The organism is Paractinoplanes pyxinae (genome assembly GCF_026626335.1).
GTDB lineage: Bacteria > Actinomycetota > Actinomycetes > Mycobacteriales > Micromonosporaceae > Actinoplanes > Actinoplanes pyxinae.
The window spans coordinates 507,949-562,882 of sequence record NZ_JAPNTZ010000006.1 but is presented as its reverse complement, the minus strand read 5'-3'; the positions used below and the strand labels follow the sequence as shown (position 1 = coordinate 562,882).

Annotated in this window: 61 protein-coding genes, 1 pseudogene and 1 riboswitch (2 of these 63 running past the window's edge); of the genes and pseudogenes, 41 read left to right on the top strand and 21 right to left on the bottom strand. The window is 71.2% G+C overall.

What is annotated here, in order from left to right:
* The 7 genes from OWR29_RS19875 to OWR29_RS19845 form a co-directional block, all read left to right on the top strand.
* Positions 1-615: the 3' portion of a CheR family methyltransferase gene (locus tag OWR29_RS19875; RefSeq protein WP_267564410.1), read on the top strand. Its footprint begins 261 nt before the window's first position; 615 of the gene's 876 nt are visible here — the last part of the coding sequence; its start codon lies off the left edge, out of view; it ends in the stop codon at positions 613-615.
* On the top strand, positions 612-998 hold the full coding sequence (locus OWR29_RS19870) for a response regulator (protein ID WP_267564409.1): 387 nt from the start codon (positions 612-614) through the stop codon (positions 996-998). Before OWR29_RS19875 ends, OWR29_RS19870 begins: the two co-directional genes overlap by 4 nt.
* Positions 995-3,346, top strand: coding sequence for a chemotaxis protein CheA (locus OWR29_RS19865; RefSeq protein WP_267564408.1), 2,352 nt, complete (start codon positions 995-997; stop codon positions 3,344-3,346). The genes OWR29_RS19870 and OWR29_RS19865 overlap by 4 nt, the downstream gene beginning before the upstream one ends.
* Positions 3,327-3,602, top strand: coding sequence for a hypothetical protein (locus OWR29_RS19860; protein WP_267564407.1), 276 nt, complete (start codon positions 3,327-3,329; stop codon positions 3,600-3,602). The genes OWR29_RS19865 and OWR29_RS19860 overlap by 20 nt, the downstream gene beginning before the upstream one ends.
* Positions 3,599-3,970, top strand: coding sequence for a response regulator (locus OWR29_RS19855; RefSeq protein WP_267564406.1), 372 nt, complete (start codon positions 3,599-3,601; stop codon positions 3,968-3,970). Before OWR29_RS19860 ends, OWR29_RS19855 begins: the two co-directional genes overlap by 4 nt.
* Before the next feature lie 77 nt (positions 3,971-4,047).
* Positions 4,048-5,040 carry a methyl-accepting chemotaxis protein gene (locus OWR29_RS19850; protein ID WP_267564405.1) on the top strand — a complete coding sequence of 331 codons (993 nt, stop codon included), beginning with the start codon at positions 4,048-4,050 and terminating at the stop codon, positions 5,038-5,040.
* A gap of 72 nt (positions 5,041-5,112) precedes the next feature.
* On the top strand, positions 5,113-5,523 hold the full coding sequence (locus tag OWR29_RS19845) for a DUF3099 domain-containing protein (RefSeq protein ID WP_438872620.1): 411 nt from the start codon (positions 5,113-5,115) through the stop codon (positions 5,521-5,523).
* On the opposite strand, the gene OWR29_RS19840 is transcribed toward OWR29_RS19845, so the two are convergent.
* Both OWR29_RS19840 and OWR29_RS19835 read right to left on the bottom strand, forming a co-directional pair.
* On the bottom strand, positions 5,520-6,398 hold the full coding sequence (locus OWR29_RS19840; protein WP_267564455.1) for a carbohydrate kinase family protein: 879 nt from the start codon (positions 6,396-6,398) through the stop codon (positions 5,520-5,522). The genes OWR29_RS19845 and OWR29_RS19840 overlap by 4 nt on opposite strands.
* Positions 6,398-7,348: a pseudouridine-5'-phosphate glycosidase gene (locus OWR29_RS19835; RefSeq protein WP_267564404.1), complete on the bottom strand. Its 951-nt coding sequence runs from the start codon at positions 7,346-7,348 to the stop codon at positions 6,398-6,400. Before OWR29_RS19835 ends, OWR29_RS19840 begins: the two co-directional genes overlap by 1 nt.
* A 173-nt stretch (positions 7,349-7,521) precedes the next feature.
* On the opposite strand from OWR29_RS19835, the gene OWR29_RS19830 reads away from it, so the two are divergent.
* The 5 genes from OWR29_RS19830 (at position 7,522) to OWR29_RS19810 (ending at position 11,002) form a co-directional block, all read left to right on the top strand.
* Positions 7,522-7,740 carry a DUF3039 domain-containing protein gene (locus tag OWR29_RS19830; protein WP_267564403.1) on the top strand — a complete coding sequence of 73 codons (219 nt, stop codon included), beginning with the start codon at positions 7,522-7,524 and terminating at the stop codon, positions 7,738-7,740.
* A 25-nt stretch (positions 7,741-7,765) separates the two neighbouring features.
* Positions 7,766-8,380 carry a trimeric intracellular cation channel family protein gene (locus OWR29_RS19825; RefSeq protein ID WP_267564402.1) on the top strand — a complete coding sequence of 205 codons (615 nt, stop codon included), beginning with the start codon at positions 7,766-7,768 and terminating at the stop codon, positions 8,378-8,380.
* Positions 8,381-8,470: 90 nt separating this feature from the next.
* A complete protein-coding gene (locus tag OWR29_RS19820; protein WP_267564401.1) occupies positions 8,471-10,195 on the top strand; it encodes a DEAD/DEAH box helicase in 1,725 nt (574 codons plus the stop codon).
* A 58-nt stretch (positions 10,196-10,253) separates the two neighbouring features.
* Positions 10,254-10,748: a hypothetical protein gene (locus OWR29_RS19815; RefSeq protein ID WP_267564400.1), complete on the top strand. Its 495-nt coding sequence runs from the start codon at positions 10,254-10,256 to the stop codon at positions 10,746-10,748.
* Positions 10,748-11,002, top strand: coding sequence for a helix-turn-helix transcriptional regulator (locus tag OWR29_RS19810; RefSeq protein ID WP_267564399.1), 255 nt, complete (start codon positions 10,748-10,750; stop codon positions 11,000-11,002). Before OWR29_RS19815 ends, OWR29_RS19810 begins: the two co-directional genes overlap by 1 nt.
* Before the next feature lie 112 nt (positions 11,003-11,114).
* Here OWR29_RS19810 and OWR29_RS19805 read toward each other — a convergent pair whose 3' ends face one another.
* Together OWR29_RS19805 and OWR29_RS19800 are read right to left on the bottom strand one after the other, a co-directional pair.
* On the bottom strand, positions 11,115-11,354 hold the full coding sequence (locus OWR29_RS19805) for a DUF7455 domain-containing protein (RefSeq protein ID WP_253237025.1): 240 nt from the start codon (positions 11,352-11,354) through the stop codon (positions 11,115-11,117).
* 244 nt (positions 11,355-11,598) lie between these two features.
* On the bottom strand, positions 11,599-13,209 hold the full coding sequence (locus OWR29_RS19800; RefSeq protein ID WP_267564398.1) for an RNA polymerase sigma factor: 1,611 nt from the start codon (positions 13,207-13,209) through the stop codon (positions 11,599-11,601).
* A 216-nt stretch (positions 13,210-13,425) separates the two neighbouring features.
* On the opposite strand from OWR29_RS19800, the gene OWR29_RS19795 reads away from it, so the two are divergent.
* The gene (locus tag OWR29_RS19795) at positions 13,426-14,256 is read left to right on the top strand and encodes an inositol monophosphatase family protein (RefSeq protein WP_267564396.1); all 831 of its coding nucleotides are present in this window, start codon (positions 13,426-13,428) and stop codon (positions 14,254-14,256) included.
* Here the strand turns inward: OWR29_RS19795 and OWR29_RS19790 are convergent.
* Positions 14,253-14,792, bottom strand: coding sequence for a LytR C-terminal domain-containing protein (locus OWR29_RS19790; RefSeq protein WP_267564395.1), 540 nt, complete (start codon positions 14,790-14,792; stop codon positions 14,253-14,255). The two genes, OWR29_RS19795 and OWR29_RS19790, sit on opposite strands and share 4 nt — an antisense overlap.
* A 355-nt stretch (positions 14,793-15,147) precedes the next feature.
* Between OWR29_RS19790 and OWR29_RS19785 the strand changes: the two genes are divergently transcribed.
* Both OWR29_RS19785 and OWR29_RS19780 read left to right on the top strand, forming a co-directional pair.
* Complete coding sequence (locus OWR29_RS19785) at positions 15,148-15,444, top strand: DUF4193 domain-containing protein (protein WP_221378756.1); 297 nt, start codon at positions 15,148-15,150, stop codon at positions 15,442-15,444.
* A gap of 160 nt (positions 15,445-15,604) precedes the next feature.
* Positions 15,605-16,423, top strand: coding sequence for a hypothetical protein (locus OWR29_RS19780; RefSeq protein ID WP_267564394.1), 819 nt, complete (start codon positions 15,605-15,607; stop codon positions 16,421-16,423).
* On the opposite strand, the gene OWR29_RS19775 is transcribed toward OWR29_RS19780, so the two are convergent.
* On the bottom strand, positions 16,410-16,886 hold the full coding sequence (locus OWR29_RS19775) for a DUF3093 domain-containing protein (protein WP_267564393.1): 477 nt from the start codon (positions 16,884-16,886) through the stop codon (positions 16,410-16,412). The genes OWR29_RS19780 and OWR29_RS19775 overlap by 14 nt on opposite strands.
* 91 nt (positions 16,887-16,977) lie before the next feature.
* Here OWR29_RS19775 and dut point away from each other — a divergent pair, with 91 nt between their 5' ends.
* The 4 genes from dut (at position 16,978) to OWR29_RS19755 (ending at position 19,438) form a co-directional block, all read left to right on the top strand.
* Positions 16,978-17,451 (top strand): dUTP diphosphatase, encoded by a 474-nt coding sequence (gene dut / locus OWR29_RS19770; protein ID WP_267564392.1) that lies wholly within the window; start codon positions 16,978-16,980, stop codon positions 17,449-17,451.
* An 18-nt stretch (positions 17,452-17,469) separates the two neighbouring features.
* On the top strand, positions 17,470-18,156 hold the full coding sequence (locus OWR29_RS19765) for a DUF3710 domain-containing protein (RefSeq protein ID WP_267564390.1): 687 nt from the start codon (positions 17,470-17,472) through the stop codon (positions 18,154-18,156).
* 110 nt (positions 18,157-18,266) lie between these two features.
* Positions 18,267-18,644: an OB-fold nucleic acid binding domain-containing protein gene (locus OWR29_RS19760; protein ID WP_267564389.1), complete on the top strand. Its 378-nt coding sequence runs from the start codon at positions 18,267-18,269 to the stop codon at positions 18,642-18,644.
* Positions 18,641-19,438 (top strand): DUF3159 domain-containing protein, encoded by a 798-nt coding sequence (locus OWR29_RS19755; RefSeq protein ID WP_267564388.1) that lies wholly within the window; start codon positions 18,641-18,643, stop codon positions 19,436-19,438. The genes OWR29_RS19760 and OWR29_RS19755 overlap by 4 nt, the downstream gene beginning before the upstream one ends.
* Here the strand turns inward: OWR29_RS19755 and OWR29_RS19750 are convergent.
* Together OWR29_RS19750 and OWR29_RS19745 are read right to left on the bottom strand one after the other, a co-directional pair.
* On the bottom strand, positions 19,435-20,118 hold the full coding sequence (locus OWR29_RS19750; RefSeq protein WP_267564387.1) for a potassium channel family protein: 684 nt from the start codon (positions 20,116-20,118) through the stop codon (positions 19,435-19,437). The two genes, OWR29_RS19755 and OWR29_RS19750, sit on opposite strands and share 4 nt — an antisense overlap.
* Positions 20,115-20,780, bottom strand: a complete 666-nt coding sequence (locus tag OWR29_RS19745; protein WP_267564386.1) for a potassium channel family protein — start codon at positions 20,778-20,780, stop codon at positions 20,115-20,117. Before OWR29_RS19745 ends, OWR29_RS19750 begins: the two co-directional genes overlap by 4 nt.
* A 113-nt stretch (positions 20,781-20,893) precedes the next feature.
* Here OWR29_RS19745 and OWR29_RS19740 point away from each other — a divergent pair, with 113 nt between their 5' ends.
* Genes OWR29_RS19740 through OWR29_RS19730 form a run of 3 tightly spaced genes read left to right on the top strand, consistent with a single transcriptional unit; the run spans position 20,894 to position 24,918 of the window.
* Positions 20,894-22,930: an APC family permease gene (locus OWR29_RS19740; RefSeq protein ID WP_267564385.1), complete on the top strand. Its 2,037-nt coding sequence runs from the start codon at positions 20,894-20,896 to the stop codon at positions 22,928-22,930.
* Positions 22,927-24,177: a class I SAM-dependent RNA methyltransferase gene (locus tag OWR29_RS19735; protein WP_267564384.1), complete on the top strand. Its 1,251-nt coding sequence runs from the start codon at positions 22,927-22,929 to the stop codon at positions 24,175-24,177. The genes OWR29_RS19740 and OWR29_RS19735 overlap by 4 nt, the downstream gene beginning before the upstream one ends.
* 60 nt (positions 24,178-24,237) lie before the next feature.
* Positions 24,238-24,918: a carbonic anhydrase gene (locus tag OWR29_RS19730; protein WP_267564383.1), complete on the top strand. Its 681-nt coding sequence runs from the start codon at positions 24,238-24,240 to the stop codon at positions 24,916-24,918.
* Here OWR29_RS19730 and OWR29_RS19725 read toward each other — a convergent pair.
* On the bottom strand, positions 24,905-25,771 hold the full coding sequence (locus OWR29_RS19725) for a bifunctional 5,10-methylenetetrahydrofolate dehydrogenase/5,10-methenyltetrahydrofolate cyclohydrolase (protein ID WP_267564382.1): 867 nt from the start codon (positions 25,769-25,771) through the stop codon (positions 24,905-24,907). The two genes, OWR29_RS19730 and OWR29_RS19725, sit on opposite strands and share 14 nt — an antisense overlap.
* Positions 25,772-25,786: 15 nt before the next feature.
* Positions 25,787-25,871, bottom strand: a riboswitch (ZMP/ZTP riboswitch).
* Between the two features lie 159 nt (positions 25,872-26,030).
* Here OWR29_RS19725 and dxs point away from each other — a divergent pair.
* The 7 genes from dxs (at position 26,031) to OWR29_RS19690 (ending at position 34,401) form a co-directional block, all read left to right on the top strand.
* A complete protein-coding gene (gene dxs / locus OWR29_RS19720) occupies positions 26,031-27,947 on the top strand; it encodes a 1-deoxy-D-xylulose-5-phosphate synthase (RefSeq protein WP_267564381.1) in 1,917 nt (638 codons plus the stop codon).
* An 84-nt stretch (positions 27,948-28,031) separates the two neighbouring features.
* Positions 28,032-29,339 (top strand): outer membrane protein assembly factor BamB family protein, encoded by a 1,308-nt coding sequence (locus OWR29_RS19715; protein ID WP_267564380.1) that lies wholly within the window; start codon positions 28,032-28,034, stop codon positions 29,337-29,339.
* 9 nt (positions 29,340-29,348) lie between these two features.
* Positions 29,349-30,704, top strand: coding sequence for an outer membrane protein assembly factor BamB family protein (locus OWR29_RS19710; protein WP_267564454.1), 1,356 nt, complete (start codon positions 29,349-29,351; stop codon positions 30,702-30,704).
* Between the two features lie 33 nt (positions 30,705-30,737).
* The gene (locus OWR29_RS19705) at positions 30,738-32,024 is read left to right on the top strand and encodes an outer membrane protein assembly factor BamB family protein (RefSeq protein WP_267564379.1); all 1,287 of its coding nucleotides are present in this window, start codon (positions 30,738-30,740) and stop codon (positions 32,022-32,024) included.
* A gap of 79 nt (positions 32,025-32,103) precedes the next feature.
* A complete protein-coding gene (locus OWR29_RS19700; RefSeq protein WP_267564378.1) occupies positions 32,104-32,778 on the top strand; it encodes a response regulator transcription factor in 675 nt (224 codons plus the stop codon).
* Complete coding sequence (locus OWR29_RS19695; protein WP_267564377.1) at positions 32,775-33,989, top strand: sensor histidine kinase; 1,215 nt, start codon at positions 32,775-32,777, stop codon at positions 33,987-33,989. Before OWR29_RS19700 ends, OWR29_RS19695 begins: the two co-directional genes overlap by 4 nt.
* A 31-nt stretch (positions 33,990-34,020) precedes the next feature.
* Positions 34,021-34,401: a BUD32 family EKC/KEOPS complex subunit gene (locus OWR29_RS19690; RefSeq protein WP_267564376.1), complete on the top strand. Its 381-nt coding sequence runs from the start codon at positions 34,021-34,023 to the stop codon at positions 34,399-34,401.
* A 131-nt stretch (positions 34,402-34,532) separates the two neighbouring features.
* On the opposite strand, the gene OWR29_RS19685 is transcribed toward OWR29_RS19690, so the two are convergent.
* The 7 genes from OWR29_RS19685 to OWR29_RS19655 form a co-directional block, all read right to left on the bottom strand.
* Positions 34,533-35,387, bottom strand: a complete 855-nt coding sequence (locus tag OWR29_RS19685) for a DUF2637 domain-containing protein (protein WP_267564375.1) — start codon at positions 35,385-35,387, stop codon at positions 34,533-34,535.
* A gap of 157 nt (positions 35,388-35,544) precedes the next feature.
* Positions 35,545-36,534, bottom strand: coding sequence for a hypothetical protein (locus OWR29_RS19680; protein WP_267564374.1), 990 nt, complete (start codon positions 36,532-36,534; stop codon positions 35,545-35,547).
* A gap of 151 nt (positions 36,535-36,685) precedes the next feature.
* The gene (locus OWR29_RS19675; RefSeq protein WP_267564373.1) at positions 36,686-38,740 is read right to left on the bottom strand and encodes a 3-hydroxyacyl-CoA dehydrogenase NAD-binding domain-containing protein; all 2,055 of its coding nucleotides are present in this window, start codon (positions 38,738-38,740) and stop codon (positions 36,686-36,688) included.
* The gene (locus tag OWR29_RS19670) at positions 38,737-39,933 is read right to left on the bottom strand and encodes a thiolase family protein (RefSeq protein ID WP_267564372.1); all 1,197 of its coding nucleotides are present in this window, start codon (positions 39,931-39,933) and stop codon (positions 38,737-38,739) included. The genes OWR29_RS19675 and OWR29_RS19670 overlap by 4 nt, the downstream gene beginning before the upstream one ends.
* 703 nt (positions 39,934-40,636) lie before the next feature.
* Positions 40,637-40,816, bottom strand: coding sequence for a GNAT family N-acetyltransferase (locus OWR29_RS19665; RefSeq protein WP_267564371.1), 180 nt, complete (start codon positions 40,814-40,816; stop codon positions 40,637-40,639).
* On the bottom strand, positions 40,786-41,037 hold the full coding sequence (locus OWR29_RS19660; protein WP_267564370.1) for a GNAT family N-acetyltransferase: 252 nt from the start codon (positions 41,035-41,037) through the stop codon (positions 40,786-40,788). The genes OWR29_RS19665 and OWR29_RS19660 overlap by 31 nt, the downstream gene beginning before the upstream one ends.
* Positions 41,038-41,212: 175 nt before the next feature.
* Positions 41,213-42,514 (bottom strand): ribonuclease D, encoded by a 1,302-nt coding sequence (locus OWR29_RS19655; protein ID WP_267564369.1) that lies wholly within the window; start codon positions 42,512-42,514, stop codon positions 41,213-41,215.
* Between the two features lie 143 nt (positions 42,515-42,657).
* Between OWR29_RS19655 and OWR29_RS19650 the strand changes: the two genes are divergently transcribed.
* Positions 42,658-43,803: a S1C family serine protease gene (locus tag OWR29_RS19650; protein ID WP_267564368.1), complete on the top strand. Its 1,146-nt coding sequence runs from the start codon at positions 42,658-42,660 to the stop codon at positions 43,801-43,803.
* A gap of 138 nt (positions 43,804-43,941) precedes the next feature.
* Here OWR29_RS19650 and OWR29_RS19645 read toward each other — a convergent pair whose 3' ends face one another.
* Positions 43,942-44,508, bottom strand: coding sequence for a DUF3000 domain-containing protein (locus OWR29_RS19645; protein ID WP_267564367.1), 567 nt, complete (start codon positions 44,506-44,508; stop codon positions 43,942-43,944).
* Between the two features lie 72 nt (positions 44,509-44,580).
* Here OWR29_RS19645 and hemE point away from each other — a divergent pair, with 72 nt between their 5' ends.
* Genes hemE through hemQ form a run of 3 tightly spaced genes read left to right on the top strand, consistent with a single transcriptional unit; the run spans position 44,581 to position 47,804 of the window.
* Positions 44,581-45,618 carry a uroporphyrinogen decarboxylase gene (gene hemE / locus OWR29_RS19640; protein ID WP_267564366.1) on the top strand — a complete coding sequence of 346 codons (1,038 nt, stop codon included), beginning with the start codon at positions 44,581-44,583 and terminating at the stop codon, positions 45,616-45,618.
* A 45-nt stretch (positions 45,619-45,663) separates the two neighbouring features.
* Positions 45,664-47,061 (top strand): protoporphyrinogen oxidase, encoded by a 1,398-nt coding sequence (gene hemG, locus OWR29_RS19635; RefSeq protein ID WP_267564365.1) that lies wholly within the window; start codon positions 45,664-45,666, stop codon positions 47,059-47,061.
* A complete protein-coding gene (hemQ, locus tag OWR29_RS19630; RefSeq protein ID WP_267564364.1) occupies positions 47,058-47,804 on the top strand; it encodes a hydrogen peroxide-dependent heme synthase in 747 nt (248 codons plus the stop codon). Before hemG ends, hemQ begins: the two co-directional genes overlap by 4 nt.
* On the opposite strand, the gene OWR29_RS19625 is transcribed toward hemQ, so the two are convergent.
* Positions 47,805-48,251 carry a GNAT family N-acetyltransferase gene (locus OWR29_RS19625; protein ID WP_267564363.1) on the bottom strand — a complete coding sequence of 149 codons (447 nt, stop codon included), beginning with the start codon at positions 48,249-48,251 and terminating at the stop codon, positions 47,805-47,807.
* An 81-nt stretch (positions 48,252-48,332) separates the two neighbouring features.
* On the opposite strand from OWR29_RS19625, the gene OWR29_RS19620 reads away from it, so the two are divergent.
* The 6 genes and pseudogenes from OWR29_RS19620 to OWR29_RS48390 form a co-directional block, all read left to right on the top strand.
* On the top strand, positions 48,333-48,608 hold the full coding sequence (locus OWR29_RS19620; RefSeq protein WP_267564362.1) for an isoamylase early set domain-containing protein: 276 nt from the start codon (positions 48,333-48,335) through the stop codon (positions 48,606-48,608).
* 64 nt (positions 48,609-48,672) lie between these two features.
* Positions 48,673-49,284 (top strand): NAD(P)H:quinone oxidoreductase, encoded by a 612-nt coding sequence (gene wrbA, locus OWR29_RS19615; RefSeq protein ID WP_438872626.1) that lies wholly within the window; start codon positions 48,673-48,675, stop codon positions 49,282-49,284.
* Between the two features lie 29 nt (positions 49,285-49,313).
* Positions 49,314-49,565, top strand: a complete 252-nt coding sequence (locus OWR29_RS19610; RefSeq protein ID WP_267564360.1) for a hypothetical protein — start codon at positions 49,314-49,316, stop codon at positions 49,563-49,565.
* Positions 49,566-49,693: 128 nt separating this feature from the next.
* Entirely contained in the window at positions 49,694-50,494 is an 801-nt protein-coding gene (locus tag OWR29_RS19605) for a thymidylate synthase (protein WP_267564359.1), read from the top strand.
* Positions 50,491-50,973, top strand: coding sequence for a dihydrofolate reductase (locus tag OWR29_RS19600; RefSeq protein ID WP_267564358.1), 483 nt, complete (start codon positions 50,491-50,493; stop codon positions 50,971-50,973). Before OWR29_RS19605 ends, OWR29_RS19600 begins: the two co-directional genes overlap by 4 nt.
* Before the next feature lie 85 nt (positions 50,974-51,058).
* A pseudogene (locus OWR29_RS48390) lies at positions 51,059-51,865 on the top strand (glycosyltransferase family 2 protein); the annotation flags it as partial.
* 99 nt (positions 51,866-51,964) lie between these two features.
* On the opposite strand, the gene OWR29_RS19590 reads toward OWR29_RS48390, so the two are convergent.
* From OWR29_RS19590 to abmR, 3 genes are all read right to left on the bottom strand, one after another.
* On the bottom strand, positions 51,965-52,258 hold the full coding sequence (locus OWR29_RS19590) for a DUF3037 domain-containing protein (protein WP_267564453.1): 294 nt from the start codon (positions 52,256-52,258) through the stop codon (positions 51,965-51,967).
* Between the two features lie 74 nt (positions 52,259-52,332).
* A complete protein-coding gene (locus tag OWR29_RS19585) occupies positions 52,333-53,055 on the bottom strand; it encodes a HipA family kinase (RefSeq protein ID WP_267564357.1) in 723 nt (240 codons plus the stop codon).
* Positions 53,056-53,068: 13 nt separating this feature from the next.
* On the bottom strand, positions 53,069-53,620 hold the full coding sequence (gene abmR, locus OWR29_RS19580; RefSeq protein WP_267564355.1) for an ATP-binding transcription factor AbmR: 552 nt from the start codon (positions 53,618-53,620) through the stop codon (positions 53,069-53,071).
* 109 nt (positions 53,621-53,729) lie between these two features.
* On the opposite strand from abmR, the gene OWR29_RS19575 reads away from it, so the two are divergent.
* Positions 53,730-54,797, top strand: a complete 1,068-nt coding sequence (locus OWR29_RS19575) for an ATP-dependent DNA ligase (protein ID WP_267564354.1) — start codon at positions 53,730-53,732, stop codon at positions 54,795-54,797.
* Between the two features lie 66 nt (positions 54,798-54,863).
* Positions 54,864-54,934, top strand: partial view of an alpha/beta hydrolase gene (locus OWR29_RS19570; protein WP_267564353.1) — the 5' end (the start) only. The gene runs 1,492 nt beyond the window's last position; only the first 71 of its 1,563 coding nucleotides appear in the window; its start codon is at positions 54,864-54,866; the stop codon falls past the right edge of the window.

The window sequence follows — 54,934 nt, the reverse complement described above, 5'->3', positions numbered from 1 at the left end:
CGCGAGGACTATCAGTTCGAGTCGCTGATCCGGACGGTGCTGCCGGACGTGCTGGCCGCCCGGGGTGGCGTCGGGCGGCTCAACGGCCCGGTCAAGATTCTCTCGTTGCCCTGCTCGACCGGCGAGGAGCCCTACTCCATCGCCCTGCGGCTGCTCGAGGAGTGGGACCAGATCGACCACGTCGATGTCGAGATCCACGGCGCCGACATCGACAGCGACGTGCTGGCCCGGGCCGAGCTCGCGAGCTACAACGAGCGCTCGGTGCATCGGGTGCCGCCGGCCTGGCGCAAGAAGTACTTCACGCCGGTCGGGGTGCGCTATCAGCTCGACGAGGGCATCCGCGATGCTGTCACGCTGCACCAGATCAACGTCTGCGACACCGTGGCCATGCGCGGGTTCCGCGACTTCGACGTGATCTTCTGCCGCAATGTGCTCATCTATTTCGACGAGCTGTCGAGCCGGCGGGCGGCCGAGAACCTGTACGGCGCGCTGCGTCCCGGCGGCTACCTCTTCCTGGGGCATTCCGAGTCGATGAGCCGCATCTCGCCGATCTTCACGCCGGCCCGGCTGCCGGAGGGAATCGTCTATCAACGTCCGATCGGAGGCTCCCGATGACCGAGAAGCGCCCCAAGGTGCTCGTTGTCGACGACGCCGCGACCGTGCGGCTCTATCACACGACGCTGCTCACCGGCGCCGGCTTCGAGGTGTCCGAGGCGGCGAACGGGCTCGAGGCGGTCGAGGCCGCGCTGAACACCGCCTTCGACCTTTTCGTGATCGACGTCAACATGCCCAAGATGAACGGGTACACCTGCGTCGAGACGCTGCGGTCGGCCACGGTGGGCACTCCGGCGCCGATCGTGATGATCAGCACCGAGGACAGCCGCGGCGATGCCGACCGGGCGTACGCCGCCGGGGCGAACCTCTATCTGGTCAAGCCGGTCGACAAGGACCGGCTGGCCCGGGTCGCCCGCATGCTCACCGCGGGCGTCGCCGCATGAACCCGCTGCTCGCCCAGTTCCTGGCCGAGGCGGCCGACCTGCTGACCCAGGTCGACGAGGGGTTGCTGCAGCTCGAACGCGACCCGGGCGACCCGGAGCTGGTCAACGAGGTGTTCCGGGCGGCCCACACGTTCAAGGGTTCGTCCGGCCTGTTCGACTTCCCCGAGCTGACCCGGCTCACCCACGCCGCCGAGGACCTTCTCGACGCCGTACGCGGGGGAAGGCTCGCCCTCGATTCGGGCATGACCGACGACCTGCTGGCCGCCTTCGACCTGATCCGCGGCTGGCTGGCCCACGTCACCGCGCACGAGCAGCTGCCCGCCTCGGCCGGAGCCGACGCCGCCGGCCTCATCACGAAGCTGCGGGCCCCGCTCGGCGGGGAACCGGCGGCGGCCGCGGACGCGACACCGGCCCGGTCCGGCGCCTCCACCATCGACGCGGCGCCGGACTGGCTCGACCAGTTCGACGCCGAATGGCTCGAGGAGACCGCGAGCTGGCTGGTCACCACCTCGGCAACCATGCGGTTCGTGCGGTACACGCCCGACGAGGGCTGCTTCTTCCGCGCCGAGGATCCGCTGCACCTGATCAGCCAGGTGCCGGCCCTGGCCAAGCTGGGGCTGGTGCAGCCGGCCGCCTGGCCGCCCCCGGCCGACTTCGACGAGTACCAGTGCCTGATCGGGTTCGTGCTGGCCACCCGGGCCGCCGTCGGGGAGCTCAACTACCTGTTCCGGTATGTGCCCGACCAGATCGAGACGGTGGAGCTGGACGGGACGGCAATCCGCCGTCACCTGGCCGGCGAGGCGCCCGCGACTCCGGTCGAGGAACAGATGGCCCACGTCGCCGAGGCAGTGGCCGGCAACCTGGAGCTGGCCCGGGACGCGTACGACATTCTGGCCGCCGCTCAGCGCTCGCTGAACGTCGACACGCCCTCCGGTCCTCGACTGGCCGCGGTGGCCCATTCGGTGTCGGCCGCCGCGGCCGCGCTCGGCATGCCGGTGGAGGCCGGTGAACCCGATCTCGAGTCGCTGACGGCGCGGGTCAGCACGCTCCTCGACAGTGCCCCGCCGCCGCCCGAGGAACCCGTCGCACCGCCTCCGCCACCACCCATGGCGGCGGCCGATCGGGGCCGGGCCGACGACCCGGGCGGCCAGGTCGGCACCCGCATCCTCAAGGTCGACCAGGAGAAGGTCGACCACCTGATGGAGCTGGTGGGCGAGCTGAACGTGGCCAAGAACGGCCTGACGTTCCTGGCCGACGCGGCCGAGGAGGAGTTCGGCAGCCGGGTGCTCGGCCGCCGGATCAAGGACCAGTACTCGGGGCTGCACCGGATCGCCGAGGAACTGCAGGCGGCGGTGATGGACGTGCGGATGCTGCCTCTGTCGGTGGCGTTCTCGCGGTTCCCCCGGCTGATCCGTGACCTCTCGCGCCGGCTCGGCAAGAGCGTCGAACTGGTCACCGAGGGCGAGGACACGATGGCCGACAAGGACGTCATCGAGGCGCTCGGCGATCCCCTTGTCCACCTGGTGCGCAACAGCCTCGACCACGGGATCGAGGCGTCCCCGGCCGACCGGGTGGCGGCGGGCAAGCCGGCCGCGGCCACGGTCACCCTCACGGCGGTGGCCGACGGCGATGCCGTGATCGTCGAGATCGCCGACGACGGGCGGGGCATCGATCCGGACAAGGTCAAACGCAAGGCGTACGAGAAGGGCCTGATCAGCGAGGAGGAGCTGGAGGCCATGGGCGACACGGACGCCGTCGACCTGGTCTTCCGGCCCGGGTTCTCGACCGCCGACCAGGTGTCCGACCTCTCCGGCCGGGGCGTCGGCATGGACGCCGTACGGGCCAGTGTCGAAAAGCTGGGCGGCACGGTGACCATGCGCTCGCAGCTAGGCCGCGGCACCTCGACCCGGCTGCGCCTGCCGCTCTCGATGGCGGTCACCCAGGTGATGGTGATCAGCGTGGCCGGCCAGCGCTTCGGCATCCCGGTCGACCTGGTCGTCGAGACCGTACGGGTGCACGCGGCCGAGATCGGGCGGGTGCTGCACCAGGAGGTCGTCGTGCTGCGCGACGAGGTGGTGCCGGTCGTCGACCTGGCCCGCGCCCTGGACATGCCGTGGACCCCGGACCCGGCCGCCGACCGCGCGATTCTCATCGTCAGCCTGCACGGTCAGCGCGTCGGGCTGCTCGTGGAGCAGTTCCACCGCGAGGTCGACGTCATCCTCAAGCCGATGGAGGGCCTGCTGGCGTACGCCGACGAGTTCTCCGGCACGGCGCTGCTGGGTGACGGCCTGGTGCTGTTGGTGCTGAACATGAAGGAGGTGCTGAACCTTGCCGCTCGAGCTCAATGAGACGACAGCCACCCTCAGTGGCGTGGTGACCGTCGATGAGGTGGAGCCGCTGGCCGCTTGGTTGCGGATCACCGACAAGCCCAAGGTGAATCTGCGGCGATGCAACCATCTGCATACCGGCGCGCTCCAGGCCCTGCTGCTTTTCCAGCCGAGGATTACCTCGTCACCAACGGACGCCTTCTTGGCTACGCAGGTGCTGCCGCTGCTCAGGGGGAGCAGCGGGGGGCCCGTACTACCAGAGAGTGAACCTCCATGACCACTGTGATGCTCGTCGACGACTCCGCCACCATGCTCATGAGCCTGAAGTCGATCCTGACCAAGGCGGGCTACACCGTCGAGACCGCCGGGCACGGCAAGGAAGCCATGGAGAAGCTGGCCAAGGGCGTCAAGCCCAACCTGATCATCAGCGACGTCAACATGCCGCAGATGGACGGCATCACGTTCGTCCGCGAGGCGCGCAAGGCGCCCGGCATGCGGTTCACCCCGATGCTCATGCTGACCACCGAGTCCGAGCAGACCAAGCGCAACGAGGCCAAGTCCGCCGGCGCCACCGGCTGGCTGGTCAAGCCGGTCGGCCCCGAGCAGCTGCTCGGCGTCATCAAGCAGGTCGTCCCGGGCGCCTGAGCGCCACCTTCTGGAGGTAGTCGATGTCCCGCCTTCTCCGCCGTCCACCGGTGCCCGCAGCCTCGGAGGTGACTCAGGTGAAGGCGGACATCGTCGCCACCGCCCTGCACGACATGCCCGCCGTCTGCGAGGTGGCCGACGCCCACCTGCACGACGTCATCGAGCAGACCGGTGAGGCGGCCGAGTCGATCGTCGAGCAGATGATCAAAGTCGACGGGCTGGCCGAGACCATGGCGGCCGACGTCGTCCGCCTGGCCGGCACGCTCGGGCGCACCGAGTCGGAGCTGGGCCAGGCGACCCTCACCAACGACCAGTTGTGGGACCGCCTGATCCGGTACTTCCTCTATCGCGACCAGCAGATCCAGGGGCTGGTCAACGAGATGCGCGACCTCAAGCAGCACGTCGGCCAGATCGAGGAGGTCAGCAAGGCGACCAACATCCTGGCGCTGAACGCGATGATCGAGGCGGTGCGCGCGGGGGACAAGGGCGAGGGCTTCGCGGTCGTCGCCGACGAGGTACGCAAGCTGGCCGACCGGTCGGCCCGGGCGGCCAACGACATCGGCACGAACATCGCTGATCTGACCGCCCGGCTCGACATGGTGCTCTCCGACGACTCCCAGTTCGACCGGGATTCCGGCGGACCGGACCTGCGCTCCCAGGACAACGCCATCACGCGCCGGCTCTCCGGCATCGCCAAGGCCCAGCGGGAAATGTCGGAACTGGTGGAACGGGTCCTGCACGACACCATGGCGGCGCTGCACCAGGTGGAGCAGAGCTCCGGCGCGCTCACCGCCGAGACCACGGGAGCGGTCGGCCACGTCCAGTTCCAGGACATCACCCGGCAGATGCTCGAGCACGTGGCCGAGGCGATCGGTCAGATGAAGTCGGGGACGGAGAACCTTCTCGGGTACGTCAAGGGAGTGACGCCCGAGTCGGTCGTCCTGGGCAGCACTGTCTCGGTCGAGCAGTTGCGGAACCGGCACGTCATGGCCCGCCAGCGGATGACCCATGAGCAGCACACCGGCGGCACGGTCACCTCGAACGACGCGCCCGCCATCGAGTTGTTCTGACTCCGCTTCCGTGCGTGGTGGGCGTACTGATACGAACGGTGTAATCATGGGGGGTCGATCGGAGACCCCATCGTGAAGAAGCAGCCGGACCGAGCGGTTCTCATCACGGACGCAGCCCGTAGTCCGGACGAACAGTTCCGCTGGCGGCAGATCCGCTACGTGACGATGATGAGCATCCGGGCCGCCTGCCTGATCGTGGGCGCGATCCTGCTCAGCGTTCGCCCGCCCCTGCTGGGACTCTGGCTGGTGCTCTGTGCCGCCGGCATGGTCTTCCTGCCCTGGGCGGCCGTGCTGATCGCCAACGACCGGCCGCCCAAGTCCAAGGCCGAACGCGCCGCTGACGCCCTCGCCCGCGAACCGAAGCCGCAGACCAGCCTTCCGCAGCACTCCGCCGAGGCGACGGAATATCTGACCATCGACCTCGAGCCGACGGACACCGGCAACTGGACCCCGGCCGAACAGCGCGACCGCGAGAAGAGCTAACCGAGGGGCCGGGCGCCGATCGAGGCGACCGCCTCGGCACCCAACGAGGCTCCGGCCTTCAACGCGGCCTCCGGATCCTGCCCGGAGCACCAGGCGGCGAGCAGGCCGGCCGCGAAGGCGTCGCCGGCACCGGTCGGGTCTTTCATGGCGACCCGCGCCGGCGTCACCGAATACACGCCGCCGTCCCGGGACACCCAGACCGCGCCGGCCGCCCCCTGCTTGACCACCACGTTGCGTACGTGCTGAGTCAACCGGCCCGCCTGCGCGTCCGCAGTACCCGGGCCGGCCAGGACGTCGGCCTCGTCGGCGTTGCACAGCAACAGGTCGCAGTCCCGCACCCAGGCCAGGAAGGCGGACCGCCCGGCCGCGCGCAGCGGTGCTGCTGAGGCGGCGTCGACGCTGGTCGTCAGGCCACGCGCAGCCGCGGCGGCGAGCGCTTCGAGACCGGCCGGCCGCGAGCCGTCGTGCAGCAGCGGATAGCCCGACAGATGCAGGTGGGTTGCCTCGGAGGCCTGGATCGCGTGCCGGACGTCGGCCGGGTCGAGCAGCAGGGCCGCGCCCCGGTCGGTGATCATCGTGCGTTCCTCGGGGCCGGCCAGCACGACGACGCTGCCGGTGGCCACCTGCGGGTGGGCTCGTACGGCGCAGGTCACCCCGGCCGCGGTCAGCTCGGCCACCCGCTCGCGACCGGCCGGGTCGTCACCGACCGCGGCGACCAGCGTGACCGGCCGTCCCGTGCGGGCCAGCCAGGCCGCCGTGTTCGCAGCCTGACCACCGCCGCTCACCGTGATGGCGGCGGCGGTGTCCGAGCCGAGTTCGATCGGGCCGCCGTGCGCCACGAGCACATCGGTGACCAGGTCGCCGACGACGACGATCACGCGGGGACGGTGAAGCCCAGCGGGGCGCTCGACTCGGCTGCTGTGGCCACCGCGATCTGCGCCGCGAGGGCGGCGTTGCGCAGGATGATGCGTACGTTGACCTCGAGGCTCTTGCCCTCGGTGCTCTCGTGGAAGTGGCTCAGCAGGAACGGGGTGACCGCCTTGCCGGTGATGCCGCCCCGGGCCAGCAGCGAGAGGCCTTCGGCCAGCGTACGGTCGTGCAGTTCCGGATCGAGCTGTTCGCCCGCCGGCAGCGGGTTGGCCAGGATCAGCGCGCCGGCCCCCACGTTCTGGTCGGAGCGGGCGCGGATCACGTCGGCCACCTGCTCGGGCGACTCGAGCTCCCAGTCGACGTCGAAGCCGCCGTCGGTGATGAAGAAGCCGGGGAAGCGCTTGGTGCGGTAGCCGGCCACCGACACGCCCAGCGTCTCGAGCCGTTCCAGCGTCGCGCCGACGTCGAGGATCGACTTCACGCCGGCGCAGACCACCACGATCGGCGTGTGCGCGAGCGTGGTCAGGTCGGCCGACTCGTCGAAGGTGACGTTCGCCTCGCGGTGCACGCCGCCCAGGCCGCCGGTGGCGAACACGCCGATACCCGCGGCGGCCGCGACCGCGCTGGTGGCGGCGACCGTGGTGGCGCCGTCGGCCCGCCGGGCGGCCGCCACGGCAAGATCGCGAACGGAGAGCTTCGCCACTCCCTCGGCCAGGGCCAGGTGCTCGATCTGGGCGTCGTCCAGGCCGGCGACCAGCTCGCCGCCGATCATGCCGATCGTGGCCGGCACGGCGCCCTGGTTCCGGACGGTCTGCTCGATCTCGCGCGCCACCCGCAGGTTGTCCGGGTGCGGCAGACCGTGCGAGATGATCGTGCTCTCGAGCGCGACCACCGGCCGGCCCTCCCGGCGGGCACGGGTCACGTGCTCGCCGTATCGAATCGCGAAGTCAGTCACGAGAGCTACCGTACGGTGCCTGATCGCGACCTGGCCAAAGACCGGCGACCTGGTCGTTGGACCGGCCCGGTCCGAGGTGTCACACTTGCGGGTTGGAGCTTTCGTCAGCTGCCGCAGGCCGGGGGGACCGGTGGTCTGACGACCCTGACCACCAGAACCGAAGGGCATATGTCGTGAGCACGGAGATCCTGGAGCGTCCCGAGACCAAGGACGCCGACACCGGGCCAGAGATGTTCCACTACGTGCGGAAAGAGAAGATCGCCGAGAGCGCGGTCATGGGCACGTACGTCATCGCGCTGTGCGGCGAGAAGTTTCCGGTGACCAAGTCGCCGAAGCCGGGTTCCCCGGTGTGCCCGCAGTGCAAAGAGATCTACGAAGCGATGCAGCACTGACCGGTCGTTCCTCCCGAGGCGCCCGGTGACTGCGGGGGACGGGCTCCTCGTCGCTGATCTGATCGGCGTGGCGGTCTTCGCCGCCTCGGGCGCCTCGGCCGGGATCGCGAAGCGGCTCGACATCTTCGGGATCGCTTTCGTCGGTTTCATCGCGGCGCTCGGTGGCGGCATTCTGCGCGACCTGGTGATCGGGGCCGTCCCGCCGCTGGCTTTCGCCGATTGGCGGTACGCGGTCACCGCGGTCGCCGCCGCCCTCGCCGTCTTCTGGCTGCACCCGCAGCTGACCCGGTGGCGCCGCGCGGTGCTGCTGCTCGACGCGGCCGGCCTCGGCCTGTTCACGGTCACGGGCACTCTCAAGGCGCTGGACGCCGGGGTGCCCGCGGTCGGCGCGTGCCTGATCGGCATGCTCACCGCCATCGGCGGCGGTCTGGCCCGCGATCTGCTGACCGGCGAGATCCCGGTCGTTCTGCAGCGTGACATCTATGCCGTGGCCGCCCTCGGCGGCGCGATTCTTGTCACGATCCTGCGGGGTGCCGATCTCGCCGATCCGCTCACGATGGCGGTGTCGGCCCTGCTTATCACGGGGGTGCGGCTCGTCGCGCTGTACCGCCGGTGGTCGGCGCCGGTGGCTGCGCCGTAACCCGCGCCGGGCCGCCGCCGCGGCTATGCTGAATGCCGCCTCCGGTCACTTGCCGGGGGTGTTTTGCTGAGGGGAAAGGATCGTCGCAGCTTGAGCCCGCCACTGCCGGATCTGGAGACCTTCCCCCCGCTTCGTGACTGGCAGCGCAAGGCCCTCGTGGGCTATCTGCGCCGCCGCAGCGACGACTACATGGCGGTGGCGACCCCCGGCGCCGGCAAGACCACCTTCGCCCTGCGGATCGCGGCCGAACTGCTGGCCGACGGCACCGTCGAGGCGGTCACCGTGGTCTGCCCCACCGAGCACCTGAAGGTCCAGTGGGCGGCGGCCGCGGGCCGGGTCGGCATCCAGCTCGACCACGCCTTCCGCAACGCCGACATCCACTCGTCGCGCGACTTCCACGGCGCGGTGCTCACGTACGCCCAGGTCGGCATGGCCCCCGCGGTGCACCGGCGGCGCACGATGACCCGTCCCACGCTGGTGATCCTGGACGAGATCCACCACGCCGGCGACTCGCGCAGCTGGGGTGACGGCGTCAAGGCCGCCTTCGAGCCCGCCGAACGCCGCCTGATGCTCACCGGGACGCCCTTCCGCTCGGACGAGAACCCGATCCCTTTCGTCAGCTACGAGCGCGGCGACGACGGGCTGCAGCGGTCGCGGGCCGATTCGGTGTACGGCTACTCGGACGCGCTCCGCGACGGGGTCGTGCGGCCAGTTCTGTTCATGGCCTACTCCGGCGAGACGCGCTGGCGCACCAACGCGGGTGACGAGCTGGCCGCCCGCCTCGGCGAGCCGATGACCAAAGACCTGATCGCTCAGGCCTGGCGTACGGCGCTGGACTACCGCGGCGGCTGGATGCCCCAGGTGCTGCGGGCGGCCGACGCCCGGCTCACCAAGCTGCGGGAGCACGGCATCGTGGACGCGGGCGGACTGATCATCGCCAGCGACCAGCAGACCGCCCGCGCGTACGCGAAGCTCATCGGGGAGATCTCGGGCCAGCCGGCGACGGTGGTGCTCTCGGACGACGAGGGCGCCTCGAAGCGGATCGCCACCTTCGCCGCCTCGCAGGACCGCTGGATGGTGGCCGTGCGCATGGTGTCGGAGGGCGTCGACATTCCCCGGCTGGCCGTCGGTGTGTACGCCACCAGCGCCTCGACCCCGCTGTACTTCGCGCAGGCGATCGGCCGCTTTGTGCGGGCCCGGCGCCCGGGCGAGACGGCGACCGTCTTCCTGCCCAGCGTGCCGCACCTGCTCGGGCTGGCCAGCGAGATGGAGGCCCAGCGCGACCACGTGCTCGGCCTGCCCAAGCAGAAGGACGGCCTGGACGACGACCTGCTCGAGCGGGCGCAGCGGGAGGAGAACGCGGAGGGCGAGCTCGAGAAGCAGTTCGAGGCGCTGTCCGCCACGGCCGAGCTCGACCAGGTCATCTATGACGGCGCCTCGTTCGGCATGGGGGCGATGACGGGCACGGCCGAGGAGGAGGAGTACCTCGGGCTGCCCGGCCTGCTCACCCCCGACCAGGTCTCGGTGCTGCTGAACAAGCGGCAGGCGGACCAGCTGGCCGCCAAGAAACGCCAGAAGGCCGCTGAGCCGCCCGCTCCGGCCCAACGGGAGGCCCCGCCGGTGATGACGGCGGGGGAGCGCCGCAACAGCCTCAGGCGCCAGCTGAACACGTTGGTCGCGGCCCACCACCACCGCACGAACCTGCCGCACGGCAAGATCCACGCCGAGCTGAGGCGGCTGTGCGGCGGGCCGCCCAGCGCGCAGGCGACGATCGAGCAGCTCGAGGAGCGGATCGCGACCATCCAGACGCTGTGAAGTCTTCTTTACGTCAAGTTCTCTTGACGTCAAGTGGACTTGACGCCATGCTGGATGCATGACGACGACAATTCTGGATCGAGTCGTTCGGTGGGGCATCGACGCTGACGGCGACTTCTACGGCGACGAGCGCGAGCGCTACCGGTGGTACGAGGGCATTTCCGCCGCCGCCTCGCTGCAGTGGATCGCCGTCCCGTGGGCCGCGGCGATCATGGTGTGGCCGCTGGGCCGTCCGTCGGTGCTCCCGCTGGCCGTCGTGCTGGTCGCGATGTTCGTCCCCATGCTCGTCTGCATGTGGTACGTGCGATCCCGCCGGGTCGACACCACACCCCGCGTCATGGACACCAGGCGCGTCCTGTGGGGCCTCGCCGGTGGCCTGCCCTATGCGGTGTTCTTCGTCGGCTCTCTGCGCGCCTACGGGCCTGATGACTCGACGTGGATCGGCGCCGCCGTGGGCGGCGTGATCGGCGGTGCGGGCGGCGTGGTGGCACAGATGCTGCAGAGCCGCCGCCGGCGCCGTCTCGAGGCCGCCGCAACCGCGGACGAAGACTGATGGCCCCACCGGCGGGCCCTGTGCGGGCGCCGGAGGCGGGTGGCACTGCAGGCGTACGCATCCGGGCCGCGCGCAAAGAGGCCGGCCTCACCCAGCAGGGCCTCTCGGCGGCCGTCCAGGTGAGCCGCCAGACCATCATCGCGATGGAGACGGGGGACTACGCGCCCTCGGTCTACCTGGCGATCAAGGTGGCCAAGGCGCTCCACGTCAGCGTCGAAGAGCTGTGGGACGCCGAGCCGCCCACCGGGCAATAACACGCACGGCGGCCCCTGGCGGCCGGACGGCGCAGCCGCGCGCGGGCATGGAAAAGGGGCGCCCCACACCGTGGGCGCCCCTTTCAAGTCTTGGTCGGGGGAACGGGGATATTCAGTTGGAGCTGGGCATCATGTCGGCGCCACGCCAGGTGAACTCCGGGTCAGCCGTGAACTGCACTGCGATCTTCACCAGGTCCTCGGCGTACCGGTTGGCGTGGTGTCCGCAGAACACCAGCTCACTGCCACCCGCCAGGGTCAAACGGAGCTTTCCGGCTGCATTGCAGCGGTCGCACCGTTCATCGGCTGCGGGGCCGGCCACACTACCTGCCGGCGGCGTGAGAGTCGGGGTCATCGCCTTCCTCCTCTGTTCGAACCGATGAACATGTTCCTCGGCTACTGCTCACATCGTGCAACACCCTGCACCGTTGCGGCCTTCCCACTGTGCCCCGGGGGGACCGAGGTCACACGTGCTGGGCTCTAAGTGTGCCGTGATCCAAGGGTGCCACGTCAACGATCACTTCTGCACAACGGTCTGATCACCACCCGATGATGTACGGGTGGTGACCATTCGGGCACGGATTGTTGACCGAATGCCCCTAGTCCAGGTAGTCGCGCAGGACCTGGGAGCGGGACGGGTGTCGCAATTTCGACATCGTCTTGGACTCGATCTGCCGGATGCGCTCACGGGTGACCCCGTACACCTGACCGATTTCGTCCAGCGTGCGCGGTTGGCCGTCGGTCAGGCCGAACCGCAGCCGCACCACGCCCGCCTCGCGCTCGGAGAGCGTCTGGAGGACCTGCTGCAGCTGGTCTTGCAGGAGCGAGAACGACACCGCGTCGACCGCGACGACCGCCTCGGAATCCTCGATGAAGTCGCCCAGCTGGCTGTCGCCCTCGTCGCCGATCGTCTGGTCGAGCGAGATGGGCTCCCGGGCGTACTGCTGGATCTCCAGCACCTTTTCCGGGGTGATGTCCATTTCCTTGGCGAGCTCTTCAGGGGTGGGCTCGCGGCCCAGGTCCTGCAGGAGTTCGCGCTGGATGCGGCCGAGCTTGTTGATGACCTCGACCATGTGCACCGGGATGCGGATGGTGCGGGCCTGGTCGGCCATGGCGCGGGTGATGGCCTGGCGGATCCACCAGGTGGCGTACGTGGAGAACTTGTAGCCCTTGGTGTAGTCGAACTTCTCGACGGCGCGGATCAGGCCGAGGTTGCCCTCTTGGATGAGGTCGAGGAAGGCCATGCCGCGGCCGGTGTAGCGCTTGGCCAGCGAGACGACCAGCCGCAGGTTGGCCTCGAGCAGGTGGTTCTTGGCCCGCTCGCCGTCCCGGCCGATCCAGCGCAGGTCGCGCTCCATGTTGCGCTCGAGCTTCTCCTCGCCCTCGTCGCAGGCGCGCAGCCGCTCGGCGGCGTAGAGGCCGGCCTCGATCCGCTTGGCCAGTTCGACCTCTTGCTCGGCGTTGAGCAGCGGGACCTTGCCGATCTGCTTGAGGTAGGCGCGGACGGAGTCGGCCGAGGCGGTGAGCTCGGCGTCGCGACGCGCCTGCTTGAGCGCCTCGGACTCCTCGTCGTCCCACTCGAAGTCGCCGTCGGTGGCCGAGCTGGCGGCGTCGGTGGCGGCGGCCGCGACCATGGCCGGCGGCTCCTCGACGACGACGTCCTCGATCTCGGCGGCGAGCTCTTCGGGGTCGATCTCTTCGCCGTCGGCGGGGCCCTCCTCGCCGGGCTTGGCCGCCTTGGCCGGGCCGGCGGCCTTCTTGGCCGGGACGGCCTTGGCCGCGGCCTTCTTCGCCGCCGCCTTCTTGGCCGGGGCGGCGGGTGTTGCCGGGGCGGCGCCGGCGGGAGCCGCCTCGCCCGCCTCGGCCTGCTTCGGCGCCGGCGTCGCCTTGCGGGCGGGGGCGGCCTTGGCGGTGGTGGCCTTCGAGGCCGGGGTCGCGGCGCGAGCGGCGGCGACCTTGCGGCGGGTGCTCACCGAGCCGTCGACGACGACGGTGATGCCCGCGTCGACGAGACCGCGGAGGATCTTCTTGGCCTGGGCCGGATTCACCTCGGCGGACTCGAGCGTGTGCGCGACCTCGGCCGACGTGAGCTGCCCGCCCGCACCCTGTGCATGGGCGATCAGGGCCTCGGTGAGAGAACGAACGTCGGCACCGTTCTGGTGGGCTTCTGTCACGAAAGACCTTCCGGAGGCGAGGATGAGCACGGCCATGAGCCCAGCGCAGCGCACGGCGGGGAGGCTGGCCGGTGTTGGTGTGGGGACCCCCGGGACGCGGACGAATCGGTGCTGTGGTGTCCGCGAAGCGGTGGGCAGGGGTGAATTGTAGCGCCGTCGGGCGAGATCCTCCTGCCGCAGCACGCCGCGGGGGCCGCCGACCTCGCCGATGAGGGCCGGCGAGAGAATGCTATCGGCGGAAAGGGCGTACACGTGAGTGAGTTTTCGGCGGCTTCGACCCCATCGACACCCGGCGCTTTGCTAGGGCTCGCGGTCCAGGTGGCGCGCGAGGGCGCGGCCACCGCGCGGCGGATGCGGTCCGAGGCGATCGGCGATGTCCAGACCAAGAGCACGGCCACCGACGTGGTCACGGCGGCCGACAAGGCGGTCGAGCGCCAGGTCATCGAGGCCCTTCAGGCGGCCCGGCCCGGCGACGCGGTGCTGGGCGAGGAGTACGGCGACACCGAGGCCGGCGGGGGCAGCGGGGTGCGCTGGATCCTCGATCCGATCGACGGCACCGTGAACTACCTCTACGGGCTGCCGCAGTACGCGGTCTCGCTCGCCGCCGAGGTCGACGGTGCGGTGGTGGCCGGCGTGGTGATCAACGCGGCCACCGGCGACGAGTGGACGGCCACGCTGGGCGGCGGCGCCTGGCGGGGCGAGAAGCGGCTGCACGGCTCGGTTCCCAGCGGCCTGGGGCAGGCGCTGGTCGGCACCGGTTTCGGGTACGACGCCCGGCGACGTGAGCACCAGGGCCGGGTGCTGGCCGGGCTGATCACCCAGGTGCGCGACATCCGGCGGTTCGGCGCCGCCGCGCTCGACCTGTGCGCGGTCGCCGAGGGCACGCTCGACGCGTACTACGAGAAGGGGCTCAACCCGTGGGACTGGGCCGCCGGCGGTCTGATCGCCACCGAGGCCGGCATTGTCGTCTCCGGCCTCGGCGGGGCCGCCCCCGGCATCGAGATGCTTGTGGCGGCTCCTCCGGCCGTCCACGGCCCCTTGCACGAGGCCTTGGTCGCACTCGATGCCGCGGGGGGCGCCTAGGAGTCTTTGTCGGCCGGCTTGACGCAGGCGCCGGGCGGCAGCGTCGGCTCGCCCACCTCGACCAGCGACTGGTTGACCTCGGTGGTGGTGGCGAGCTGGCGGTACTGGTTGCCGATCACGATCTCGATGACCCCGCCCTTGCGCTTGGCGCTGTAGGTCATCTTGGACTGGGCCAGGAAGTACGCCCGCAGCAGCTGCGCCTTGCCGACGGTGTCCGGCCCGTAGCGGATCTCGGCGACGCCCTTGAGCTTGGACTTGGCCTCGGCCGGCTTCTGGGTGGTGAAACGCCGGTTCTTGAACTCGTTCGTGACGCTGTCGGCCAGGCCGGGGGTGTCCGTGCCGTTGAGTATCTTGACGGTGACCTCGGCCGGGTCGTCGGGCAGCGTCACGTCGGCCAGGGGCGCTCCGGCCGGGCAGCCCTCACCGGCGGTCGGGCCGCCCTGGCTGTCCTGCACCAGCGCGACGATGACGAACACCACCGCGGCCACGGCAAGCACGCCGACGACGATGAGCGCTCGTACGCGCGCAAAGCTCATGGGGTTGGCTCCAGGGGTTCTTCTTGCCCCGGGGAAGGGGCGGGACCTGTCGAGAGGTTAGCGTCTGTGCGCCAGGCATGCGGAAACAGGGAATACTTCCGGCGCGCCGACGATGATCCAGAGGCTGCTACCCCTACTTTGATGTCGCCTCGGTCACATCGGGAACAATGGGCCGCCCGTGCGCGTACAACACTGCCGCGACAGCGGTAGTGTTCCCCGCTCACCGGGGGTGTTCGGCGTGTCAGGGGCAGAGCCGGAGCAGTGTCGGAAATCGTCCGGCGGAACCGGGAACCGAAACAACGTCGCGGGCGTTACTAACGCCAAGTGACACATCGATACAGGAGAGTGAAGACCGATGGCCACCGACTACGACGCTCCGCGTCGCGATGAGGTCGACCTCGGCGAGGACAGCCTCGAGGAGCTCAAGGCCCGCCGCGCCGACTCGCAGTCGGGTTCAGTGGACGTCGACGAGGTCGAGGTGGCGGAGAGCTTCGAGCTTCCCGGCGCCGACCTGGCCGACGAGGAACTCACCGTCAAGGTGCTGCCGATGCAGACCGACGAGTTCCGCTGCGCCCGCTGTTTCCTTGTTCACCACCGCAGCCAGCTGGCCGCGGAGCGGAACGGGGAGCTGATCTGCCGCGAGTGTGCCTGACCGGCACACTCGCGCGCAGCGCCGCGCAGGGGGGCGTGGCGTAACACCACCCGGCCGCGGTTCGCGGTCGGGCGTCAGGCCGTTGCCGGGTTTGACCCGGGGTCGACACGGGGCATCACCATGGAGGCATGAGCCCGCGACCGACGACGGGAGGACGACGATGAGCGGAACGGACCACACCGCCGAGACGAACGATTCGCGGGCCCTGGAGCAGACGACTGCCAAGAACCAGGAGCTCGCCGCGGTCGACAGCGAACTCGGCGAGACCGTCGCCGCCCTCACCGCCGACGACCTGGAACCGGCCGGCCGCCGGCAGCTGCTCGGCCGGCTCGTGGGGGACATCCGCCGCCGGGGGATGGGCCAGATGTTCAAGCCCAAGGCGGCGATGCGCTGGATGGGTGACGTCGTGGCCGACGTCGCGCCGCACATCCCCGTGCGGGACATCGAGACTTTGCGCCGCCACTTCCCCGGCCTGAGCGACGACGACCTGGCCGACCGCCTGATCCGCAACGCCGCGCTCTCGACGGCGGGCGTCGGCGCGGCCGGGGGCGGCGTGGCCGCTGTCGAGTGGGTGGCGCCGCCGACCCTGCTCACCGCGCCGGTCCTGCTCGCGGCCGAGACGGTCGCGGTGGTGGCCGTGGAGCTCAAGCTCGTCGGCGAGCTGCACGAGATCTACGGGCAGCCGATCCGGGGCGGGCTCGGCCAGCGGGCCGGGGCGCTGATCCAGGCCTGGTCGCAGCAGCGTGGGGTGAACCCGCTGGTGCCCGGCGTCGGTGTGGCCTCTGTGCTCGGCACCGCCGCCCGCAAGGAACTGCAGACCAGCCTGCTCAAGAGGTTCGGCCGCAGCCTCACCACGTACGGCCCGATGTTGACGGGCGCGGCCGTGGCCGGCTATCTGAACCGCCGGGCCACCAAGAACCTGGGCGATCACATCAAGAAAGACCTGCGGAAGAGCCGCTCGAAGATCATCGACGGTTGAGCAGGGCGGTCGCCAGCTCGACCGGGTGACGGGTGCTGACGATCCAGTACGGCGTGGGGTCGGCCGGGTCGTCGAGCAGCACCTGCACGGCCGGGCCGATCCACGGGCGCTGCACCACGAACGCCAGCGGGTGCGCGCCCACGCCCAGAGCCTCGCGCTTGCCCTCGGCGTCCAGCGCCACGACGTCCTTGACGAACTCGAGCGGCAGCCGGGCATCGTCCACCTGGAACTCGCCCGCGGTGACGGCCACCCGGATGCGGCCCACCCAGGCCATGCCGGCCAGGGCGAGCGGGACCAGCACGGCGAACACGACCCAGGCCGGCACATCGGGGAAGCCGAGCATCAGCTCGAACCCCAGGATCGCCACCACGAGCAGCATCACCGGCCAGATCCACCACGTCAGGTGCAGCCGCTCGGCGTAGGCGGGGGCCGCGGTGGTGCGCGTGGAGGACTCCGGTGTCACCCTGGAAGGGTACGGCGCGCCTCCGCGACGGGGCACGGCAGGATGGCAGGGTGAGTGCCGCCCGCAGCCGCACCAGTGAGGAATCGTTACCTTGACCGACGTGGTGATCCCGATCCGCCTGCTCGATCCCGACCTCCCGCTGCCGGCCTACGCACATCCGGGTGACGCCGGCGCCGACCTGGTCGCGGCCGAGGGGGCGGAGCTGGCGCCCGGGCAACGCGCGAAGGTGCGCACGGGCATCGCGGTGGCCATTCCCGAGGGGTACGTCGGACTGGTGCACCCCCGCTCCGGTCTGGCCGCCCGGCTGGGTGTGACGGTGCTCAACGCTCCGGGTACGGTCGACGCCGGTTACCGTGGCGAGATTCTGGTGATTCTGGTGAACCACGACCCGGTGAACACGGTCAAGATCGCTCGCGGCGACCGCATCGCCCAACTGGTCGTCCAGCGGGTCGAGCGGGCGTCGTTCCACGTCGTCGACGAGCTCGGCGACACCTCCCGCGGCGCCGGTGGCCACGGGTCGACGGGCGGGCACAGTGCGCTGCCCAGCCAGCCCACTCAGGCATGAGACGGAAGGTCAGTAAAGATGTTCTCGCGTAAGCGCGGCGGCCCCAAGCACGTGCGTGCGACCGACGCACCGCCCTCCGAGGCGCTCCAGCAGAGTCTGAGCGCCGGCGACGAGCCCCCGCGGCCCGACCACGGCCCCTGGGACTCCGGCCAGGCCCCCGACGACGTGCAGCGGCTCGACCTGGGCAGCCTGCTGATCCCGGCCGTCGACGGCGTCGAGGTGCGGGTGCAGGCCAACCCGGACGGCGCGGTCGAGCAGATCGTGCTGGTCGACGGCGAGAGCGCGCTGCAGCTGGGCGTGTTCGCGGCCCCGCGCTCCGAGGGCATCTGGAACGAGGTCCGGGCCGAGATCGCCGAGGCCATGACCGCCGACGGCGTGGCGCCGCGCGAGGTCGACGGGCCGTACGGGGTCGAGCTGTCGGCCCGGGTGAACACCCCCGAGGGCCCGGCCGACGTGCGGTTCGTGGGCGTCGACGGCCCGCGCTGGATGGTCCGCGCGCTGTACCAGGGCGCCGCCGCGGCCGACCGGAACCGTGAGGGCCGGCTGGGCGAAGTTCTCTCCGGTCTGGTCGTCGTCCGTGACAACGAGGCCCGCCCGGTGCGCGAGGCGCTGCCGCTGCGGCTGCCCAAAGAGATGACCGAGCAGGCTCAGGCCGAGGCCGAGCAGGAGCAGGGTCCGCAGACGAACGGCAGCCGGCCTGTATAGCGGGTCGTGACAGTGGTCACCCGGGGCGTACCTTGTAGGAACGGCACGGCGATGGCCCGTGCCGTTCGTCCCGGACGGGGCGAGCATCCCGGGTGGGGCTAGGAGAGGTCATGACCACCGACGAGCGCACCGGCCTGCGCCGGTTCTTCGACCGGTTGACCGCCACCGATTCCGAGCTCGACGCGCGGGATCTGCAGCGTGAGGTGGCCAAGTGCGGCGCCATGCCGGCCGGGCAGTGCACGCGCGGTCAGGTCGTCTCGGTCAACGGGCGGCTGCGGACGGTGGCCTACACTCCCCGCACCAACCTGCCGACCCTGGAGGCCGACCTCTGGGACGGCAGCGACGTGGTGACCCTGGTCTTCCTGGGCCGCCGGTCGATCGCCGGCATCGAGCCCGGCCGTCAGCTCACCGCCCGCGGCCGCATCGCCATCCGCGACGATCGCAAGGTCATCTACAACCCGTACTACGAGCTGGAGGCGCCCCGGTGACACCCGGCAGCGAGCCGCGTCACGCCGCGCACGAAACCGTGGAGGAACGGCTCGCCGAGGAGGTCGTCGAGGAACTCGACCTCCATGCGGTGCCGGACGCCAAGGACGCCAAGGGCAAGGACGGCGACGAGGAAGAGCCCTTCCCGTCGATGTCGGAGCAGATCTCGGAGCAGCTCGGCGGTGTACGCGGGCTGATCGAGTCGAGCCTTCCGGTGCTCGCCTTCGTGGCGCTCAACGTGATCCTCGGCGACACCGTGGTCGGGCTCGAGAAGCGTACGGCGCTGTACTGGGCCATCGGCGGGGCGGTGTTCTCCGCGCTGGCCATCGGCGCCTTCCGGCTGGCCCGCAAGCAACCCGTACGCCATGCGGTGAACGGTTTGTTCGGCATCGCCATCGGCGCCTTCCTGGCCTGGCGCACGGGCAAGGCCGAGGACTTCTATCTGCCCGGCATCCTGCTGACGTTCGCCCAGGCGGCGGCGCTGCTGGTCTCCGTCCTGGTCCGCAAGCCGATCATCGGCTACGTGTGGGGCGTCATGGCCAACAAGGGCCGGCAGGACTGGTTCGGCAACGCCCGGCTGTTCCGTACGTTCCAGTGGCTCACCCTGGTCTGGGTGGCCTCGCTGAGCGTGCGCGCGGGCATCCAGTTCGTCCTCTACCAGATGGGCGAGGCGAACGCGCTCGGCATCGCCCGCATCCTGATCAGCTGGCCGATCTACGCCGCCACGTTCGCCTTCACCGCGTGGGCCATCCACCGGGTGACCAGCAGCCAGCAGACGGAAGAGGCGGCCGCCTAGCCCAGTTCGCGACCCTCGCTGCCCAGCACGACGGCGCGGATCTGGTCCTCCACCTCGGCGGTGCAGACGAAGATCAGCTCGTCGCCGGCCTCGAGCGGGTCGTCGGCGGTGGGCACCATGACCCGCTTGCCGCGCAGGATGGCCACGAGCGCCGAGTCGCGGGGCAGCGGCACGTCGCGGACGGGCTGACCCTCGTACGGCGCGTTCCTGGGCAGGGTGATCTCGACCAGGTTGGCCTCGCCCTGGCGGAAAGTCATCAGCCGGACCAGGTCGCCCACGGTGACCGCCTCTTCGACCAGGGCGGCCATCAGGCGCGGCTTGCTGACCGAGACGTCGACGCCCCACTGCTCGGTGAACAGCCACTCGTTCTCGGCCCGGTTGACCCGGGCCACCACGCGCGGCACGGCGAACTCGGTCTTGGCCAGCAGCGACACCACCAGGTTGACCTTGTCGTCGCCGGTGGCCGCCACCACCACGTCGCAGCCGGCCACGTCGGCCTCTTCCAGGCTGCTCAGCTCGCAGGCGTCGGCCAGCACCCAGTCGGCCTCGGGCACCCTTTCCGGCCGCAGCTGCTTGGGCTGGCGCTCGATGAGCATGACCCGGTGGCCGTTGCCGATCAGCTCCTGCGCGATCGAGCGGCCCACGTTGCCGGCCCCGGCGATGGCGATCCGCATGGTCACTGCCCTTCCTTGTCGGCGCCGGAGGCGATGTCGAGCACGACACCCACCGTCTCGTCGGTGACCAGCATGAAGACCTGGTCGCCGTCCTGGATGACGGTGGACGCGGTGCCCAGCGTGCCCATGCCGAAGCGCATCAGGTAGGCCACCCGGGCGCCGGTGCGCTCCTCGAGCGACTTCAGTGTGCGGCCGACCCAGTCGCGGTGCAGCGGCGCCTCGACGATCGAGACCACGCTGGTCGGGTCGCGGAAGACCTCGACCGTGCCCTCGGGGACCAGGTGGCGGACCATCCGGTCGGCCGCCCAGCGGATCGTGGCGACAGTGGGGATGCCCAGCCGCTCGTACACCTGGGCCCGTTTCTGGTCGTAGATGCGGGCCACGACCCGGGACACCCCGAACGTCTCGCGGGCCAGCCGGGCCGAGATGATGTTGGAGTTGTCGCCGCTGGAGACGGCCGCGAACGCGTCGGCCCGCTCGATGCCGGCCGCCCGCAGCACGTCGCGGTCGAAGCCGATGCCGGTCACCGTGGTGCCGCCGAAATCGGAGCCCAGGCGGCGGAAGGCGTCCGAGTTCTGGTCGATGACGGCCACCGCATGGCCGCGCTCTTCGAGGTTGTGGGCCAGCGTCGAACCGAGCCGGCCACACCCCATGATCACCACGTGCACGTGTCGCGTCCTCCCGCGTGGGTGCTACTCAGTGAGAGATTGCCATGCGGCCGCCAGGAGCGGCGGCCGGGGCGGGGCGCGAGTGCGAAAAGCCCGCCGTACGCTTGGCACTCGTGGCCAGTACGACCTCCCTCGCGAAGCGGCTCCTGCTGGGCCGGCCGTTTCGGTCCGACAAGCTTCAGCACACGCTGTTGCCCAAGCGGATCGCGCTTCCGGTCTTCGCCAGCGACGCCCTCTCGAGCGTGGCCTACGCGCCCGACGAGATCCTGCTGACCCTGTCGATCGCCGGGGCGGGCGCCTTCTGGATCTCCCCGTGGATCACGCTGGCCGTCGCCGTGGTGATGGTGACGGTGGTGGCCAGCTACCGGCAGAACGTCTACGCCTACCCCTCCGGCGGCGGCGACTACGAGGTGGCGACGGTCAACCTGGGCCCCCGGGCCGGGCTCGGCGTGGGCAGCGCCCTGCTGGTCGACTACATCCTCACCGTGGCCGTGTCGACCTCGTCCGGCGTGGGCAACCTGGGCTCGGTCGTGCCGTTCGTGGCCGAGCACAAGGTGGCCTTCGCGATCGGCGCGATCGCCCTGCTCACCGCGCTCAACCTGCGAGGGCTGCGTGAGTCGGGCACGGCCTTCGCCATTCCGACGTACGCGTTCATCTTCGTGATCGTCGGCATGATCCTGACCGGGCTGTTCCGGGTCTTCGTGCTCGGCGACGACCTGCTGGCGCCGAGCGCGGGCCTGGTCATCACGGCCGAGGAGGACCACCTCACCAGCTTCGGGTTCGCCTATCTGCTGCTGCGGACCTTCTCGTCGGGCTGTGCGGCGCTGACCGGTGTCGAGGCCATCTCGAACGGTGTGCCCGCCTTCAAGCCGCCCAAGAGCAAGAACGCGGCGACCACGCTGATGCTGCTGGGCGGGCTGTCGATCGTCATGCTGGTCGGCATCGTGCTGCTGGCCCGCGCCACCAAGCTGCAGTACGTCGAGGACCCGACGTTGCAGATCGTCTCCGGGCCGAGCAACTACGTGCAGAAGACGGTCACCACGCAGCTGGCCGAGACGATCTTCGGGCCGGGGTCGATCCTGCTCTACGTGGTCGGCGCGGTGACCGCCCTGATCCTCTTCCTGGCCGCCAACACCGCCTTCAACGGCTTCCCGGTGCTCGGCTCGATCCTGGCCCAGGACCGCTACCTGCCGCGTCAGCTGCACACCCGGGGCGACCGGCTGGCCTTCAGCAACGGCATCATCTTCCTCGCCATCGCCGCGATGATCCTGGTGGCGGCGTTCCAGGCCGAGACGACCCGGCTGATCCAGCTCTACATTGTGGGCGTCTTCGTGTCGTTCACGCTGTCGCAGGGCGGCATGATCCGGCATTGGAACCGCTTGCTGCGTACGCAACGAGACCCCGAACGCCGCCGTCGGATGGTCAGGTCGCGGGCGATCAACGCCTTCGGCATGGGCCTCACGGCAACGGTGCTGATCATCGTGCTGATCACTAAGTTCCTGCTCGGGGCGTGGATCGCGATCGCCGCGATGATCGCCATCTACGGCCTCATGGTGGCCATCCGCAAGCACTACACGCGGGTCTCGCAAGAGCTGCAGCCGACCGACGAGCGGCCCGTGCTGCCGTCCCGCAACCACGCGGTCGTGCTGGTCAGCAAGGTGCACATGCCGACCCTGCGGGCCCTGGCGTACGCCCAGGCAACCCGCCCCGACACGCTGACCGCGGTCACCGTGAACGTCGACGAGAAGGACACCCGGGCCATCCAGGCCGAGTGGGAGCGCCGGCAGATCCCGGTGCCGCTGGCCGTCGTGGACTCGCCCTACCGCGAGATCACCGGCCCGATCATCGACTTCGTCAAGGGCGTGCGCCGGGGCTCGCCGCGCGACGTGGTCACCGTCTTCGTGCCCGAGTACGTGGTCGGCCGCTGGTGGGAGAACCTGCTGCACAACCAGAGCGCGCTGCGCATCAAGGGCCGGCTGCTGTTCGAGCCGGGCGTGATGGTCACCAGCGTGCCCTGGCAGCTGCGCTCCAGCCAGGACAGGGACCTCGACCGTTTCGACCAGAGCCTGACCCGGGTGCCGGCCCGCGGCCCCCGCGTCCGGGCCGTCGAACCGGCCCCGGACGAGACCCCCGCGGAGAAGCTGCCGTGACCACACTGGAAGAGGGCGAGCGCGTCGAGCTGACCGTCGGCGCCCCGGCTCATGGCGGTCACTGCGTGGCCCGAGTCGGCGGCGAGCACGGCCAGGTCGTCTTCGTGCGGCACGCGCTGCCCGGCGAGCGGGTGACGGCCGAGATCACCGAGCTGCACAAGGGCTTCCTGCGGGCCGACGCGGTCGCGATCCACGAGCCGTCGGCCGACCGGGTCGAGCCGCCCTGCCCGTACGCCCGGCCGGGCGCCTGCGGCGGCTGCGACCTGCAGCACGCCTCGGGCGACGCCCAGCGCCGGTGGAAGGCCTCGGTGGTCGAGGAGCAGCTGCGCCGGCTGGCCAGGCTGCGCTGGGACGTCGAGGTCGAGGAGCTGCCGGGCGGGCTGCTGGGCTGGCGCAGCCGGGTGCGCTACGCGGTCGACGCGGCCGACCGGGCCGGGCTGCTCAAGCACCGCTCGCACGAGGTGGTGGCGATCGACCGCTGCCGCATCGCGCACCCGGCCATCCAGGAGCTGGACGTGCTGAGCCGCGAATGGCCCGAGGCGGACGCGCTGGAGGCGGTGGCGACCACCGGTGGCGACGTGACCGTGCTGGCCCGCCCGACCGGCACCGGCGGCACGCTGCCCCCGGACGACCCGGCCGAGGGCACCACGCTGGGCGGTGGCGGGCGGCGGCTGGTCGAAGGGCCGGCCGAGGTGACCGAGGTGGCCGCCGGGCGTACCTGGCGGGTGCCGCCGGAGGGTTTCTGGCAGGTGCACCCGGCCGCGGCCGAGACGCTGGTGGCCGCCGTGCTCGAGATGCTGCGGCCGGCCGAGGGCGAGAGCATGTGGGACCTCTACGGCGGGGCCGGTCTGTTCGCGGCGGCGGTCGCGGCGCAGACCCAGGGGCGTACGACGGTGGTCGAGTCCTCCCCGGTCGGCGCCGACTCGGCCCGGCGGAATCTGGCCGACCTGCCGTACGCCGAGGTGGTCGAGGCCCGGGTCGACTCGGCCCTGCTGCGGCGCCGGGTGACCGGCCCGGTCGACTTCGTCGTGCTCGATCCGCCCCGGGCGGGTGCGGGGGCCAAGGTCGTACGGGCGGTGGCCGCGGCCGCCCCGCGCGCGGTGGCCTATGTGGCCTGTGACCCGGCGTCGCTGGCCCGCGACATCAACACGTTCCGCGAGCTGGGCTGGAAACTCACGGCGTTGCGGGCCTTCGACTGCTTCCCGATGACCCAGCACGTGGAGTGCGTCGCACTGTTGGAAACCTGACAGACGTCGTTCACGCGAGATCAATAGGCTCCGATCGATTCTCAAGATCGGAGAACGACCATGTCCCTCGGACGCCGTTCCGTGCTCACCGCCGGCGCCACCGCGCTGGCCGCGACGCTGATCCCCGCCACCGCCGACGCCGCCCCGGCGCCGCCGGCCACCTACGACGAGGCGTTGCGGGAACTGCTGCGCGGCAACCACCGCTTCGTCACCGGGCACCTGCGTCACCCGCATCAGAATGTCGCCGCGATCCACCGGCTGGCCGCGGCCCAGGACCCGTTCGTCATCACGCTGGGCTGCGCGGATTCCCGCGTACCGTCGGAACTGCTCTTCGACCAGGGCCTGGGCGACATCTTCGACAACCGGGTAGCCGGCAACATCGTCGACGACCTGCTGCTGGGCAGCATCGAGTACGCCGTCGAGCACTTCGAGCCGCCGCTGCTGCTGGTGCTCGGGCACGAGCGGTGCGGCGCGATCTCGGCCACGGTCGACCTGATCCGTTCGGGCGGTGAGGCGCCGGGGCACATCGCGGCCATCGTCGACGCGCTGCGTCCGATCGTCGAGCCGGTGCTCTCGCAGCCGGGCGACGCTGTCGAGAACGGCGTCCGGGCCAACGTGCGGGCCCAGGTCGCCGCGCTTCTCGCGCAGAGCGGGATCGTCCGCGAGAAGGTCGAGGCCGGCCACCTGGGCGTGGCCGGCGCGCGTTACGACCTGGACACCGGGAAGGTCACGCTGCTGTAGCGACCGCCCGTTCGGCAGCGCTGATCGCGTTGCGGAACAGCATGGCGACGGTCGTCGGGCCCACCCCGCCCACCCGCGGGGTGATGGCCCCGGCGACCTCGGCGCACTCCTCGGCCACGTCGGGCAGCAGGCGCTTGCCCTCGTAGCGGACGCCGGCGCCGATCACCGTCGCGCCCGGGCGGACGTGCTCGGGCTGGATGATGCCGGGCACACCGGCCGCGGCGATGAGGATCTCGGCCCGCTTGGTGTAGCGGTCCCAGTCCGGTACGCCGGTGTGAACCACGGTGACGGCGGCGTTGGCGGTCGGCCGCTTCTGGGCCAGCAGCATGGCCAGCGGGCGGCCCAGCGTCGCGCCCCGGCCCAGGATGACCACCTCGTGCCCGGCCACCGGGATCTCGTAGTGGGCCAGCAGCGCCTCGATGCCGGCCGGGGTGCAGGGCAGCGGGCCGGGCAGGCCCACCGCGAGGCGGCCCATGTTGAGCGGGTGCATGCCGTCGACGTCCTTGTCGGGGTCGAGGGTCTGCAGCGCGGCGTCGTAGTCGAGGTGGGCCGGGATCGGGTACTGGATCAGCACCCCGTGGACGCTCGGGTCGGCGTTCAGCTCGGCGATCACGTCGAGCAGCTGCTGCTGGGTGATGTCGCCCGAGAGGTGCCGGTGCGGCGAGTCGAAGCCGAGCTCGGCCGCCTGGCGCTGCTTGATGCGGATGTAGCCGGCGCTGGCGTCGTCGTCGCCGACCAGGACGGTGGCCAGGCTGGGCGTGACGCCCTGGGCCTTGAGCTTGGCGGCGCGCTCGGAGACGTCGGCGAGAACGGCCTCGGCGACCGGGCCGCCGGGAAGTAGGCGTGCGGACATGCGACCACCCTCTCGCACGGGGGCCCAGGCGGTCGACTTCCCCGTGACAGGCTCCCCGATGGTCGATCCATCCCCGGTGCCGCCAGTCGCGCCCCACCAGCATGCCCGACGCCCGCGTGAGCATTGATGCCGGGTTGTTACTGTGCGGTAGATCACCGCATGACCCCAGCTCACGCACATGTGTCGGTTGTGTGTAGGACCTGAGAGGACCCCTTCGGCCGGGATGCGTTGTCGTCCCGCGCCGATAGACTTCACCCCCATGAGCGACCTCCCCGCCTCCGACGGCATCCTGGCCGGCATCACCTCACCGGGTGACCTCAAGCGCCTCACCCCCGAGCAGCTGACCCTCCTGGCGGCGGAGATTCGCGACTTCCTGGTGGCCAAGGTGTCCCGCACCGGCGGCCACCTCGGTCCCAACCTCGGCGTGGTCGAGACGACCCTGGCCATCCACCGCGTCTTCGACTCGCCGCGTGACCGCGTCCTGTTCGACACGGGCCACCAGGCCTACGTCCACAAGATCGTCACCGGTCGGCAGGACGGCTTCGACCTGCTGCGTCAGCGCGGCGGCCTCACCGGCTACCCGAGCCGGGCCGAGAGCGAGCACGACTTCATCGAGAACTCGCACGCCTCGACCGCCCTGTCCTACGCCGAGGGCATGTCCAAGGCGTTCGCCCTGCGCGGCGAGGATCGGCACGTGGTCGCGGTCGTCGGCGACGGCGCGCTCACGGGCGGCATGTGCTGGGAGGCGCTGAACAACATCGCCGCCGCCAAGAACCGGCTGGTCATCGTCGTCAACGACAACGGCCGCTCGTACGCGCCGACCATCGGCGGCCTGGCCGACCACCTCTCCACGCTGCGCCTCAACCCGGGCTACGAGAAGGTGCTCGACCTGGTGAAGGACGCGCTGGGCTCGACCCCGGTGGTGGGCAAGCCGGTGTACGAGGTGCTGCACGCGGTCAAGCGCGGCATCAAAGACGCGGTCAGTCCGCAGCCCATGTTCGAAGACCTCGGCATCAAGTACATCGGCCCGGTCGACGGTCACGACCAGCAGGCCATGGAATCGGCGCTGCGCCGGGCCAAGGGCTTCAACGCGCCGGTCATCGTGCACTCGGTGACCCGCAAGGGCTACGGCTACCGCCCGGCCGAGCAGGACGAGGCCGACTGCCTGCACAGCCCGGGCAGCTTCGACGCCGAGACCGGCAAGATGCTCGCCTCGGCCAAGCTGAAGTGGACCAACGTCTTCGCCGACGAGCTGGTGAAGATCGCCGACGAGCGCCCCGACGTGGTCGGCATCACGGCCGCCATGGCCGAGCCGACCGGCATCGCCGCGCTGGCCAAGAAGTACCCCGAGCGGGCGTACGACGTCGGCATCGCCGAGCAGCACGCCGCGACCAGCGCGGCCGGGCTGGCCATGGGCGGCCTGCACCCGGTGGTCGCGGTCTACGCCACGTTCCTCAACCGCGCCTTCGACCAGGTGCTGCTGGACGTCGCCATGCACGAGCTGCCGGTCACCTTCGTGCTCGACCGGGCCGGCGTGACCGGTCCCGACGGGCCCAGCCACTACGGCATCTGGGACATGAGCGTCTTCGGCGTGGTGCCCGGCCTGCGCATCGCCGCCCCGCGCGACGAGGCGTCGCTGCGGGAGGAGCTGCGCGAGGCGGTCGCGGTCGAGGACGGTCCGACGATCGTCCGCTTCCCGACCGGCGCCGTGCCGGCCGCCCTGCCCGCGGTGCGCCGCGTCGGCCAGGTCGACGTGCTGCGCGAGGACGACAACAAAGACGTGCTTCTGGTCGCCGTCGGCTCGTTCGCCGGCCTGGGTCTGGACGTGGCCGACCGCCTGGCCGAGCAGGGCTTCGGCGTCACCGTGGCCGACCCGCGCTGGGTGCGCCCGGTGCCGATCGAGCTGAGCGGCCTGGCCGCCCAGCACCGCCTGGTCGTCACGCTGGAGGACGGTGTCCGGGCCGGCGGCGTGGGCGACGCGGTGGCCAGCGCCCTGCGCGACGCGGGCGTCGAGGTGCCGCTGCGCGACTTCGGCGTGCCGGCCGGGTGGCACCCGCACGGCACCCGGGCCGAGATTCTGACCGAGCTCGGCCTCACCGCGCAGGACATCGCCCGCGACGTCACCGAGTGGGTCTCGAAGCTGGCCGACCAGCCGGAGCTTCAGCGCAAGGCGTGAATCACGCCACCGGAAATTCGGTGATTGCCCCGCGAATCGGACCGGCGCGGGGCAACGGCGTTATCTGCTCGTTACCTTTGAGGCATGACGGTGCAGGGCAACACGGTGGTCATCGATCTGGGTCTGGAACGCGGAGAGCCTGATTCGTACGATTCGCCGCAGCGCTCGGCCTTCCCGATCTGGTTCCCGGCCGCCGTCCTGGCCGCGCTCGTGCTGCTCACCGCGGGCGCCTCGATCGCACCGGCCAAGGCGCCCCTGACCGAGGTGTTCAGCCTGCAGGTGGGCCCGGCCGACGCGTACGCGTTGACCGACGACGGCCGGCTGCTGGCCCAGACCTTCGGCATGCTCAGCGCGTACAACCTCTCCGACGGCAAGACGCAGTGGGAGGCGGGGCAGACCGCTCCCGCCTTCCGGCTGCGGCTGGGTTCCGGGCTGATCCTGATGCGGCCGTGGACCATCGGCTCGCGCGACCCGGGCACCACCGCCATCTCGCTCGCCGACGGACGCGAACAGTGGAGCCGCTCGGGCAACGTGGTCACCCTGGCCGGCTCGCCGACCCTGCTCGCCGCCTCGCCCACCCGCAGCATGGGTGGCGCCGCCCGGCGGGTGCAGGGCCCGGTCGACGCGATCGACCCGGCCACCGGAGTCACCCGCTGGACCGTCGACGTGCCGTCCAGCGCCGTGCTGATCGGGCTGCCCGGGCCGGGCGACTCCGGCACCCGCATGCTGCTGGTGCACGACGACCGCACGATGGCCGTCCACGACCTGATCACCGGTGAGCGGCTGGCTCGCGCGTCGGTGCCGCCGGCCGACTACGACCCCACCAACCCCGTGGTGGTCGACGGCACGATCCTGCTGCGGCACCCCGGCCGGCCGAACATGGAGTTCTCGGCCTACGACGGGGTGACCCTGCGCAACCTGTGGTCGCAGCCGGCCGACGGCTACTACGACATCGAGGCGTGCGGCGTGCTGGCCTGCCTGACCGGCCCCGACGGGATGCGCGCGATCGACCCGGCCACCGGTGACGTGCGCTGGACCAACCCCGGCTGGCGGGGCATCCAGCAGTTCGGCAACTCTTTCGTCGCGTACGGGTCGGCCGAGAACACGCAGCCGCTGGGGCTCATCGATCCGGACACCGGGCAGCTGCAGGTCGATCTGACCGGGTGGCGGCCCATCTACGGCGCCGGCGACGAGGACCACCTGCTGGTCACCCGATCGGAAGAGGCCGGAGGTCGTACCATGGTCGCCGTCGCTCAGCCGGGTCTGACCCAGCCGCAGCTGCTGGGGCCGCTCCCGGCCGGCACGGGCGACTGCCAGGCCGCGCCCGAGCGGCTGGTGTGCCGCTCGATGTACGGCCAGCTCGTCGTCTGGGCGTACGACCGGAAGGGGTAGGCGTTGGCGGTGATCGAGCTGGACCTGACCGCCCAGCCCGACCCGACGCTCACCGCCCCGCCGCCCGCCCACCGCTACCGCGGCCCGGCCCTGGTGCTGGTGGCCGTGCTGGTGCTCGCCGCCGGGGGCGCGGCGCCCGTCATGCCAATGCTGTGGCGCTACCTCGGCTCCGTGCCCTCACCGGCCGGCGCCGAGTCGCCGTTCCAGCTCACCGGCGGCCGCGTCTACACCGTCGCGGTCACCGGGTTCGAGCGCGAGATCACCGCCTGGAGCATCGCCGAGCATCCGCGCGAGCTGTGGCGCAACCACCTGCGGACCCCGCCCGCCGACCCGGACGACATGGGCTGGGGCGGGCTCGACGCCCAGCCGGCGGGCGACCTGGTGCTGTTCTCGTACCGGAACATCACCGCGGTCGTCGACGCGCGCAGCGGCGCGACCCGGTGGCGGTCACCGGCGAACATCACCCCGTTGCCGGGCGGACGGGTGGGACTGGTGCAGAGCCAGGACTTCCGGCCCGGAACCGTCTACGACCAGGCGTCCGGCGACCCCGGGATGCTGTACTTCTCGTCCACCGGCGAGCCGCACACCGAGCCCCCGCGGCGCACCGACGTGCGCGGCGTCGACCTCGGCACCGGCCGCACGCTCTGGACCGTCAGCGCCCGCGGGGCGGTCAGCGTGACGGTCGCGCCGGGCGAGGACCCGGCGGTGCTGATGCTGTCGTCGGACCGCCTCCGGCGTATCGACGGCGTCACGGGCGCGGTCCTCCGCGACACCGCGCTGCCGCCGGTCGACGGGGCCGGCCCGTCCGGCGGTTCCCTGGTCGACGGGCTTCTGGCCGTCGCGTACGGCAAGGACGGGGTCGTCACCGAGGAGGTCGCCTACTCGGCCGACACCGTCGAACGGCGCTGGTCGCGGCCCGTGCCGCGGACGATGTCCGACCCGGCCAGCTGCAGCGGCCTGTTCTGCACGAGCGAGCGGCGAACGCTCGACGTGCTCGACCCGGACACCGGGCAGGCGCGCTGGCGGGCCCCCGACGACGTCGACCTGAGCCGGCACGGCCGCTACGTGATCGAGTGGAGCAGCGACTCGGGACTGCCGATGCGCCTGGTCGACCCGGCCACCGGCGCCACCCGGGTCGACCTCGGCGGCTGGCAGAACGAATTGCTCGGCCGCTCCGACCAGCCCCTGGTGCTGCGGCGCGGCGGCGAGGTCGGGGCCAGCACGTTCGCCGTGGTGCTGCCCCGCCACGACGCGATCCAGCCGCTCGGCGGCACCGGCGGCCCGGTCAGCGACTGCAGCTCCGACGAACGGCACGTGGTGTGCCGGTCGGGCGACGAACTACGGATCTGGGCCTACCGAGCCTGACCCGCCCAGCGCCACAATGGGCGGGGGTGCGCCGTGACGAACGAAGTCATCGAACTCGGCGAGGTGCCCCGCGAGGCGCCGCCCGTCGCCGTCGAGGCCGACCGGCTGGTGCCCCGCCGGGCCCTGCTGGCGCTGGTGTCGGTCGCCCTGCTGGCCCTGCTCACCGCCGCGGCGCCGCTGCCGGTCATGCAAGCGCCGACGGTCGTGCCGGCCCGGCTGGGCGACACCATGTTCCTCGGCGGCGACCGGATGCTGCTGGTCAGCGGCTCGAGGACGCTCGTGGCGCAGGTGAGCCGGCGCGTCGTGCGGACGTTCGCCCTGCCCGGGGCCCGGCTGCTCAGCAGCACCACGGTCACCGTCTCGGGCAGCGTCAACCAGGTCGTGCTGGCCGGCGACACCATGGTCGCCTCGTACCAGGTCGACGCGAGCGGCATCTGGGCCGCGGTGGCCGTGGCCGAGGGCACCGACCAGACCCGGTGGCGGCGGACGGCCCAGCTGATCGCGGTGTCCCCGGCCGACAACCTGGTGCTGCTCGGCACCGACAACGCGGTGTCCGGCGTCGATCTGCTGACCGGCGCCACCCGCTGGACGCTGCCCCGGCCGGCCGACGGCTACATCGCCGAGACCGGCGGGGCGGGCGACTTCCCGCAGTGGCTGGTGTTGCTCACCGACTCGGGGCGGCTCGAAAGCCACGATCCGCACACCGGCGCGCTGATCGCGGCCCGCACCCTGCCTCCCCGGCCCGGCCGGGCCAACGGGCTGGTGTGGCCGGTCGACGACCTCGTGATGGCCGACGACGGCCCGGCCGGCTTCGGGGCGTACCGGCTGCCCGGACTGACACCGCTGTGGCACACCAACGCCGACCTGTCGAGCAGCTGGATGCAGGCCGGGTGCGGACAGCTGATCTGCACGTTCCAGCATCAGCGGGGAATGACGGCGATCGACCCCGGGACGGGGCGCGAGCTGTGGCGGTCCGGCTATTACGCGTACGCGGAAGGGGTCGGCGATTTTCTGCTGGCCACGCGGGCCGAGCGCGGGCTGGACGAGCCGGGGTTGTGGGTGCTCGATCCGCGTACGGGAAAGGTCCGGGGCAATTTCGGCCGGTGGGAGTTCCTGGCGCCGACCGGGGACGGCCGCTTCTACGCCAAACTCGACGTGCGCGGATCGTTCGTGCTGCACTACGGCATCCTCGACCCGGCCACCCTCTCGGTCCGCCTGCTCGGCACGGCCGACGACGTCTCCAACAGCTGCCAGGCCGCATCGGGCCGGCTCATCTGCCGCCTGGTCGACGCCAATGTCGCCCTGTGGCCGCTTCGGTAGCCTTCAGCTGTGGCCTCTTCACACCCGGTTCACGTCCGGTCGGCGAGGCTGGGCCCGGCTAGCTTGACGGAGGACTGCGGTGCGTGTGCTGGTGGTGGAGGACGAGCGGAACCTCTGTGACGCGATCGCGCGAGGGCTGCGGCGCAAAGGGATGGCCGTCGACGTCGCGTACGACGGGCTGCAGGGCCACGAGATGGCCTATGTGACGCGGTACGACGTGGTCGTGCTCGACCGCGACCTGCCCGGCATGCACGGCGACGAGATCTGCGCCGCCCTGGTCGAATCGGGCGCGCTGACCCGGGTGCTGATGCTGACGGCCAGCGGCACCGTGGCCGACCGGGTCGAGGGCCTGCAGCTGGGCGCCGACGACTACCTGGCCAAGCCGTTCGCCTTCGAGGAGCTGGTGGCCCGCGTGCAGGCGCTGGGCCGGCGGGCCACCCCGGCCGCCCCGCCCGTGCTCACCGTGGGCAACCTGGTGCTCGACCAGACCCGCCGGGTGGTGACCCGCGGCGGTGTCCCGATCGAACTCACCAACAAAGAGTTCGGCGTGCTCGAGGAACTGCTGAAGGCGCGCGGCGGGGTCGTCTCCAGCGAGGAGCTGCTGGAAAGGGTGTGGGACGCCAACACCGACCCGTTCACCACGACCGTCCGGGTGACGGTGATGACCCTGCGGAAGAAAGTGGGCGATCCGCCGCTGATCGAGACCGTGGTGGGGGCGGGTTATCGCGTACCCGAACCGGTCGTCCTCTCATGACGGTCTATCTGGGCCGCGCCAAGCGAGGCCCGAGCTTCACCCTGCGGCCCACCCTGAAGCTGCGGCTCACCCTGCTCAACGGCATCCTGCTGGTCGGCGCGGGGGCGATCCTGGTCGTGCTGGCCTGGCTGCTGGTCGGCGACGTCATGCACCCCGGCGTGGACCTGCAGCCCGGCTCGAAGGTCACGCTGACCAACGGAACCGTGGTCGACGCCGCCGGTTGGCAGGAGACGCTGGTCGAGCAGGCGTCGCGCGAAATGCTGGTCAAGGGCACGGTGGCGCTGGTGGCGATCGGCATCATCGGCATCGCCGGGGCGTACGCGGTGGCCGGGCGGGCGCTGCGGCCGCTGCACACAGTCACGCAGACCGCGCGCCGGCTGGGCGAGGAAACACTCGACCAGCGCATCAAATACTCGGGGGCCGACGACGAGGTGGCCGAACTGGCCCGTACGTTCGACGCCATGCTCGACCGGCTGGCCGGCGCCTTCGAGTCGCAGAAACGCTTCGTGGCCAACGCCTCGCACGAACTACGCACGCCGCTGGCCGTCATGCGCACCGAGATCGACGTGACCCTGACCGACGACGAGGCCGACGTGGCCGAATACCGGCGGATGGCCAAGGTGGTGCGCAACGCCTCGGAAAGAGCCAACGGCCTGGTGGACGCGCTGCTGGTCTTGGCCCGCTCGGAAGCCCAATCGGGGCGGCGGCTGGCGCGCAAGGTGCCGGCCGACCTGTCGATGAGCGCGACGACGGCCCTGTCGGCGGTTCAAGCGGAGGCCGAGCGATTGAAGCTCGAGGTGACGACGGACCTGCAGCCGGCGCCGGTGGTGGGTGACCCGTCGCTGCTGGACAGGCTGGCGGGCAACCTGATCGAGAACGCGATCCGCTACAACCACCTGCTGGGGAGGCTGTGGCTCAGCACGTCAACGGTGAACGGCCAGGCCCGGCTGGTGGTGGGGAACACCGGCTATGAAGTGGAGCCGGGGGACGTGCCGGGGCTGTTCGAGCCGTTCCGCCGTGGGGGATGGGAACGTACCGGGTCTCGGGGGTCGGGGTTGGGGCTGTCCATTGTGCGGGCGGTTTGTGACGCGCATGGGGGGACGGTTTCGGCTGTGGCCCAGGACGGGGGCGGGCTCGAGGTGACGGTGTCGCTGCCTACGGCGGATGCGACGCCTGTGGTGGCGGCGTCGGCGCGGGTGGCCACTCGGTGAACTTGAGCGGGGGGCGTCGTACCCCCCCGAAGTGGTGCTGATTGGGGACACGGTTCGGCGGACGCGGGCCGAGTTTCCGGCGCGGGTGCTGCGACTGCTGGAGGCCCGGGGGTATCGCTACGCGCCTCGCCATTTGGGCGTCGACTCTCTTGGGCGGGACGTGTTGTCTTTCGTTCCGGGTTGTACAACGGATCACCCGAGCCAGCGGGACAGTGGCGCCTACGGGATGGGCGGGCGGATGCTGCGGGAGCTGCACGACCTCACCAGCGATTCCCCGCTGGCCAGCGACGGCGAATGCGTGATCCATGGGGACCCGGGGCCGTTCAACACCATCTTCCAGGACGGGCGGCCGGTTGCCTTCATCGACGGCCGGGGACGGGGCGGTGGATGCCGGGCGGAGGCGGAATGCTGAACAGGCTGTGGCTTGGGCCGGCAATGACCGTGACCTGGTTCGGCGGCATTGGGCCACGTTCTTGAATGCTCTGTGATCGTGCGGTGAGTGCCAGTCGCCCGCAAAGCGACACCCACGTCGGCGGGATGCTGTTACGCGGCTTCGCGGCGGATGGAGCGCCAGCGGGACGGGCTGATGCCCAGTTGGGCGGCCAATTCTGTCTCGTTGAGCTCGGGCTGGGTGGCCTTGATCTGGGCGGCCAGGGCGACCGTCTCGGCGGGGGTGCGCCGGGGCTTTCCGGTGGCGGGGGCGGTTACCGCTCGGCCGCTGGGGGTGGCGTTCGAGCGTTGGGCCGGGACTGCCCGCCCGGCGGTGGCTGGAGTGGGTGCTGGGCGGGGGAGTGCGGCTGCGACCTCGGCCAGGGCGGCGGCTGTGGTGGGGCCCAGCGGGCCGGATCCCCGCGCGGGGATGGACGGGCCGTTGACTCGGGCTTGGGCCGCGCTGAGCGGGCTGGGGATCAGGCCCGGAACTGGCGCGGGCTCGCGCGGCGCGGAGGCAGCGACGGGGGCCGGAGCGGGGTCAGGGACAGCGGCCGCAAAATGGGCGGGGCGTTCCAGGGTGGAGATGCGGCCGCCCAGTTCGACCAGGCAGATGCTGGCCACCACGATCAGGCCGTCAACCGAGAGGGGTAGCAGGTAGGGCGACGCCCCGGTTTCGCCGTAGCGGGCGGCCACGCCGACCATGTGCCAGTACGACACCCAGGCGGCGATGCCGGCGATGATGGCCGTCGCCAGCAGGCGTAGCGCGGTCAGGTAGCGGCGGTGGACCGGCACCCGGGAGATCAGCTCGACGGTGAGCAGCAGGGCCAGGGGTGGCCAGGCGGCGATGGCCTGGCTGATCGGGTTGTCCCGGGCGTGCAGGACGTTGGCGACGACCGAGGCGGCCACGCCCAGCAGCAGGGTGGCCCGCACGGCCCAGCGGACACGTCGTAGCTGTTCCAGGATCACCGGACCTCCTCCGCCCAAGGGCGCCCGAGGCGGACGCCGGGGTCATCCTGACGGGTGGAGATGACGCAAAAGCCTCCGGGACGGCAACCGTGACCGGTCCGTTCCGGAGGCGATGCGACTACGTGATCGTGTCGGGCGGCGTGTCGGCTTGACGCGCTCAGCTCTTCTTTTCGACCTCGGCCCGGAGCTTGGGGAACTCGGCCTTGGCCTTGCTGACCGACTTGAAGTACCAGATGAACATGCCGACGCTGCCCTCGTCGGCCCAGGTGCAGATGGCCATGTCGATGCCGGACGTCTCGGAGCTGCCGCACTTGGCGGCGCCGCCGAGGGCGCCGGTGGGGGCCGTGGTGATGTTGTCGATCTTCAGGCCGCCGATGCCGGCGCCGTAGAAGGTCTGCTCGAGTTCGGCCTTCGGGTTCTTGATGGGGGCCTCGGCGGCCGCCACGATCACGATGTCCTGGTCGCCGACGTCGCCGTAGAGGGCGCCGACCGTGTTGGTGGCGCCGGGCACGCTCTCGAGGCCGCCCTTCAGCTGCTCGGCGATCGCCGCGAACTGGGCCGACGTGAGCTTGTCGCGGCCGCCCAGCGTCTTCGGCTCGGCGATGGTGACGTTGGCGGCGGCCCGCGTGGGGGGCGCCGTCGTCGGCTCGTCGGTCGGGTAGGCCGTGGCGTTGCTCGTCGGCAGGTTGTTGACGGCGTCGGTCACGTCGTCGGCGGCGTTCTTGCCGACCATGTAGAGGGCCACGACGCCGCCGATGCAGAGCACCAGCACGATCGCGACCGAGATCAGCACGATCGGCAGGACCTTGGACTTCTTCTTCGGCGGCTGCGGAGCACCGTACGAGGGTTGCGGAGCGCCGTACGAAGGCTGGGCGCCGTACGAAGGCTGCTGACCGTAGCCGGGCTGAGCACCGTACTGCGGCTGCTGGGGTTGCCCGTACTGGGGAGGCGGGGTCGACTGGCCGTAATCAGGCTGGCCCGAGGAGGGGTAGGCCGTCGTCGGCGGGTAGGCCGGCGGCTCCTGCGGAGACTGACCCGGGTAGGGCTGGTAAGGCGGCTGACCCTGATAAGGCGGCTGACCCTGATTCGGCTGGCCGGAAGAGGGCTCGCCGGGGTAGGGCTGGCCGGGGTACGGGGGCTGCGACATCAAAAGCTCCAGGTATCGGGTACCGGGCGAGCCTATCGGTAGTGAGCAATCGGCTACGTCCCCCGTTCTGGGTGGTGGGACGGGCCGTCCGGGCAGAACGGCCGACGCCCCGCGCTGGTGAGCGCGGGGCGTCGACTTTCGGACCGGCGGATCAGGCGGGCAGGCTCGCCGCGCCCTGGGGCAGGAACCGCCGGCCGGTCACCCGCTCGGAGGTGCCGCTGCGGTCCAGGTACGGCGTGACGCCACCCAGGTGGAAGGGGTACCCGGCGCCCAGGATCATGCACAGGTCGATGTCCTGCGCCTCGGCGACCACGCCCTCGTCCAGCATGATCCTGATCTCCTGAGCCAGGGCGTCGAGCGCCTGGGCCCGTACCTCGTCGGCCGACAACGGCGCGGAACCGCCCGCCACCAGCTCGGCCACCTCGGGGTTGATCTCGTCGTCGACCATCACGGGCAGGCCGGCGTCGACGATCTTCTTGAGGTTGGCCGACTCGGCGAACCGGTCGGGGAACGCCGCGTGCAGCGTCTCGCCCACGTGGTAGGCGACGGCGGGGCCGACGAGCTGCAGCAACGCGATCGGGCGCATGGGCAGGCCCAGCGGGTCCATCGCCTCGTTGACGACCTCGAGCGGCGTACCGGAATCGATGGCCTTGAAGATCTCGCTGGTGACCCTGGTCAGCAGGCGGTTGACCACGAACGCCGGGGCGTCCTTGACCAGCACCGACGACTTCTTCAGTTCCTTGCCGACGGCGAACGCGGTGGCCAGCGTGGCGTCGTCGGTCCGCTCGCCCTTGATGATCTCGAGGAGCGGCAGGACGGCGACCGGGTTGAAGAAGTGGAAGCCGACGACCCGCTCGGGGTGCTCGAGGTCGGCCGCCATCGCCGTCACCGACAGCGAACTCGTGTTCGTCGCCAGGATGGCCTCGGGCGAAACGATCTTCTCGATCTCGGCCCAGATCTGCTTCTTGAGGTCGAGGTTCTCGAAGACGGCCTCGATCACGAAGTCGGCGTCGGCGAACACCGACTTGTCGACCGAGCCGCTGACCAGGCCGCGCAGCTTGGCCGCGGTGCCCTCGTCGAGGCGGCGCTTGCCGACCAGCTTGTCGATCTGGTCGTGCACGTACTGGACGCCCTTGTCGACCCGGGTCTGGTCGAGGTCGGTGAGCACGACCGGCACCTGCAGGCGGCGCGCGAACAGCAGCGCGAGCTGGGACGCCATCAGGCCGGCGCCGACGACGCCGACCTTGGTGACCTTACGGGCCAGCGACTTGTCGGGCACGCCGACCGGGCGCTTGGCCCGGCGCTGCACCAGGTCGAACGCGTACAGGCTGGCCCGGGACTCGTCGGCCATGATGAGGTCGGCCAAAGCCTGCGTCTCGGCCGCCGTACCGTCTTCGAACGAAGCGTCCTTGGCCAGCGCGAGCAGCTCGAGGGCCTTATTGGCGCTGGGGACGGCGCCGTGCAGCTTCTCGTCGAGCTGCTGCTTGGCGAAGAAGAGCACGCCCTCCCACATGTCCCGGTCGACCTCGGGACGCTGCACGGTCAGCTCGCCGTCGACGACCGCAGCCGCCCACTCGAGCGAGCGCTCGATGAAGTCGGCCGGCTCGAACAGCTGGTCGGCCACGCCCAGCTCGACGGCCTGCTTCGGGCGCAGCACCTTCTGGGTGAGCGGGTTCTGCAGGATGACCTGAGCCGCGCCGGGCACGCCGATCAGGTTGGGCAGCAGCTGGCTGCCGCCCCAGCCGGGGACCAGGCCGATCGCGACCTCGGGCAGACCGAGCGCAGCGGCGCCGCCGGAAACCGTACGGAAATGGCAGTGAAGAGCGACCTCGAGGCCGCCACCCAGGGCCGCGCCGTTGATGAACGCGAAGGTCGGGATCTTGCTGTTCTTCAGGCGGGCGAAGACGCGGTGGCCGAGCTCGCCCAGCTCGAGCGCCTGCTCGCGGGACGTCAGGTACGGGATGCCGGTGATGTCGGCGCCGACGCAGAAGATATGCGGCTTGCCGGTGATGGCGATGAACGCCGGGTTCGCCTCGGTCGCCGCGGTGATCGCCTCGTCGAGCGACTTCAGGCCGCCCGGGCCGAAGCTGTTCGGCTTCTTGTGGTCGAAGCCGTTGTCGAGCGTGATCAGCGCGACCTTCTTGCCCTGAAAAGCGACAAAGCGGACGAGCGCCTTGGTCACGACCTCGTTCGGGTGCTCGATCACTTGGCCTCTCCGTCCCAGTTCGGGTTCTCCCAGATCACGGTGCCGCCCATGCCGATGCCGATGCACATGGCGGTGAGGCCGTACCGGACCTCGGGGTGCTCGGCGAAGTGCCGCGCCAGCTGCGTCATCAGGCGCACACCGGAGGAGGCGAGCGGGTGGCCGATGGCGATCGCGCCGCCCCACGGGTTCACCCGCGGGTCGTCGTCGGCGATGCCGTAGTGGTCGAGGAACGCCAGCACCTGCACGGCGAACGCCTCGTTCAGCTCGAACAAGCCGATGTCGTCGATCGTGAGGCCGGCCTTCTTCAGCGCCTTCTCGGTCGACGGGATCGGGCCGTAGCCCATGATCTCGGGCTCGACACCCACGAAGCCGTACGAGACCATCCGCATCGCGACCGGCAGGCCCAGCTCACGGGCCGTCTCTTCGCTGGCCAGCAGGGCCGCGGTGGCGCCGTCGTTCAGGCCGGCCGCGTTGCCCGCGGTGACCCGGCCGTGCGGGCGGAACGGGGTCTTGAGGGTGGCCAGCTTCTCCATCGACGTCTCGCGCGGCGCCTCGTCGGCCGTGGCCAGGCCCCAGCCCTGCTCGGCGCTGCGGAGGGCGACCGGAACCATGTCCGGCTGCAGCTTGCCGTCGGCGTACGCCTTGGCCGTCTTCAGCTGCGAGTTGAGCCCGTAACGGTCGGCCCGCTCCTTGGTGATACCCGGCAGGCGATCGTGCAGGTTCTCGGCCGTCGAGCCCATGACCAGCGCGGACGGGTCGACCAGCTTCTCGGCGATGATCCGCGGGTTGGGGTCGACGCCCTCGCCCATCGGGTGGCGGCCCATGTGCTCGACGCCGCCCGCGATGGCCACGTCGTAGGCGCCCATCGCGATGCCGCCGGCCACGTTGGTGACGGCGGTCATGGCGCCCGCGCACATGCGGTCGATCGCGTAGCCGGGCACGGTCTTGGGCAGGCCGGACAGCAGGGCGGCGGTGCGGCCGATGGTCAGGCCCTGATCGCCGATCTGGGTGGTGGCCGCGATGGCGACCTCGTCGACCCTGTCCGGCGGCAGCTGGGGATTGCGGCGCATCAGCTCGCGGATGCAGCGGATGACCAGGTCGTCGGCGCGGGTCTCGGCATACATGCCGCCCGCCTTGCCGAACGGTGTGCGGACGCCGTCAACGAAGACGACCTCGCGAACTTCACGGGGCACGGGACCTCCTAGCGCGGTGGTATGGGAATGCTACTCGTCGGTAACTAACGGGTGCCACCCCGTTGGGAGAACGTCACAAACTTCAAGATCAAGAGCTTGATGTCGTAGCGGGGTGGGGGGTTGCAGACCGTCGCTCCCGCCGAGGGCCCGGGCGGGCTTCGCTGGCCGCTGGCGCGTCCAGAACGCGAAACCCACCCGGGCGACGTGCGTGAGTGGTTGCGCTCAACCCCGTTCGCCCGCGTTCGGGCTGTTCAGTGGTGCTTTCGGCGGGGCCGTTCGGGTGAGGATGATGATCTCAGGGTGAGCGTAGCTTCACGCTATGGGCAAGCCGTTCAGGTGCCGCCTGGGGTGGCACAAATGGGCGCGGCGCTTCAATCCGGAGGGCGTCCGCTATTCACAGTGCGACCGCTGCGGCACCGACGACGGGCGCGCCAAGATTCACTGGAGCGCGGGCGGGCCAGGCTGACCGCCGGACAGGGCGCGCCGAAGCGGGACGGCGCTTGACCTGTGGACTGCCCTGTCCCGGCCGCGCGTGGGACGGCCGGGGCGGGGTTCTGCCTGTGGATAACTTCGGGATCATGTCGGTGGCGGGGGCTATCGTCGGCCCACCCTGATGGGCGGGGGAGGTGGCGGCCACCGGCGGCGATCTTGGACGTTCGACCTGCTCGTGTCCTGTGACGCGCTGCGGCTGGCTGTGGGCCGGTCAGTCGGCGTTGTGGAACGGGTAGAGGCGGAAGCCGGGCTTCTCGAAGTGGGGGAACGATCGGTAGAAGGGGGCCGCCGCGTCCTCGCTGAGCAGGTCTACTCGTTCGCCGCCGGCCTGGCGTAGGGCCTCGGTGACCAGGTTTCGGGCTACGCCGGTGCGGCGGTGGGTGGCGGCCACTGCGAGTTGGCCAGGTAGGCCTGCAGCTCGCCGTCGCTGAAGAGTTCGGCGAAGCCGATCACTGCGCCGGCGTCGAGGGCTACCACCGTGGTTACGCCGGGGGCGGTCAGGATGCGCAGGGCGCGGGGTGGGTTGGCGGGGAAGGACGGCCAGCCCTCGGCCTCGCACAGATGCAGCACTCCGGGGAGGTCGCCGGGCTCGAACGGGCGGATCTGCACCATCGGGCGATCGTGGCAGCGCGGGCCGGCGTGACGCGACCCGTTTGCCGGCGCCGCCGAATGGGCGACGGGCCGCCCGGGAACGCCGACGGGCCGCCCGGGAACGCCGACGGGCCGCCCGGGAACGCGGACGGGCCGCCCGCGACTCACGCGGGCGGCCCGGTCGATCCAGGTGCGGTCAGGCGGTGGGCTCGGGCAGGGAGTCGGCCAGCTGGTCGGCCAGCAGGTTGATCTGCCAGTTGCGGGCGCCGAAGCCGCGCAGGGTGTCGCCGACTGTCTGGGGGGTCACCTCGTCGGGTGGGGACCAGGCCAGGCGGCGTACGAAGTCGGGGCTGATGAGGTTTTCCGGGGGCAGGTTGTTGGCCTCGGCGGTGGCCACCACCACGGCCCGGCAGCGGGTCAGGCGGGCCGCGGCCACCGGGTCGCGTTCGGCCCAGCGGTGCGGCGGGGGCGGGCCCTCCACCGGCTGGTTCACCGGCAGGGCGTCGTCGGGCAGGGAGCGGGCCTCGTCGAGCGCGTCCAGCCAGACCCGGGCCAGGCGGCGCACCGAGCGGCCGCCGAAGCCGGGGATGGCCAGCAGGCTGCGCTCGTCCTTGGGGTCGGACTCGGCCGCGGCGACGATGGCCGCGTCGGGCAGCACCCGGCCGGGGGCGGAGTCGCGGCGGGCGGCCACGCCGTCGCGGGCGTACCAGAGAGCCCGGACCCGGGACTGCGCCCGTGCACCCCGTACGCGGTGTATTCCGGACGTTCGCCGCCACGGGTCGGGGCGGACGCGTGGCGGGCGGTCGGCGCTCGCCACCAGCGCGGCGAACTCCTCGGCGGCCCACGCCGTCTTGCCCTGGCGTTCGAGTTCGGCCGCCAGGTGGTCGCGCAGGTCGGTCAGCAGTTCGACGTCGAGTGCGGCGTAGGTGAGCCACGACTCGGGCAGCGGACGCGTCGACCAGTCGGCCGCCGAGTGGTGCTTCTCGAGCGAGAAGCCCAGCAGCTGCTCGGTGAGCGCGGCCAGGCCGACCCGCTCGAACCCGGCCAGGCGGGCGGCCAGCTCGGTGTCGAACAGGCGGCGCGGCTTCAGGCCCAGTTCGGCCAGGCAGGCCAGGTCTTGGCTGGCCGCGTGCAGCACCCATTCACTGTCGGCCAGCGCGGCGTCGAGGGTGCGCAGGTCGTCCAGGGGGAGCGGGTCGATCAGCACTGTCCCGGCGCCGGCGCGGCGTAACTGGACCAGGTAGGCCCGCTGGGTGTAGCGGTAGCCGGAGGCTCGTTCGGCGTCGACCGCGACCGGGCCGGTGCCGGCGGTCATGCGGGCCACGACGTCGGTCAGTTCGTCGGCGGACTCCACCGGGCGCGGCGTGCCGTCGCGGGGCGCGGTGAGCGGGACAGGTTCGGGACCGCCAGCCGTCGGGTCGGGCGAGTCGGCGTGCGGTCGTCCGTCCCTTTCGGGCTCCGGCGTGTCCCGACGGCGCAGGGGTGCTTCGTCGGTCACCTCGCTACCGTACGGGGACACCTCCCCGGCTGCTTGCAGCCGGGTCCCGGCGCGCCGTTTTCTCGATCGACATCGGGCTGATCCGAACGGCGACTTTCTCCGTACTACCTCGCGCAGCGCCGATACCCGGGAGGCCGCGCCGGATGACCATGACCTACGAACCGTTCACCCCCGCGGGCTCCGACGAGCAGCGCCGATACGACGGGCGGCGCCGCGCGCAGGAGCAGCCGGAGGCCTCGTACTCGAGGCAGTGGGGTGAGCCGGCCGCCGACCCGTGGGCCGAGCAGGCCCAGGGCGGCTGGGGCGAGCCGGTCGGTGCAGGTCAGTGGGCGGAGGCAGCGCCGCAGCAACAGTGGGCGGAACCCGCGCAGCAGCAGCGGGAGCCGAGAGTGCAGCAGTGGGGCGGCGACCAGCACTGGGAGCCGGCCGCCCCCCTCCCGAGGCAGCAGCAGCGGCACACCGGCGAGCAGCCCGCCTGGCACGCCGGCCTGGCCCCGGCTGAGCTCCCGGCGCAACCGGCGGCGCCCCTGCCGACGTACGGGAAAACCAGCGGGAACAAGCTGAAGCCGGCGGTCATCGGCGTCGTGACGCTCCTGCTGCTGGTGGCGGGCTGGCAGGCGTACCGGATCGAGGGAATGAGCCGCCACAACCAGGACCTGGCCTCCGCCTTCTCGGCCGAGCAGGACCGCACCGACCAGCTCGAGAAGAAGCTGGCCGGCGTCTTCGATCCCGAGGCGGTCTCGTCCGGCGTGCTGCCCAGCGTCTTCCGGGTGCGGGCGGGCGGCTTCACCGGCACCGCGTTCTCGGTCGGCAAGAAGGCCTCCGGCAACCAGGCCAACCTGATCACGAACTACCACGTGGTCGCCGAGACTTGGACCGACGGCGGCCGCAAGGTCTCGCTCGAGCGGGGCGCGACCCGGATCAGCGCCACCATCGTCAAGGTCGACAAGGGCAAGGATCTTGCCCTCCTGAAGGCCAACCAGAGGATCGCCGGCCTGGGCACGGCCACCGGCCAGGTCAAGCCGGGCCAGCAGGTCGTGGTGGTGGGCGCGCCGCTCGGGCTGGACGACTCGGTCACCACCGGCGTGATCAGCGCCTACCGGCCCGACGACGTGGACGGCCCGACCGTGCAGTTCGACGCCCCGATCAACCCGGGCAACTCGGGCGGTCCCGTCGTGAACGCGAACGAGCAGGTCGTCGGCGTGGCCACGGCCAAGGCCAAGGACGCCGAGGGCATCGGCTTGGCCATCCCGATCAAGACGGCCTGCGACACGCTCGACGTGTGCTGACTGAGACATGGCCTCGCTGCTCGCTCGGCGAGAATTTCGCCCCTGGAGGTCGATGACTTGGACACCGAAAACGGCCTCGCTTCGCTAGCCGTTTTCGGCGCCCAAGTCGCAGGCGGGCGAAATTCGATTCGGTTGCGGTCAACCCACTCGTTGACGGTCACCTAACGCGGCCACGCCGGGTGGGGGAAGGCCGGCCGTCGAGGCGAGCATCGCGCACCAGCCGCGCAGGTGGGCGCCGAAGTCGTCGCCGGTCGGGGTCCACGACGCGCGTACTTCCAGATCGGCCGTCGGGGCGGGGCCGGCCAGCTCGCCGAAGCGGGTCGAGGTCGTCTGCGTGATCGTGCCGCCGATTGCCGTGTACGTCGCGGCGTGCTGATCGAGGGCGTCGGTGAGCCACGTCCAGGCCACCGCGGACAGCATCGGGTCGCCCGCCAGATCGTCCTCGAGCTCGGCCGTGACCAGCGTGACCAGCCGGATGTTGCCCTGCCAGGCCTCGTGCCCGGCCGGGTCGTGCAGCAGGATCAGCCGGCCGCCGGCCACCTCGTCGCCCGCGCGCAGCACGGTCGCGCTGATCGCGAACGCGTACGGCGCGAGCTTCTGCGGGGCGGCGATCTCTTCGAGCAGGATCTCGGGTCGTGGCGCCGCGGCCCGCAGAGCGTCGACCGCGCGGGCGAACGCCGGAGGAACAGCGGAGGGGGACGCCATGGGGGAAGACTATGCCGCCGCGCGTGTCCGGAGCCGATCGGCGCGCCGAGCGTGTCGTGGCACGATGTCGCAGTGACTTCCGTTGTGACTGATTCGCCTTTTGTCCGGGCCTGCCGCGGCCTCGACGTGCCGCACACCCCGGTCTGGTTCATGCGCCAGGCGGGCCGGTCGCTGCCGGAATACCGCAAGATCCGCGAGGGCATCGGGATGCTCGACTCGTGCCGCCGCCCCGACCTGGTCACCGAGATCACCCTGCAGCCGGTGCGCCGCCACCACGTCGACGCGGCCATCCTGTTCAGCGACATCGTGGTGCCGATCGCGGCGGCCGGCATCGACCTCGACATCGTGGCCGGCACCGGCCCGGTGGTGGCCCGGCCGATCCGCGAGGCGTCCGATCTCGATCGGCTGCGCCCGCTCGCCGAGGGCGACGTCGATTTCGTGGCCGAGGCGGTGCGGCTGCTGGTCGGCGAGCTCGGCGCGACTCCGCTGATCGGCTTCGCGGGCGCGCCGTTCACCCTGGCCAGCTATCTCATCGAGGGCGGCCCCTCGCGTACGTACCTGAAGACCAAGGCCATGATGTACGGCGCCCCCGAGCTGTGGAACGCGCTGATGACCCGCCTGGCCGACATAACGCTGGCCTTCCTGCGCACCCAGATCGGGGCCGGGGTCAGCGCCGTCCAGCTGTTCGACTCGTGGGCGGGCGCGCTCAGCGAGGCCGACTACCGCGAGCACGTGCTGCCGCACTCGGCCCGGGTGCTCGGCGGCCTGGCCGACGCCGGCGTGCCGCGCATCCACTTCGGAGTGGGCACGGCGGTGCTGCTGCGGGCGATGGGCGAGGCCGGCGCCGATGTGGTCGGGGTCGATTGGCGTACGCCGCTCGACCAGGCGACCGAGGTCGTCGGCCCGGAGAGGGCGCTCCAAGGCAACCTCGACCCCGCGATCCTGTTCGCCGGCTGGGACGTCGTGCGCCGCGAGGCCGACCGGGTGCTCGCCCAGGGCAAGGCCGCCCCCGGGCACGTGTTCAACCTGGGCCACGGCGTCATGCCCGAGACCGACCCCGACATGCTGACCCGCCTGGTCGCCCACGTTCATGAGGCATCCGCGCGCTAGCTCACATCGGCCGACCCCGTGGGCAAGGCGGCGGTTCCACCTGGAATGGTGGTCGGTGTGCGGAAGCGGATCGCGGTCATCGGCGGCGGCATCGCCGGGCTGGCGGCCGCCCTGCGGCTGCGCGACCTGAACCCGGCCGACGCCGAGATCATCGTGTACGAGCAGAGCGGCGCCCTCGGCGGCAAGCTGCGCACCGGCGAACTGGCCGGCGTGACCGTCGAGCGCGGCGCCGAGTCGTTCCTGATGACCGGCAGCGACGGCGCCGAGTCGGCCGCGGTGGCCCTGGTCAAACGCCTCGGGCTGGAAGAGGCGCTGGTGCACCCGCGCAAGCTGCCCGCCGCCCTGGCCCTCGGCGGCCGGCTGGCCCCGATGCCGCCCGGCACGCTGGTCGGCGTTCCCGGCGATGTGAGCGCGCTCGGCGGTGTCGCCCGGGCCACCGCCGATCACGACGTCGACAACGGCCGCCCGGTGCTGGCCCCGGGGCAGGACGTCGCGGTCGGCGCGCTGGTCCGCGAGCGCTACGGCGACGAGGTGGTCGACCGCCTGGTCGACCCGATGCTGGGCGGCGTCTACGCGGGCGGGGCCGACCGGCTGTCCCTCGACGTGGCGATGCCGCAGCTCGCGCGCACGGCCCGGGTCGAGCACACCCTGAGCGCCGCCGTCCGGGCCGCGCAGGCCGCGAGCGGGCGGGTGCCCGGTCAGCCGGTGTTCGGCGCGCTCGAGGGCGGGCTGAGCCGCCTGGTCGGCGCGGCTGCGGCGGCCAGCGGCGCCCGCATCAGCCTGGGCCTTCCGGTGCGTGAGCTGGCCCGCACCGCGCACGGCTGGCGCCTGTTGCTGGGTGCGGTGCCGACTCCGCAGACCGACGACGTCGACGCCGTGGTGCTGGCCGTCCAGGCCAAGCCGAGCGCCCGGCTGCTGGCCGCGGTGGCGCCGGAGGCGGCCGAGGCGGTGGGCAAACTCGACTACGCGAGCGTGGCCCTGGTCGCCCTCGCCCTGCCCCCGGGCACTCCGGTGCCCGAGCTGAGCGGCTTCCTGGTCCCGCCGAGCGAGGGCACCCTGGTCAAAGCGGCCACTTTTGTCACCCGGAAGTGGGACAGGCCCGAGGGCAGCCCGGTGATCGTGCGGGTGTCGCTGGGCCGGGCCGGCGAAGAGGAGCGGCTGCAGTTCGACGACGCGGTGCTGATCGAGCGGGCGCGGCGCGAGCTGGGCGAGCTGATCGGCGGCGAGCTGCCGCCGCCGGCCGCGTCCTGGGTGCAGCGCTGGGGCGGCGGGCTGCCGCAGTACGCGCCGGGTCACCTCGACCGGCTGGCCGCCGCGCGGGCCGCCCTGCCGCCGGGGCTGGCGCTGGCCGGCGCGGCGTTCGACGGGGTCGGTATCCCGGCCTGCGTCGCCAGCGGCGAACGGGCCGCCGAAGACGTGAGCAAGACATGGGAGGCACAGTGAGCGAGCAGACGAACGCGGCGCGGATCAACGAGCTGAACGCGACGATCCGCTACACGATGTGGTCGGTGTTCCGGGCCGAGACGCCGCTGCCGGCGATGCGGGAGGAGCTGGCCGGCGAGGTCGACGCGCTCTTCGAGCAGCTCGCCGCCCGTCCGACCACCCCGCCCGCCACCCAAAACCGGACTGAAGGCCGCGCTGAGGTGACCATCCGGGGCACGTACGACGTCTCGGGGCTGCGCGCCGACGCCGATGTGCTGGTGTGGTGGCACTCGGCCTCGCCGGACGCCCTGCAGGAGGCGTACTCGCTGTTCCGCCGTACGGCGTTCGGAAGGCACCTGGCCCCGGTCTGGTCGCAGATGGCACTGCACCGCCCGGCGGAGTTCAACAAGAGCCACCTGCCGGCCTTCCTCGCCGGTGAGGACGCCCGGCCGTACATCTGCGTGTACCCGTTCGTGCGCTCCTACGAGTGGTACCTGCTGCCCGACGAGGAGCGCCGCCACATGCTGGCCGAGCACGGCCGGATGGCCCGCGGCTACCCCGACGTGCGGGCCAACACGGTCGCGTCGTTCGCGCTGGGCGACTACGAGTGGATGCTGGCCTTCGAGGCCGACGAGCTGTACCGCATCGTCGACCTCATGCGCGACCTGCGCGCCTCGACCGCCCGCCGGCACGTGCGCGAGGAGGTCCCGTTCTACACGGGCCGGCGCCGCTCGATGAGCGAGATCGTCGCCGCGCTTCCGTAGTCAGGGCTCGCGGCGCATGGGTGTGTGCGGGATGCCGTCCTCGATGAATTCGGGGCCGGTGGGTTCGAACCCGTACCGGGAATAGAACTCGACCAGGTAGGACTGGGCGTCGAGGACGGCGGGGCGGTGGCCGATGACGGTCAGCGCCTCCTCGATGAGACGCCCGGCCAGGCCTGCGCCGCGGGCCGACTTGGCCGTCACCACGCGGCCGATGCGCTGCACGTCGCCGTCGTCGAGGATGCGGACGTACGCCCGGACCTCGCCGTGACGGGTGAACCACAGGTGCCGCGTGCCGGGTTCGTCGTCGCGGCCGTCGAGGTCGGCGTAGACGCATTCCTGCTCGACCACGAAGACGTCCGACCGCAGCTTCAGCAGGGCGTACAGGGTGGTCGTGTCGAGATCACGAAACGTCGCCGACCGCAGTTCGTCATGGGGCTCCGGTTGCATGCGGAAAGACTATGCGGCGCGGCGTCACCCGTATCGCCGCGCGCCGTTATAGGGATGGAAGCCCGAGCTGTGGAGACTGTGATGATCAAGAGGAACCGACTCTTCGGCAACAAGACGCGGGTGACCTTCTGCCTGCCGGTCAACCAGCCGTCCGGTCCGGTGAGCGTGGTCGGCACGTTCAACGACTGGGAGCCGGGCCGGCACGAGCTCAAGCCCCGCCGTGACGGCACCCGCACGATCAGCATCACCGTGCCGTCGGGCCACTACCAGTTCCGCTACCTCGGCACCGACGGCGTCTGGTTCGACGACGAGAACGCGGACGGTGTCGGCCCTCACGGCGGCGAATTGCGCCTCTAGCGTTTCGGCCCGGTCCTCGCGGGGACGTTGCTTGACTGATCAAGCAATGAATTCGAGGAGGCACATCGTGGCCGACGTCAAGCTGTCGATCATTTACTACTCGTCCACCGGGACGCTCCACAAGATGGCCGAGCGCCTGAACGAGACGGCGCAGAAGGCCGGCGCCGACGTGCGCCTGCGTCAGGTGGCCGAGCTGGCGCCGCCGGAGGCGATCGCCTCCAACGCGGCCTGGAGCCAGCACTTCGACCGGACCAAGGACGAGCCCAAGGCGTCCGCCGACGACGTGGTGTGGGCCGACGCCGTGCTCTTCGGCTCGCCCACCCGCTACGGCAACATCGCCAGCCAGCTCAAGCAGTTCCTGGACACGCTGGGCCCGCAGTGGTCGCAGGGCCTGCTGGCCGACAAGGCGTACGCGGGCTTCACCGCCACCCAGACCCGGCACGGCGGCCAGGAGTCGACGCTGCTGGCGCTCTACAACACGATCTACCACTTCGGCGGCATCATCGTGCCGCCCGGCTACACCGACCCGCTGAAGTTCGTGGACGGCAACCCGTACGGCGTCTCGCACGTGACCGGCGCGAACAACGACGCCCCGCTGGAGGACTTCGAGCTGGCCGCCCTCGACCACCTCGTCCAGCGCATCATCCGCATCGCGAGCACCTTGAAAAGCGAATAAAACTACTCATCTTTCGCTAACCTGGCTGCATGACCACGTACGAGACATTGGACCTGCACACGCGGGTCGCGCGTTATGAGGCGGCGCTCGAGGAGCTGCGCTCGTCGCACCACGACGTCCGGGCCCTGCTGCAGGACCAGGTGCTCTACGAGCGCTGGCAGCAGATCGGCGTCGAGCTGGGGTTCATCGCCGGCGCCGGGTCGGCCCCGAACGGCCAGCAGGCCGATCTGCAGTCCCTCAACCAGCAGATTCCGCAGATGTCGGAGTCCTGGGCGAGCTGAGAAAGGCCGGCGCTCCCGCCACCTGGGGCGCCGGCGAGGGCCCGGTTGCCGGCCGCATACCGGGCCGGCCGCGCGACTCGTTCCGGCCGTTGTGCCGGGCCGGGTCGCGCGGCGGGTATTTTGGCCGCATGCCCGTCGACACCCAGTACGAAGACCTGCTGCGGCGGGTCCTGCACACCGGCACGGCCAAGAGCGACCGCACCGGCACCGGCACGGTCAGCCTCTTCGGCGAGCGGCTGCGTTACGACCTGTCGGCCGGCTTCCCGCTGATCACCACCAAGCGGGTGCACTTCAAGTCGCTCGCGGTCGAGCTGCTGTGGTTCCTGCGCGGCGAGAGCAACGTCGGCTGGCTGCGCGAGCAGGGCGTGACCATCTGGGACGAGTGGGCCTCGCCGACCGGTGAGCTCGGCCCCGTCTACGGCGTGCAGTGGCGTTCGTGGCCCACGCCCGACGGCGGTCACGTCGACCAGATCAGCGGCATCCTCGACACGCTGCGCCGCGACCCCGACTCGCGCCGCATGATCGTCTCGGCCTGGAACGTCGGCGACCTGCCCGAGATGGCGCTCGCCCCGTGCCACGCGATGTTCCAGTTCTACGTGGCCGACGGCCGGCTCTCGTGCCAGCTCTACCAGCGCAGCGCCGACCTCTTCCTCGGCGTGCCGTTCAACATCGCCAGCTACGCGCTGCTCACCCGCATGGTGGCCGACCAGGCCGGCCTGGCGCCGGGCGACTTCATCTGGGTCGGTGGCGACTGCCACATCTACAGCAACCACGTCGAGCAGGTGACCGAGCAGCTGTCCCGCGAGGCGTACGAGTTCCCGCAGCTCGAGATCGCGCCGGCGGCCTCGCTCTTCGACTACAAGTACGAGGACTTCACCGTCGTCGACTACAAGCACCACCCCGCGCTGCGCGCTCCCGTCGCCGTATGACCGTCCACATGATCTGGGCCGAGGCCAACGGCCGGGTGGTCGGCGCCGGAGGCGAGATCCCGTGGCGGCTGCCCGAGGATCAAAAGAATTTCCGCGTACGCACGAGTGGCTCGACCGTCGTCATGGGCCGGGCCACCTGGGATTCGCTGCCCGAGCGGTTCCGTCCGCTGCCCGGCCGGCGCAACGTCGTGCTCACCCGCGACCGGTCGTGGTCGGCGCCGGGCGCCGAGGTGGCCCACTCGGTCGACGAGGTGGATCTGAGCGGTGAGGTGTGGGTCATGGGCGGCGAGGCGATCTACCGCGCGTTCCTGCCCCGGGCCGAGCACATCCTGCGTACGCGAATCGATCTGGACGTCGAGGGCGGCGACACGTTCGCGCCGGAGCTGGACCGGCGGTGGGTCGTCACGACGTCCTCCGGCTGGCAGACTTCGCAGAGCGGGCTGCGATTCGTGGTGGAGGAGCTGATCCCAGCTTCTTGAGCGGCTGACGCCGAAGACGAAATGCATTCATGATCAGGGGTGCGGATCGGACTCGACGGCCAGGGCTGGCCAGGAAGAGGTCGCCATGCTGCTTTCGGTGATCACGCCGATGTACAACGAGCGTGAAGCGGTCGACCCCTTCGTGGCTCGGTTGCGGCCCGTGCTCGACGGGCTCGGTTCGGCGTACGAGGTGGTGGCGGTCGACGACGGCAGCACCGACGCCACCGTCTCCCGGCTGCTGCAGTTGCGCGCCGAGTGGCCCCAGCTGCGGATCGTCTCGCTGCGGCGCAACGTCGGTCACCAGACCGCGCTGCGGGCCGGGCTGAAGGCGTCCCGGGGCGACTACGTGGTCAGCATCGACGCCGACCTGCAGGACCCGCCCGAGGTGATCGGCGAGATGCTGGCGGCCGCCCGGCGCGACCAGGTCGACGTGGTCTACGGCGTCCGCAGCGACCGCAGCACCGACTCGGTCTTCAAGCGCGACACGGCCGCCCTCTACTACTGGACGATGCGGCGGCTCGCCGGGCCCGGGATCAGCGACCAGGCCGGCGACTTCCGGCTGATGAGCCGGACCGTGGTGACCGTGCTGAACGACCTGCCGGAACCGCGGCCGGTCTACCGCCTGGTGGTGCCCTCGCTCGGCTTCCCCAGCGCCGAGGTGAGCTACAAGCGGCAAGAGAGGGTGGCCGGGCGGACGAAGTATCCGCTGTCGCGCATGGTCCGGCTGGCCTTCGACAGCGTGACCGGGTTCTCGGCGGCCCCGCTGCGCATCGCGACCTGGCTCGGCCTGCTCAGCTTCGTGCTCTGCGTGGCGCTGATCGTGACGGCGCTGGTGGCCTGGGGCAGCGGCGGAGTGGTGCCCGGGTGGACGTCGCTCTACATCGCCGTACTGCTGCTCGGGGGCATTCAGTTGATCTGCCTCGGGCTGCTGGGCGAGTACGTGGGCCGCATCTACATGGCCTCGCAGCAGCGGCCGCCCTACCTTGTCGCGCTAGACACTCACGAGCAGCTTCACGAGCCGATCGAGCTCCTGGGAGGGGTCGGCGGCCAGTCCCATGTGCACGGGACCGGCCCGCAGAACGGTGCTGCGAGGGGCCACCAGCCAGCGGAAGCGTTCGCCCTGACTGACGCCGGCCGCGGCCCCGGAACCGGTGCAGGTGGCGTCCCAGGAGGCGAGCGCGGCCCGGATGGCGGGGACGTCGGCGCCGGGGTCGACGGCCAGTAGGCGCTCGTCGCGCAGGTCGGTGCGGGCGGCCAGGAAGTCCAGGCGCTGGCAGTAGAGCACGACGCCGACGTTGATCAGCTCGCCCCGCTCGATGCGGGGCACGGCCTGGATGATCGCGTACTCGTACGGGATTCTCACGGGAGCCAGGCCTCCGGGCGCTCGGCGCGGGCGGAGAGATGGTTCCGGTACAGCTCGCGGTCGCCCTCGTCCAGCCACTCGTCGGGCACCAGCTCGACGACCTCGGCGATCAGCTCGGGCGTGATCCGGGCGGCGATCGCCGGGCCCTCGGTGGCCAGCTCGGTCGCGTACGGCTTCAGAACGTGGTCGTCCCACTTGTACGCACGGTGCACCACCGCCTCGGCCCGGGGCCAGTTGTGATGGAAGTACAGCGTCGCGCCGTGGTCGATCAGCCACAGGTCGCCGTGCCAGATCAGCAGGTTGGGGTTGCGCCAGCTGCGGTCCACGTTCTCGACGAAGGCGTCGAAGGCGAGCACCCGCGAGGCCAGGCCGGCCTCGACCGGGTGCACCACCGGGTCGTAGCCGAGCGCGCCGGGCAGGAAGTCCATGCCCAGGTTGGTGCCGGCGCTGGCCTTGATCAGCTCTTGCACCTCTTCGTCGGGCTCGGCCCGGGCGACGACGGGGTCGAGGTGGACGACGGTGAGCTCGGGCACCGGCAGGCCGAGGCGGCGGGCCAGCTCGCCCGAGATCACCTCGGCCACCAGGGCGCGGGGGCCCTGCCCGGCGCCGCGGAATTTCACCACGTACGTGCCGAGGTCGTCGGCCTCGACCACGCCGGGCAGCGAGCCACCCTCACGCAGCGGGGTGACGTAACGGATCGCGGTGACCTGACGTAGCACCCCGTAACACTAACTAGACCGTGTCGGGCCCCTGCTTGCGGAGCTCGTCGACCTTCGTCATGGCCTGGCGCAGGTCGGTGAGCCACTGGTCGGTGTGCTGGCCGACCAGCTTGACGCACCAGGCCAGCGCCTCGGACCGGGACCGGGCCACGCCGGCGTCGACCAGCGTGTCGAGGATCTGCCGCTCGGGCTGGCGCAGGCGCGTCATGACCGGGGCGGCCAGGTGGGTGAACAGCTCGTTGGTGTCGCCGCAGCGGATGCCCCAGGCGACCTTGCGCTGGTAGCGGTGCTCGATCTGGCGGGCCACCCGCATGCGGGCCTCGCGTGTGTCCTCACGGAACTGGTTGATGCGGCCGGCGTGGGCGGCGGCCCGGTCGGCGTCGGTGGCGTCGGCGCCCAGCTCGGGCGCGGCGACCCGGCCCCAGATGATGATCTCGTCACGGTCGATGACGATCTCGGGGCGCTCGGTGAACCAGCCGTCCGGGATCGAACCGGTGACCCAGGCGGGGGCGTCTTCGGCGCTCGGCGGCTCGACGCGGCCGGGCGGTGCGGAACGGAATCGCATTGCTTACCTCCGTCGTCCTGTAAGGCTGATTACATGATTACACCGTTTCTTTTCGAGCTGCCACGCCGCGGGGCATCCGGAAGAGGTGGGGAGGCGGCAGACTGGCGACATGGATCTGCCGATCAACCCGCCGGTCAAGCCGATGCTCGCCAAGCCCGTGGCCACGATCCCGCCGGGACAGGTCTACGAGCCCAAGTGGGACGGGTTCCGGTCGATCATCTTCCGGGACGGCGACGAGGTCGAGATCGGCAGCCGCAACGAGAAGCCGATGACCCGCTACTTCCCCGAGGTCGTGCGGGCGGTCCTCGACAACTTCCCGGAGCGGGCCGTCATCGACGGCGAGGTCATCGTGGCCGACACCGCCCGCAACACCCTCGACTTCGAAGCCCTGCAGCAGCGCATCCACCCCGCCGCCAGCCGGGTCAAGCTGCTCAGCGAGCAGACGCCGGCCGCCTTCGTGGCGTTCGACCTGCTCGCCATCGGCGACGAGGATCTGACCGAGGTGCCCTTCGCCGACCGCCGGGCCCGGCTGCTCGACGTCCTGAAGGACGCCAAGGCCCCGGTGTACGTCACCCCGGCCACCGACGACCTCGAGACGGCCACCCGCTGGTTCGCCGAGTTCGAGGGGGCCGGGCTGGACGGGCTCATCGCCAAGCCGCGCGACCTGACCTACCAGCCCGACAAGCGGGTCATGTTCAAGATCAAGCACAAGCGGACGGCCGACTGCGTGGTCGCCGGCTACCGCGTGCACAAGTCGGCCGAGAACCGGATCGGGTCGCTGCTGCTCGGGCTGTACGACGAGCGGGGCGTGCTGGCCTCGGTCGGCGTCATCGGGGCGTTCCCGATCGCCGTCCGGGAGGAGCTCTTCGAAGAACTGCAGCCGCTGGTCACCGGCTTCGAGGGGCACCCGTGGAACTGGGCCGCCCACGAGGACGGCGAGCGCACCCCGCGCAAGAACGAGTACAGCCGCTGGAACAACGGCAAGGACCTCTCGTTCACCCCGCTGCGGCCCGAGCGCGTGGTCGAGGTCCGCTACGACTACATGGAGGGTGTGCGATTCCGTCACACCGCCCAATTCGAACGTTGGCGACCGGACCGTGACCCCCGCACCTGCACCTACGAGCAGCTGGAACGTCCGGTCCAGTTCGATCTGGCCGAGGTGCTGACCAGCCGCTGACAGGGTTCTGTCAGACCGACCGGCTAGCCTTTCCCCTAGCTCGTCAGCCGTCGAAAGGTCAGCAACGTGCAGCGTCGCTCCCGCTCGGTGATCGCGGTCCTCGCCGCCGTCCTGATCGTCGTCGCTGGGTGCACCGT

Coding starts and splice junctions, on each gene's coding strand:
- OWR29_RS19620 (WP_267564362.1), top strand. CDS start 48,333: ATGATCAAGAGGAACCGACTCTTCGGCAACAAGACGCGGGTGACCTTC.
- OWR29_RS19610 (WP_267564360.1), top strand. CDS start 49,314: ATGACCACGTACGAGACATTGGACCTGCACACGCGGGTCGCGCGTTAT.
- OWR29_RS19715 (WP_267564380.1), top strand. CDS start 28,032: ATGACGGTGCAGGGCAACACGGTGGTCATCGATCTGGGTCTGGAACGC.
- abmR (WP_267564355.1), bottom strand. CDS start 53,620: ATGCGATTCCGTTCCGCACCGCCCGGCCGCGTCGAGCCGCCGAGCGCC.
- OWR29_RS19800 (WP_267564398.1), bottom strand. CDS start 13,209: ATGGCCGTGCTCATCCTCGCCTCCGGAAGGTCTTTCGTGACAGAAGCC.
- OWR29_RS19760 (WP_267564389.1), top strand. CDS start 18,267: ATGACCACCGACGAGCGCACCGGCCTGCGCCGGTTCTTCGACCGGTTG.
- OWR29_RS19805 (WP_253237025.1), bottom strand. CDS start 11,354: ATGACCCCGACTCTCACGCCGCCGGCAGGTAGTGTGGCCGGCCCCGCA.
- OWR29_RS19865 (WP_267564408.1), top strand. CDS start 995: ATGAACCCGCTGCTCGCCCAGTTCCTGGCCGAGGCGGCCGACCTGCTG.
- OWR29_RS19870 (WP_267564409.1), top strand. CDS start 612: ATGACCGAGAAGCGCCCCAAGGTGCTCGTTGTCGACGACGCCGCGACC.
- OWR29_RS19605 (WP_267564359.1), top strand. CDS start 49,694: ATGCCCGTCGACACCCAGTACGAAGACCTGCTGCGGCGGGTCCTGCAC.
- OWR29_RS19575 (WP_267564354.1), top strand. CDS start 53,730: ATGGATCTGCCGATCAACCCGCCGGTCAAGCCGATGCTCGCCAAGCCC.
- OWR29_RS19725 (WP_267564382.1), bottom strand. CDS start 25,771: ATGTCCGCACGCCTACTTCCCGGCGGCCCGGTCGCCGAGGCCGTTCTC.
- OWR29_RS19645 (WP_267564367.1), bottom strand. CDS start 44,508: ATGGCGTCCCCCTCCGCTGTTCCTCCGGCGTTCGCCCGCGCGGTCGAC.
- hemG (WP_267564365.1), top strand. CDS start 45,664: ATGGTGGTCGGTGTGCGGAAGCGGATCGCGGTCATCGGCGGCGGCATC.
- OWR29_RS19765 (WP_267564390.1), top strand. CDS start 17,470: ATGTTCTCGCGTAAGCGCGGCGGCCCCAAGCACGTGCGTGCGACCGAC.
- OWR29_RS19600 (WP_267564358.1), top strand. CDS start 50,491: ATGACCGTCCACATGATCTGGGCCGAGGCCAACGGCCGGGTGGTCGGC.
- OWR29_RS19790 (WP_267564395.1), bottom strand. CDS start 14,792: ATGAGCTTTGCGCGCGTACGAGCGCTCATCGTCGTCGGCGTGCTTGCC.
- OWR29_RS19680 (WP_267564374.1), bottom strand. CDS start 36,534: ATGTCGCAGCCCCCGTACCCCGGCCAGCCCTACCCCGGCGAGCCCTCT.
- OWR29_RS19660 (WP_267564370.1), bottom strand. CDS start 41,037: ATGGTGCAGATCCGCCCGTTCGAGCCCGGCGACCTCCCCGGAGTGCTG.
- OWR29_RS19855 (WP_267564406.1), top strand. CDS start 3,599: ATGACCACTGTGATGCTCGTCGACGACTCCGCCACCATGCTCATGAGC.
- OWR29_RS19780 (WP_267564394.1), top strand. CDS start 15,605: ATGAGCGGAACGGACCACACCGCCGAGACGAACGATTCGCGGGCCCTG.
- OWR29_RS19695 (WP_267564377.1), top strand. CDS start 32,775: ATGACGGTCTATCTGGGCCGCGCCAAGCGAGGCCCGAGCTTCACCCTG.
- OWR29_RS19650 (WP_267564368.1), top strand. CDS start 42,658: ATGACCATGACCTACGAACCGTTCACCCCCGCGGGCTCCGACGAGCAG.
- OWR29_RS19730 (WP_267564383.1), top strand. CDS start 24,238: ATGTCCCTCGGACGCCGTTCCGTGCTCACCGCCGGCGCCACCGCGCTG.
- dxs (WP_267564381.1), top strand. CDS start 26,031: ATGAGCGACCTCCCCGCCTCCGACGGCATCCTGGCCGGCATCACCTCA.
- OWR29_RS19810 (WP_267564399.1), top strand. CDS start 10,748: ATGGCCCCACCGGCGGGCCCTGTGCGGGCGCCGGAGGCGGGTGGCACT.
- OWR29_RS19815 (WP_267564400.1), top strand. CDS start 10,254: ATGACGACGACAATTCTGGATCGAGTCGTTCGGTGGGGCATCGACGCT.
- OWR29_RS19785 (WP_221378756.1), top strand. CDS start 15,148: ATGGCCACCGACTACGACGCTCCGCGTCGCGATGAGGTCGACCTCGGC.
- OWR29_RS19625 (WP_267564363.1), bottom strand. CDS start 48,251: ATGCAACCGGAGCCCCATGACGAACTGCGGTCGGCGACGTTTCGTGAT.